This window comes from Vibrio sp. SNU_ST1, from assembly GCF_030563405.1.
GTDB lineage: Bacteria > Pseudomonadota > Gammaproteobacteria > Enterobacterales > Vibrionaceae > Vibrio.
In genome coordinates this window covers 1,959,585-2,017,255 of record NZ_CP130748.1, presented here as the reverse complement: position 1 = coordinate 2,017,255, position 57,671 = coordinate 1,959,585, and the positions used below count along the sequence as shown (strand labels likewise).

Below are 57,671 nucleotides of genomic sequence, written 5' to 3'. Positions count from 1 at the left end.
CAATGATTGACCATATTGGACACATCATGGCGGAAAAAAAGAAGACGTTATCTGTATCTGAAGTGTCGACCAAAGGCGCCCTGTCAGCGTGGCTGCAATTGAATGAGCAGGTTGAAGACTGCTTTGGGCATTCATGGGTCATGGCTGAGCCAAAAGAGAGCGAACTTGAAAAGAGTGATCCATTAGCCGCAACCTTTGCACTGGCTGGCGCTACAAGAGAGAAGTGCGGTACAGAACTGGCTTTGGTTACTGGTAAGATAGAAGGCAACACATTTAGCGTCGCATTGTCGACTGAAGCAGGAGAGTGGGGACAGGTGCTTGAGTTTTATCGTCAGTACTCACGCGAAGACCAACGCAACGTGATTAAGACCGTTGCCGCCGATATGCTGAGAAGGCATCTAGACAACAAACCGATGTTTGGTACTTACTCTTCAGTTAAGCGATTGAAAGATATGTTTATTCCTAAAGCGGTATTATAGAACCAAGTCAACGCTATAAAGTCCAAGTTAAAGCTATAAAGCCCAAGTTAAAGCTATAAAGCTATAAAGCTATATATGTAATAAATCATATACATCAATAAAGCCGAGTTGGTGCAATAAGCGAGTTATCTTATTGAGCCAACATGAAATACAAAAAGGGCCTGATAATGAAGATTATCGGGCCCTTAAATTTTTAAGCTTTTCTGTTAACGATTCAACATTGTACTAATCGCGCTAAGTATAAGATCTAAGTACAAGTATTAAGCACTTTTTTGCTTATTTCTATGAATAACGTTACTCAGCGATAGTTCAGTTTTTGCTTTACAGATACAAGGTAATATTTCATTGCCTTGCGTGTAAGCCATAGCAAAACCAACGTACTCGACTTCACCAGAATCCAATATACAGCGGCAAGCGCCACAGTGGCCATCTCGGCAGTTGTATTCTGGCTCTAACCCGGCTTGTTCCATTGTTTCCAATAGAGTATTTGAAGGGTTAGATTCAATAGAAGTCAGCTTGTTGATTTTGATTGTTGGCATTACAGCTCAAACCCTTCAAAGTCGTCAGCATTTACTTCGTTGTCGATTTGGCCAACTAGGTAAGAACTGATTTCAGCTTCTTGTGGAGCAACTTGAACATTATCTGAAGACAACCAAGCGTTGATCCATGGAATTGGGTTCGACGTTGCTTCTGGGTAAGCCGTACCTAGACCAACAGCCTGCATACGGATGTTAGTAATGTACTCAACGTATTGGCATAGAATATCTTTGTTTAGACCAATCATAGAGCCATCTTTGAATAGGTATTCTGCCCACTCTTTTTCTTGCTCAGCCGCTTCTTTGAATAGGTCGAAACACTCTTGCTTACACTCTTCAGCGATCTGCATGAATTCGAAGTCATCTTGGCCATTACGTAGCAAGTTGATCATGTGCTGTGTACCAGTAAGGTGAAGTGCTTCATCACGAGCGATTAGCTTGATGATCTTCGCATTACCTTCCATTAGCTCACGCTCAGCGAATGCGAATGAACATGCAAAACTCACGTAGAAACGAATCGCTTCCAGTGCGTTTACAGACATTAGACATACGTAAAGCTTTTTCTTCAGGTCATGAAGTGAAATCTTAACGTCTTCGCCGTTGATGTTGTGGTTGCCTTCACCGTAGCGGTGGTAGTCAGCCGTTAGCTTGATTAGATCATCGTAGTAAAATGCGATGTCTTTAGCGCGCTTCAGGATCTCTTCGTTTTCAACAATATCGTCGAATACTACGCCTGGATCATTTACGATGTTACGGATGATGTGCGTGTAAGAACGAGAGTGAATCGTTTCAGAGAATGACCATGTCTCAATCCAAGTTTCAACTTCTGGTAGTGATACCAATGGAAGTAGGGCAACGTTAGGGCTGCGGCCTTGGATAGAATCTAGAAGCGTTTGGTACTTCAAGTTAGAGATGAAGATGTGCTTTTCATGCTCAGGAAGCTTGTTGTAGTCGATACGGTCGCTAGACACGTCGACTTCTTCTGGACGCCAGAAGAAAGAAAGCTGCTTCTCGATAAGCTTTTCAAAGATTTCAAATTTTTGTTGGTCGTAACGTGCAACGTTTACCGACTGACCCAAGAACATCGGTTCTTTTAGTTGGTCATTTTTTTGTTGAGAAAAAGTACTGTAAGCCATAAATGCCTCAAATCTTTTAAAGACCCCGCAATAAAACGGACCCTGTTAATGCTTTAAACCCAGAGAAGATAGCTCTTCTCTGGGGTCTTAATATTTATTGCGGTTTAGATCTTACAACCGCCGCCTTCACAATCTTCTTCCGGCACCTGAACTGCATCGCCTTGGTCATCTTTAGCACCATCACGAGTGTTATGGTAGTAAAGGGTCTTAACACCATACTTGTACGCTGTCAGTAGGTCTTGAAGCAGCTTCTTCATTGGTACTTTACCGCTGTCGTAAACACTTGGATCATAGTTAGTGTTTGCAGAGATAGCTTGGTCAACGAATTTTTGCATGATACCCACTAAGTGCAAGTAACCATCGTTATTACCAATGTTCCAAAGTAGCTCGTAGTTCTCTTTAAGATTTAGGAAATCTGGAACAACTTGCTTCAGGATACCGTCTTTCGATGCTTTTACAGATACGTAACCACGTGGTGGCTCGATACCGTTAGTGGCGTTCGAGATTTGAGACGATGTCTCAGAAGGCATAAGCGCTGTTAGCGTCGAGTTACGCAGACCGTGCTCCATAATCTCTTCACGTAGAGAATCCCAATCGTAGTGCAGTGGCTCTTCACATACTAAGTCGATATCTTTTTTGTAAGTATCGATTGGCAGTAGACCTTTCGCGTAGTTGGTCTCGTGGAAAGATGGGCAACGACCTTGCTCTTTAGCTAGTTCAACAGACGCTTTTAGCAAGTGGTATTGAATCGCTTCAAAAGTACGGTGAGTCAGGCCATTTGCGCTGCCATCAGAGTACTTAACACCATTCTTCGCCAGGTAGTATGCGTAGTTGATAACACCCACACCTAGAGTACGACGGTTCATTGTCGACTTGTATGCCGCTGGAAGCGGGTAATCTTGGTAATCAAGAAGTGCGTCTAGAGCACGAACAACCAGCTCAGAAAGCTCTGCTAGGTCGTCAAGTTCATTGATTGCGCCAAGGTTGAATGCGGAAAGCGTACACAGTGCAATTTCGCCTTCGTCGTCTTCTACATTAGAAAGCGGCTTAGTTGGTAGCGCGATTTCTAGACATAGGTTCGATTGACGAACAGGGGCAACTTCAGAATCAAACGGGCTGTGTGTATTACAGTGGTCAACGTTCTGAATGTAGATACGACCAGTAGAAGCACGCTCTTGCATTAGCAGAGAGAATAGCTCAACAGCTTTTACTGTTTCACGCTTCACTGATGGGTCGTTTTCGTACTTAACGTACAGCTCTTCAAAACGGTCTTGGTTTTCGAAGAACGCATCGTAAAGGCCAGGTACGTCAGAAGGTGAGAACAGGCTGATGTTGCCACCTTGAACAAGACGAGAGTACATAAGCTTGTTCAGCTGCACACCGTAGTCCATATGACGAACACGGTTCTCTTCAACACCACGGTTGTTTTTCAGTACTAATAGAGACTGAACTTCACCGTGCCATAGTGGGTAGAACACGGTTGCTGCACCGCCACGAACACCACCTTGAGAACAACATTTCACTGCTGTTTGGAAGTATTTGTAGAAAGGGATACAGCCAGTGTGGAACGCTTCACCACCACGAATTTCAGAACCAAGCGCACGGATACGACCTGCGTTGATACCAATACCAGCACGCTGAGATACGTAACGAACAATAGAGCTTGCTGTTGCGTTGATAGAGTCAAGGCTGTCACCACACTCAATCAGTACACATGAACTGAATTGACGAGTAGGCGTACGTACACCAGACATAATTGGTGTAGGTAGAGAAATCTTAAACGTAGACGAGGCGTCGTAAAAACGTTTGATGTAATCCAGACGAGTTGATTTCGGGTATTTACCGAATAAACAAGCAGCAACTAGAATGTAAAGGAACTGAGCACTCTCGTAGATTTCTTTTGTTACACGGTTTTGCACGAAGTATTTACCTTCAAGCTGCTTGACCGCTGCATAAGAGAAGTCTAAGTCACGCTTGTGGTCGATATACGCGTCAAGCTCGTCAAACTCAGCTTTCGTGTAGTCTTCCATTAGGTGGCTATCGTATTTACCCATATCAACCAGTTTTGCAACGTGGTCATATAGAGCCGGTGGCTCGTACTCGCCGTACGCTTTTTTACGTAGATGGAATACTGACAGACGTGCTGCTAGATATTGGTAATCAGGAGTCTCTTCAGAGATTAAATCCGCTGCTGATTTGATGATTGTCTCATGGATGTCAGTCGTGGTGATGCCATCGTAAAACTGAATGTGAGCTTTCAATTCTACTTGTGATACAGAAACATTGTGCAAGCCTTCAGCTGCCCATGTGATCACTCGATGGATTTTCTCTAAATCGATTGTTTCTTTGCGCCCGTTACGTTTGGTAACAGTAAGTTGTTGGTTCATTCTGCTTAATTTCCCTAACAAAACTGAACAAAGCCGTGTTTTTGTGTATTTCTGTGTAATTTTTGTAAATTACGTTTCGGCTTTGTGATCTTGGTCTACCCATACATTGTAGTTCAAACACAACATATAGGGGTCATTTGTTTGTTGGGTTACAAGATAGTGCTACAGCTTATATTTTTCAAGGTAAAGAAATGGGAGTGCTTGTGGATAAGTGGTGGATTGAAAAAAAACTGTAAGTGACCACTAACTGACGAGGTTCGATGTGACTTGATTGTATAAAAATAGCCTTTTAAGGTTGCTTTATTTTTGCGCACACATAAAAAAAAATCCCTTGATCTTTGAGCAAAATGGGCAATGGATTTTGGATGATTAAAATTAAATCTAGGTGGTCAAAATGGAAGCGAGCGCACGATATTTAGACTGAAAAGAGTCGCAAAGTTATGTTAATTACAACTCTTTTCAATCGTCTTTTTCTAAAAGGTTTGAAGGTGGGGATACTAATAGTTATTGGGCGAGATTTTGCGTGTGGACTATGTAGTTAACATTTACATTTGTGCCCAAACGGTAAGTATCCGTTAACGGGTTGTAGTGCAGTCCTGTAATCCCCAATTCTTGCAGCGGAGTGTTGTCTATCATCTTGATAAGTTCAGCTGGGCGAATGAACTTTTCGTGGTCGTGAGTACCTTCTGGAACAATCTTAAGTAGCTTTTCTGCACCTACTATAGCGAATAGGTAAGACTTAAAGTTGCGGTTCAATGTCGAAAAGAACACGTGGCCGCCCGGTTTAACTAGTTTTGAACAAGCCGAGATAACCGATTGTGGGTCAGGGACGTGTTCCAACATTTCCATGCACGTCACCACATCGTAAGTTTGTGGGTTTTGCTCAGCATGGTCTTCAATGGTGCTTTGAATGTAATCGAGCTTGGTGCCGGTTTCTAATGCATGCAGACGAGCGACTTCTAGCGGTTCTTTACCCATATCTAAACCAGTGACTAGCGCACCTTCAACGGCCATGCTCTCAGCCAAAATACCGCCGCCGCAGCCAACATCGAGGACTTTCTTGGCAAATAGGCCTTCGGTTTTCTCTAGCACGTAATTTAGGCGCAGTGGGTTGATTTGATGTAGTGGCTTAAACTCGCCTTCTAGATCCCACCAGCGCGACGCCATGTCTTCGAATTTTTTGATTTCTGCTGGGTCTACGTTCTGTGATTTAGTCATAATCGGCATTTCCAAGTTAAATAATGCATCCATGAAATTGCAGGCATTATAACTTGCCTTTTCCTGCTGACCAGAAGATCTACAATTTTGCTAGTTTATTGAGTGTAAAGTGACCATGTTTCAGCAAGATATGACGCTGAGGTGCAATTTCTCATCAATAGATTGGCTACAAGGGTCACAAGATGGTAAAAGGAGAGGGAAAGTGATGCCTCCGTAGGTAAATTTGTGTTATATTTTTCGGTCTTATACGTATTCAAAAATACGATCTGACTATAGAGGGAAAATGGCTCTATGAGCGATCTAGCGAAAGAGATCACGCCCGTAAATATTGAAGATGAGCTTAGAGGTTCATACCTAGACTACGCGATGTCCGTCATCGTTGGTCGTGCCCTTCCAGATGTGCGTGATGGCCTAAAACCAGTACACCGCCGCGTTTTGTTCGCGATGAATGTATTAGGTAATGATTGGAACAAAGCATATAAAAAGTCTGCTCGTGTAGTAGGCGATGTAATCGGTAAATATCACCCACACGGTGATAGTGCGGTATACGAGTCAATTGTTCGTATGGCTCAGCCGTTTTCATTACGCTATATGTTAGTCGATGGCCAAGGTAACTTTGGTTCGGTTGACGGCGATTCAGCTGCGGCAATGCGTTATACCGAAGTTCGTATGTCAAAAATAGCTGGTGAGCTATTAACAGATCTTGATAAAGATACGGTTGACTTCGTTCCTAACTATGATGGAACCGAGCAAATACCAGCAGTTTTACCAACAAAAATACCAAACCTATTGGTTAACGGTGCTTCTGGTATCGCAGTAGGTATGGCTACCAACATCCCGCCGCATAACTTAGGCGAAGTTGTTGATGGCTGTTTAGCATTTATCAATAATGAAGATATCACTATTGATGAGCTAATGGACTACATCCCGGGTCCAGACTTCCCGACAGCAGCATTAATCAGTGGCCGTAAGGGCATTGTCGATGCATATAAGACTGGCCGAGGCAAAGTCTACATGCGCTCGAGAGCTGAAATTGAAACGGAGAAGAACGGTAAAGAAACTATTATCGTTACTGAAATTCCGTATCAAGTGAACAAAGCTCGTCTGATCGAGAAGATTGCTGAACTTGTAAAAGACAAGAAAGTTGAAGGCATCAGTGCACTGCGTGACGAATCTGATAAAGATGGTATGCGTATTGTTATTGAATGTAAGCGTGATGCTGTCGGTGAAGTTGTACTAAACAATCTTTACTCACAAACTCAGCTGCAAACAACTTTCGGCATCAACATGGTTGCTCTGAACAACGGCCAACCACAACTTTTCAACATTAAAGATATGTTGAAGTGTTTTGTTGATCACCGTCGTGAAGTTGTGACACGTCGTACTATCTTCGAATTGAAGAAAGCGCGCGACCGTGCACATATCTTGGAAGCTCTATCTTTAGCGCTTGCAAACATTGATGAAATCATTGAACTGATCAAGAACGCACCAACACCAGCAGAAGCTAAAGTTGGTCTAGTATCTCGTGGTTGGGATCTTGGTAACGTTGCATCAATGCTTGAACGTGCTGGTACTGATGCAGCTCGTCCAGATTGGCTTGAAGACCAATACGGTATCCGTGATGGTCAATACTTCCTAACGGAAACTCAAGCGCAAGCTATTCTAGAACTTCGTCTTCACCGCCTAACTGGCCTTGAGCACGAGAAGATTCTAGACGAATACAAAGCACTTCTAGAAGAGATCGCTGAGCTAATGCATATCCTTGCAAGCACTGAGCGTTTGATGGAAGTGATCCGTGAAGAACTTGAAGCAGTACGTGATATCTATGGCGACGAACGTCGTACAGAAATCACAGCAGCGGTTCATGACATCGACATGGAAGAGCTAATCGCTCAAGAAGACGTGGTAGTAACGCTTTCTAACGCAGGTTACGTTAAGTACCAAATCCTAAGCGACTACGAAGCTCAGCGTCGTGGTGGTAAAGGTAAGAGTGCAACTAAGATGAAAGATGAGGATTACATTGAGCGTCTGCTTGTTGCTAATACTCACGATAACATCTTATGTTTCTCTACTCGTGGTAAGACGTACCGCCTGAAAGTTTACCAACTGCCTCAAGCAAGCCGCACCGCTCGTGGTAAGCCTATCGTTAACATTCTTCCTCTAGAAGAAGGTGAGCGTATTACGGCTATCCTGCCTGTTTCTGAATTCTCAAACGAGAAATTCATCTTCATGGCAACAGGCGACGGTACAGTTAAGAAGACATCACTGGATCAATTCGCAAATGTACGTGCTAACGGCCTAATCGCAGTTAACCTACGTGACGATGATTCACTGATTGGCGTTGATATTACTGATGGTAATAGCGACATCATGCTGTTCTCTAAATCGGGCAAAGTTGTTCGCTTTAACGAGGACAAAGTACGTCCAATGGGTCGTACTGCCTCTGGTGTTCGTGGTATGAAGCTCCCAGAAGACGATCAAGTGGTTTCACTGATTGTTCCTTCAAACGAAGGCGATATCCTAACTGTGACTCAAAACGGTTACGGTAAGCGTACTGAGCTGGCTGAATACCCAACGAAAGGCCGTGCAACGCAAGGTGTAGTATCTATCAAAGTCTCTGATCGTAATGGCCCAGTAGTTGGTGCTGTTCAGGTTGAAGAAGGCGATGAAATGATGATGATCACCGACGCAGGTACACTAGTACGTACTCGCGTAGCGGAAGTTAGCCAAGTTGGTCGTAACACTCAAGGTGTGACACTGATTCGTACTGCTGAAGACGAGAATGTTGTAGGTCTACAACGTATCGATGAAGTAGAAGAAGCTGAGATTGTTGAAGGCGAAGAAACTGAAGAAGTAAATGCTGAAACTATTGACGCAGAAGGAACAGTTGTTTCTGAATCAAGTGAAGAGCAAGCATCTGATGCTTCTGACTCTGAAAGTGATAGCGAGCAAGACACTGAGTAATCTCGATTACGCTAAGTAATTAAGCTTACCAATGAAAAAACCGAGCCCAAGTGCTCGGTTTTTTATTGCCTGTCATTTCACTCTTTTTCTCTTCTCTTCTCTTCTCTTCTCATTTGGCTTATGGCTTGGGTCTGAGCTCCAACTTTATTCCGTTGCTTTTATGCAAAAGTTTGATCACTAAATCTCGAACGCTAAACTTTGATCAATAACGAGGCAGGGCGAAAACGATAGAGTAGAGATAGATCTAAATCTAAATAAAAGGGATATGGAATGGATATCTGGTTGTTGGTTGCGTTGGTACTCATGAGTTTGTTTTTGATTGTGGTTATTATTGCAGCGAACAAAAACAGCGGTCATCTAAAAGGGAATGTGTTGATTTCGCTTATTGCTGTGGCTTTGAGCGTACTTGTCTGGTCTCAACTGAAACAAGAGATACCTCAACTTCCTATAGATGATAACAATAGTTACACGGCAACGGATTTCCAAGATGAGCTTCAGCAAAGCCTTGAGCAAGACCCGAATCAATCCGATTTGTGGTTTAAGCTTGGTGGTGTGTATATGCAGAAAGGGGAGTTTGATGCAGCGTTCACCTGTTACGACTACGCGATTCGCTTAGATCCTCAAGCACATTCTGGCCTCTATGCTGCCAAAGCAACCGCTCTTTATTACCTCAGCTCTCAAGCGATGAGCGATGACGTGAATACGCTATTGGATCACTCAATGCAGCTTGATCCCAATGATCGTACGGCATTGATGCTGATTGCGACCGATCACTTCATTAGTATGCGCTATCAACAAGCGATTGATGCGTGGACTCAAATTCTCGATTCCAATCAAAAGGGGATTGATCGCGTTTCGATTATTCACTCGATCAATCAAGCCAAGCAGATGATCCGCTAGGCTTGGTCAATAGGCTATTCTCCCTGATTGGCTTTTGAAGCGATTTGTCTTTGAAACGATTAGCCTCTAAAGCCATTAATCTCTCAAGTTATTGGCTATCTAGCATCTCTGTTAACCCACCTGCGTTATGGATTTGAGTAAACCCTTGAGCACGCAAGAACTGATAAGCTTGCCCTGAACGATTACCACTGCGGCAATACAGAACGACCAGTTGGTCTTTCTCTATATCGGCGAAGTGAGTAGCCACTTCAGAAAGAGGGTAGTTGATGGCGTTATCTAGATGCCCTTGTTCGAACTCTTCAGGTGTTCTGACATCAACGACTAATGCGCCTTTCTCTATTAATTCCCACCCTGTTTCTGCACGCTCAGAGGCGTGAACGCCTGAACTGAGTAGTGCAATACATAATGCCGAAAGCGAAAGTAGGGTTCTCATTCTTGATTCCTTAAATTGGCGAGTGGATTGGGGGTGTCGATATTGATGTTTATTCCCCCAAACCCAAAAAAAACCAGCCACACAATAATAGTGTGACTGGTTTTTACGTAATGGTCTAATTGAAGAAACTAGTATTCGTAGTTGGCTTCACGCTTTTCAGCTTGCTCTTCCCATTTAGGAACAACTGTGTCTAAGAAGTGTTGCTTCTCAGCGTTCATCTTATCCATGTCCATTCCAAGCGCTTTTTGAGCCGCTTCTTTGGTAGAGATGTCTGGAATCTCAATTGGATCAGTGATGCCTTTCTTCGCCAGTAGACGAACAATCTTAGTACGAGCGTCGGCTGCGCGGTCAACGGCAGTACCTAGCACTTCTAGAGCGATTTCAGGGGCGTGCATATGAACACCATGAGACGCAATAGCGTAGTCCCAACGCCATTGAGCGTGACGGATATCCAGTAGGATAGGCTCCATCTCTTGCTCTGTCGCACCTGCTTCCCATGCCGCGCCTGCTTCAAAGTGAGCGGCAACGATTTGTTTCTCAGCGGTCAGCTTCATGTTTAGCACTTGCGCTTTACGGCTTGAAACGATGTTACGCATGGTTTCTTTAGATTGAGTATGACAGTTAGCACAAGTATCTTCGAAGCGGTCGAATGGGTTACCCACTTTATGGTCGGTATAAACGGTACCATCTTCTTTGGTTACTTTCGGCATATGACAGTCAACACAAGCAACTTTGTTTTTGCCGTGAATACCTTCACGCCAAGTTTCATAGCCTGGGTGCTGAGCTTTTAGCATTGGTGCTTTTGATACTTTGTGTGTCCAATCCTTAAAGCCGATCTCATCGTAGTATTCCTCCATTTGCTCTACGCGAGTCCCTTTATCCCAAGGAAATTTCACGCCTTTCGTCGGACCTGTGAAGTAGTATTCCACGTGGCACTGAGCACAAACGGAAGCTTGTTGGTCTAGGCGACCTTGGTCTTCAAACTTCTTACCAATCGCGTCAAATGCACGCTCAACGTAAGGGCGAGTAACTTTCAGTGCCGGTTCACCGTTTTTAAAGCCTTCGCTTTGCGTATCGTGACAGTCTGAACAGCCAATAGGGTTAACTATCTCATTGCCAAGACGTGCCCATTTGCCTTCGAAGTAACCATCTTCGCCACGTTCTTCAATAACACGTGCGACGTCTGGGCTTTTACAGCTCCAACACGCCATTGGCATTGGGCCTGAGCTTTCGTCAGTTGGGCCGCCAGTACGAAGCGTTTGTCGTACATCGTCAATCGCATAAAAGTGACCACGTGCTTTGTTGTAATCTTTTGCGAAGCCGTAGCCAGCCCACATGATGACCATGTTGGGATCTTCTTTTAGTGCATCTTCAATGGTTTCGCTTTCTGAAGTCTGTCTCCATGAATGATATTGATCTGGGTGGTTTTGCTCGAACTGGTCGTTACGAGGATCGCCAATTTCTTTTTGTTCAGACGCAGCAAAACTGGTCGCGCTTGCTAGTGATGCGCTAACCATTAATAGTGCTGTGACCGAATTACGTATCCAATGCTTTTTCACAGTGATATCTCCAATATACTGATTCTTATACCAAGCGTTGTGAGTTTGCTATTCAAATTAAGAACTGGAGAATTCCTGTTTATATTAATTCATAAACAAACACATTTTGTTACGTGTTGGATATAGCTTGTCTTAGATCAATTAATGGTAGTGACTTCAATCACGTTGAAGTTTATATACCCCTAAAGGGGTATTGTTGGGTAGTGTTATTAAAATTTAATTGAGAATTATTATCATATATAACAATCAATTACCTGAATTGACCATGATATAAATAGGGTGATTGCGTTCACAGAATAACCCATCCAAATTTCGTATTACCCAATTAGAGGTATATTCTAACTATAGAAAGCGTTGTGGCTTATCCAAAATAAGAATTGATATCATTTAAGCGGTAATAATATCGTTTAAGGGTACTTTTGTTTAACCGGAATATTATTTAGTTGAGAGTTAAATAATGCCGGTATAAGGAAAGGATAAAATGGGCAATATTAAATTGGCCATAGTCATAATGCTTAAATCCCTTCTAGCATTCTGCCTCTATGGTTATTCCATTCATGCTGTTGCTGAGCCTGCTGTTACGCCAGTAGGAGAATCAACAAGACATGAAGTCGAATTAATCCGCGACAAAGATTACAAGTGTGTTCAATGCCATAAAGATTCCAAAGAAACCGTATTGGGCTCTCATGGTGAAAGCGCACACGCTTTACTTGGCCGTGAAGTGAATTGTACTGATTGTCATACCTCTATTGGCCCCGATCACCGTGAAGGTGCACCTGAAGTGGTGAAGTATCGTTCGGCTCAATCACAACCGGGAACTGAGAAGGTTTTCCTAGACCCAAGCTTAATTTTAGATGCGAATAGCCAATGTATAGATTGTCATAAACCGGATGATCTTCGTGAAGCTAGCTGGACTCACGATGTTCACGCGCAAAACTTAACCTGTTCAAACTGTCATGACGTTCATGCCACTGAAGCGAAAGTGTTGGGTTTAGATAAAAAGCAAACCATCAAGCTGTGTGTGGATTGCCATTCAGACTTCAACCAGAAGAAAGAAGGGGAGTAATCTATGAGCTGCTCAAGAAGAAACTTTTTAGCAGGTGCTGGTGCCGTTATTTTTACCACGGGTGTCGCGGGAACCGCGGCGGTAACAAGTCGTAAAACGTTGGCCAACGTTCAAGAAGATGGCACTAAGCGTTATGGAATGATCCATGACGAAACCGCTTGTATTGGTTGTACTGCTTGTACCGAAGCATGCCGTGAAGTGAACAAAGTGCCTGAAGGCGTATCGCGATTAGAAATTATTAAGAGTGAGCCTCAAGGCGAATATCCGAATGTTGATTACCGTTTTACTCGTAACTCTTGCCAACATTGTGATAATGCACCCTGTGTCATGGTTTGTCCTACAGGTGCGGCCTACAAAGATGAAAAAACTGGCATCGTTGATGTGCATAAAGAGAAATGTGTCGGCTGTGGTTATTGTCTACTGGCATGTCCTTATCAAGTGCGCTTTTTCCATCCTGAGAATAAATCCGCAGATAAATGTAACTTCTGTCGTGATACCAACCTAGCACAAGGTAAGTTACCTGCTTGTGTCGAATCTTGCCCAACCAAAGCGTTGATTTTTGGTGACTTAAATGATCCTAAGAGTGAGATAAACCAAGTGCTTCAATCTGAGGTGGTTTACAGAGACAAAGCTTATCTCGGTACTCAGCCCAAACTCTATAAAGTGCCACACCAAAAAGGGGAGATTTGATTATGAGTGCATGGGACGCAGCTTTTCAGTCTGGTACCGTGGTATGGGACTGGATTATAGCAATCTATCTATTTCTCGCGGGGATGTCGGCGGGTGCCGTAATGATCTCCATTTACCTTAAGCGTAAAGTCATTGAAGGTGATCCTGCCCATAATGGTGTGTTAAAGGCCACGGCTTTTCTTGCGCCCTTTGGGATCATTTCAGGTCTGCTGATCTTGGTTTTCCACCTAACAAAACCGTTATCATTTTGGAAGATCATGATCTTCTACAATCCAACGTCTGTGATGTCGATGGGTGTGATCTTATTCCAAGTGTATATGGTGATCTTGTTCCTTTGGATCGGCATTATATTTAGAGATCAAATCGTCGGGTTCTTGAATGACCAAGTATGGTTAAAAGGACGACTCGATTTTGTTGGTAACTGGATTGGCAAATTAGAAGTGTTCGAGAATGCTTTGGAAATATTCTTAGCTGTTCTTGCTCTGATGCTTGCCGCTTATACAGGATTCCTGCTTTCCGCTCTAAATACATTCCCACTGTTGAATAACCCAGTGCTGCCGATTTTGTTCTTATTCTCGAGCTTATCTTCGGGAGCGGCGGCATGTATTTTATTTGGTGTGTTGGTCTTTAAAGAATCACCTCATAGCCCGAGTATTTCATGGATCCACGGCTTCGAGCGCCCTGTCGTGATGTTTGAGTTGTTTGTTCTTATTACTTTCTTTACTGGGCTTATCTTCGCTGGTGGTCAAAGTGAGCAAGCAGTATGGAACGCAATTGGCAGTGGTTTCTGGGCGAGTTGGTTCTGGTATGGCGTGATCGGTGTTGGTATGGTTTTACCATTGTTGCTGAATGCGGTCACACCAACGTCTATCCGTCATAGTTCGGTGTATATTTTCTCTGTAACTTCGTTAAGCCTGATGGGCGTGTTAATGCTGCGAACTTTTGTCCTTTATGCAGGGCAGTTAACGTTAGCTTAATTTCGCGCAAGTTTATTAGTGAGCAGATGTCGGATACTAAACATCTGCTTATTAATGAACATGCTTTAAATAAACATGAGATGCGTGTTCAGATCGGCTCTGCTCAAGCGGAGCCTTATTGAGGTGATATGGTCGGTTCTTTGGGGCTGTTTAGTTTAGTGTTGGTTGCTGTACTCAGTAGCATTATTGGTGTGCATTCGTTTTATCAAATGCTAAACAAACGGACGCAAAATATAAGTTTAATCCGCGGTTTCTCTCTTTCAAGTGCATTGTTTTCTCTCAATTCTGTCGTATTGCTTGGCTATGCTTTTGTCAGTGATGACTTCTCTATTCTCTATGTTGCTGAACATTCAAACACTCAATTACCCTCATTTTTTAAGCTTGCAGCCGTATGGGCAGGACATGAAGGTTCCTTGTTGTTTTGGGTACTGACGATCAGCGTCTGGTCTGGCGTGATTGCCTTACAAAAACACTATTCGAATGAATACCAAAGCCGTGTGTTGTGGGTAATGAATCTACTGCTCGCGATATTTGCTTGGTTCACCTTATTCGCATCAAACCCATTTGAAATGAATTCGATCTTGCCGCTAGAAGGGCGTGACCTTAACCCAATGTTACAAGATGTCGGCCTGATCTTTCACCCTCCATTACTTTACCTTGGCTATGTCGGTTTTTCTGTGGTGCTGGCATTTTCAGTTGCCGCTTTGCTGGTTGATCCTATTGAGTTTGATTGGGTTGCCCATTGTCGCAGTTGGTGTCTAGTCGCTTGGATCTTTTTAACTGCAGGGATCATTCTTGGATCTTGGTGGGCGTATTACGAATTAGGCTGGGGCGGCTGGTGGTTCTGGGATCCTGTTGAAAATGCCAGCTTGTTGCCGTGGCTAACTTCAACAGCATTACTGCACAGTCTAGGCGTTGCTAAGGGCAAACAACAGCTCTTGAAATGGTCTCTCAGCCTTGCTTTCATTACGTTTTGTTTGAGTATCTTAGGCACCTTTATTGTTCGTTCTGGCGTATTAACGTCGGTGCATGCTTTTGCTGTCGATCCAACCAAAGGTATCGCACTGCTACTTATATTAGTGTTGGTGCTCGTGAGCTCATTTTCTCTGCTTATCATCAGAGGAGAGTCTTTTGAATCTAACCCGATTACTAGCTTCGCGAGTAAGAGCTTTTTAAGCCTAGTCGCGGTGCTCATTTTTGTACTGGCGACCGCTGTTGTGGTGTTTGGTACGTTTTATCCAATGGTCTTTGAACTGCTTGGGTTGGGGAACATATCGGTAGGTGCGCCTTACTTTAATCTGTTGATTGCACCTTTGGCTTTGCTTGCGTTAGCCGTCGTGGGTTTAGCCCCTTTGCTGAGTATTAAACCTCAAGCGACTAAAGGTGTTATTTCATCGTTAGCTGTGGTGTCATTGGTACTTGGTTATGCTTGTTATTCATGGCAAGTGGAACAAGTCCAACGACAAGTGATGGCTCTGATGACATGGTCACTCGCATTTTGGGTTTTACTCACTCATGTTTATGGCTTAGTGGTGACGCGCAGCTCGAAGTTCCAACGAAAAGTCTGGGTGATGACCTTTGCGCATGTTGGTGTCGCGGTATTAGCAGTAGGTGCGGCAATGAATAGCTACCACTCGTTTGAGCGCAGCTATAAACTAAGCCCAGGAGCACAAGTAAAGTTCATTGATTGGACGCTATCTCATGAAGATACAAAGCTTTATGTCGCCTCAAACTTTACCGCAGAGAAGGCGATACTTAAGCTAGAAACTGGCGAGCAAAGTTTTTCCATTACACCTGAAAGAAGACATTACCAAGTTCGAGTGATGAACATGAGTGAGCCCGCAATGAAATGGTTCTGGCATGGTGATGTGTATATCACCATGGGTGAGAAAGTAGACTCCACCGCTTATGCGTTTCGAGTGCAGTACAAGGCGTATGCGCGCTGGATCTGGTTTGGTGGGTTGTTCTCCATTCTTGGCGCTTTACTCTCATTGACTCATCGTAAAAAGAAAACCGTTAAGGCGTCACAGTATGCATACCAGCGTTCGTAATAAACTCATTACTCTATTTTCAGTGGCTGTTGCTTTGGTCGTTGCATTTTCATATGCGCTCGAAAGTAAGCAACAAACGACCAGCGTTTCAGAGCAAAAAAGGGCTTTCCCTGAATTTACGGCAGCAAAGCTCGTTACAGATGAGCCATTCGATTCTGAAGCATTAATCTCTGAAACGGCTAAGCTTACGCTTGCTGATATTACTCAACATCCTTACCAATTGGTCAATGTATGGGCTTCTTGGTGTGGAATATGTAAAACCGAGCACGCTTTTTTACTCAAACTGCAGAAGAAAGGCATACCAATTGTTGGTCTCAATTATCGAGATAACTCTGGGGCAGCGATCAATGTGTTATCGAGCGACGGCAATCCGTACTCAACTGTGATCAGTGATCCTCAAGGGAAGTTGGCTTTAGAACTCGGTGTAATAGGGACTCCTGAAACGTATTTAGTCGATGCTGAAGGCCAAATAGTTAAGAAGTTGCTAGGTGTGATTAATGAATCGGTTTGGCGCAAAGAACTCGTTCACTATTTTAAAGGTGCAAATGGATGATGAAGTTCCTGCTCAACATAGTGCTCATACTTAGCGCTGCTATTGTCGTCAACTTCCCTGTAATAGCAGAGGATTTGTTTACGGCGAGTGATAAAGATACAAGTATTCAGGTAGAGTTATTTGAGTTTGAAAGCCCTAATCAACAACAGCGTGCTATTAGTTTGGCAAAATCGCTGCGCTGCCCACAGTGTCAGAATCAAAACTTAATAGAATCAAATTCCCCAATAGCAAAAGATTTGCGTCTCGTTGTCTTTAATATGGTTAAGTCAGGCAAGAGCAATAATGAAATAACCCAATATATGACATATAGATTCGGTGAGTTTGTTCTATATAAACCAAAAATGAACTATTCAAACCTATTACTTTGGTTACTTCCGGTTGTTATGTTGATCATATTTATATATTTATTAGTTGTAAGTGTTAAGAATAAAATATAAAAAAATCACATATTACTGTTTACCAATTGAGCAATATTTTGTATTATCGACAGATCGTAAAGGTTAAATAGTATTAAGGATGTGTCTGTGGATAATGTAACCTCAAGTTTGAAAAAAGAGTTCCATACTCATGTTCAATCCGATAAATGGGCTGAAAAATACAGTGCGAAATCGAGCATATCCATACTTACGCGCGAAGAGTTAGCAGAATTAGAAAATGCTTGGGTTCAGCTTATTATCTGGAAGCAAGCACAAGTAGGCTAACTGTTCAGCAACAAAGCATCACTAAAACCTTTACTGATTGATTTTTAACCCCATGTTGGTCATACCAATGTGGGGTTTTTTGTTACCTAGAAAATTAATTGTTATAATATAACAATTTGTACGTGGTCGACCTTGAAAAAAATTGTTAACAGCCTCATAGTGTCTATCATTAGATAGTTAGCTACAAAATATTGCCTAGACATATAGTGTAGTGTTGTTAAATACATCGAATTTTCAAGTGAGTATAGTTATGGCGGAAGTGCGTGCCAGAATAGATTTCAAAGTAGGGGTAACAAGCAGTATTGATGCTGAACTTCTGTCTTTTCATGGATTGAAAACAGATAAAGAGCATGTTGCTGTGATATTTAAATCAGCGGATAAGACACAAGACATACCTCTTGTTCGTATGCACTCTGAGTGCCTGACTGGTGATGTTTTTCATTCTTCTCGCTGTGACTGTGGTGAGCAGTTAGATGAAACCATCAGAATTATGGGTGAGACGGGGGGAGTGATTCTTTACTTACGCCAAGAAGGTCGTGGTATTGGTTTGTATAACAAAATCGATGCGTACCGTCTGCAAAGCGAAGGCATGAACACCTATGAAGCGAATAACCACCTAGGTTTTGGTGATGATTTACGTGACTTTACCGAAGCGGCAGAAATGCTTCGCGCTTTAGGAACCACAAAAATTCGTTTGGTGACTAATAACCCTAAGAAAATCAATGAACTGAAATCTTTCGGTATTGAGATTGAAGAAGTGGTGAACACCTCTGCTCATATCAAGTCGGGTAATGAAAGCTATCTAAAGGCGAAAGTCTCACACGGCAAGCATAATCTGGATATTTGATAAACCTTCTTTCGTTGCTATAGCACAAAAGTATTTAAAGACCTCACAAATGTGAGGTTTTTTTGTATTTATCTTGCAATAAAATTGTAAGTTTGTATGATTCAAACCTGTAGTGTAAATGATAATGGTTTGCACTATTACTACGAATAATAATTCAAAGCTCAACAAGGATGCTTCATGACCATTAAATCTTTAGTGACAAAAGCCGTAACTTCGTCACTCATTTTTGCCTCTGCTTCTTCTTTTGCAGCAGTAACTCAAGATCAAGTTGTAGAACATTACGCCGATATTGCTCATGCAGTGTTTGCAGATTCAGTAATTACAGCAAAAGCGTTGAACTCTTCTATTGATACCTTCTTAGCTTCTCCTTCTGCTGGTAATTTCGAACAAGTAAAGCAAGCTTGGCTTGAGTCTCGTGTACCTTACCAACAGTCTGAGGTATTTCGCTTTGGTAACGTTGTTGTAGATGATTGGGAAGGCCAATTAAACGCATGGCCGCTAGATGAAGGCCTTATCGATTACGTTTCGACTGATTACCAATATGAGCTTGGTAACGAAGGCGCTAGCGCAAACATCGTTGCAAATAAGACGTTCCAAATTGGTCAAACAACAGTAGACGCAACTAACATTACTCCAGAGTTAATTGCAGACCTAAACGAGATCGGTGGTTCTGAAGCGAACGTAGCGTCTGGTTACCACGCGATTGAATTCCTACTTTGGGGTCAAGACTTAAATGGCACAAACAGCGGTGCAGGTGAGCGTGCTTACACTGATTTCGTTGTTGGCGCTGAGTGTACTAATGGTAACTGTGACCGTCGTGGCGCATACTTAAAAGCCTCTGCGGAACTCCTTATCCAAGACCTAGAGTGGATGGAAAAGCAGTGGGCTGAAGGCGAGAAGGGCAACTATCGTCAAGAGCTTCTTTCTGAATCTAGCGAGAACGGCCTACGTAAAATGCTATTTGGTATGGGGTCACTGTCTTTAGGTGAACTAGCGGGTGAGCGTATGAAAGTGGCTTTAGAAGCAAACTCTACTGAAGACGAGCACGATTGTTTCTCGGATAACACGCACAATTCTCACTATTACAACGAGCAAGGTATCTACAACGTATACACTGGCCTGTACAAGCGTGAAGACGGTTCTCTACTTTCTGGTCCTAGCCTGTTTGACCTCGTTGAGCAAAAAGACGAGCAAGCTGCAAAAGAGATTCAAAAGCAGTTTGATCTAGCACGTGCACAAGTTGGTCAGCTTGTTGTTTCTGCAGAGAAAAACAACCAGCACTTCGATCAGCTAATTGCTGCTGACAATGCTGCGGGTAACGCACTCGTAAACAAAACTATTGTTGCGCTAGTGTCTCAAACCGCTGCAATCGAGCGTGCTGCTGGTGTTATTGGCATTGATAGCCTAAACCCAGACACAGCGGATCACGAGTTTTAAGAACCCGAGTTCAAAACTATTGTAAGGGCTCTTATTGAGCCCTTAATTGTTTGTTATTCAAAAAAGTTACTCCCTAATAAAAACTAAAATCAAAAACACAGCAAGGCAATGTATGAAGTCGTATCTCTCAGCCTCACTATTAACCGCACTGTTTTTCTTATCCCCATTACACGCCCATGAAACCTACTCTGGTGGCAAAACCACAGTAAAGAAAGAGGGCGCGAACGCTTTTTCTCTTCCTGCCGCCAACTTGCCAATGAGCAAACGCTTGGATTTCAGCGTAGGTAACAGCTTCTTTAGAAATCCTTGGGTTCCTGCGCCGTCATCAACCGATGCGCGTGATGGGTTAGGCCCACTATTCAATACCAACGGTTGTCAAAACTGCCATATCAAAGATGGTCGTGGTCATGCGCCTGAAAAAGATGACCAGAACGCGGTTTCATTGTTGGTCCGCTTAAGTATCCCGGCTGAAACGCCAGAGCAGAGACAAGCCTTCATTCGTGATGGTGGTATTCCAGAGCCGACTTACGGTGGACAACTACAAGATTTCGCAATTCAAGGTGTAAAGCCTGAGGGTAAAGTGAACATTAGCTACACGGATGTTCCTGTTGAATTCAAAGACGGCACAGTCGTAACTCTGCGTAAACCAAGCCTAAAGATTACTGAGCTTGCTTTCGGCGAGATGCATCCTAAAACAGAATTTTCTGCTCGTGTCGCGCCGCCAATGATTGGTCTTGGTCTGCTTGAGAGCATTTCAAAAGAAACGATTCTCGGATTTGCTAAACAGCAGTTGGCCGACAAGCAAGGTGTTTCAGGCAAAGCGAACTACGTTCTTGATGTTCAAACTAACGAAATGGCGTTGGGTCGATTCGGTTGGAAAGCTGGTCAGCCAAACCTAATGCAGCAAAATGCGGCTGCGTTTAACGGTGATTTAGGTTTAACGAGTCGATTATTCCCTAATGAAAACTGCACATCTGCACAATCGACCTGTGATGACTTTCCGAATGGTGGTGAGCCAGAAGTCAGTGATAACATCTTAGACTTCGTTGAGTTCTATTCGCAGCATCTAGCGGTACCTATTCGTCGCAACGTGGACAACCCTGCCGTTGTTCAAGGTAAAAGGTTATTTAAAGACGTTGGTTGCCAAAGTTGTCACCAAGCTGAAATTCGCACTGCAGAACGTGAAGGTTTACCTGCGTTGTCTAAGCAGTTAATCAGTCCATACACAGACATGTTGTTGCACGATATGGGTGAAGGTTTGGCGGATAATCGCCCTGAGTATCTTGCTAATGGCCAAGAGTGGCGCACGACACCGTTATGGGGATTAGGCTATACCAAAGAAGTGAATGGTCATACGTTCCTGCTTCATGACGGTCGCGCAAGAAACGTTATGGAAGCGGTACTTTGGCACGGTGGTGAAGCAGAAATGGCGAAACAAAACGTTCTGTCTTTGAATACCACTGAGCGTGAAGCACTACTGGCGTTTTTGAATTCGCTATAGTCGGTCTGAGATTCAGTCGTTCAAAGATCTAGTTAACCCAAAGAACACAACCGCTGAACTTGTAGGAATACGAGGTCAGCGGTCGTTTCGCATTTAATGAACTCATATAATTAAAAGAAAAATTAGCAAGTAAGGTAACAGCATGACACATAAATTTTTGTTAATGCCTTTGTCGGTATTAATCATGGCAGGCTGCCAATCATCGGGTGAGCAAGCCGCTTCACCTGAGGTTAACGGTGTGTCTTATCAAGCTGATACGACCGACCACATCAGTCGCAGTGTCTATCAACAAGAGTTTGATTCTGCAGTCCTATTCGCCAAGCAAGCCAACGAGCTAGAAGTCTTGATGCAGGGTTACTGCCAAACTAATGATGTTGAGTTAGATGCTTTGAAAAGTCAGTGGCAGCTCACCATGAACAGCTGGATGGCACTTCAAGGCCAAGAAAGAGGTCCAACTGCGGCACTTGAAGAGAGCTGGAATATTCAATTCTGGCCAGACAAAAAGAACACCACCGGCCTAAAAATGCGTCAACTGACTCAGCAAGATAAGTCTTGGTCTCAAGATGAAATTGCTCAGCAAAGTGTGACAGTTCAAGGGCTAGGCGCTTTGGAATGGTCTCTTTATGACGCCCAATCGCCATTACTTCAAGATAAAGATCTTGGTTGCCAATCATCGCAAGCGATTGCTGAAAACTTGGCACTTAAATCGTCTTCTATTGCACAGGCATGGCAAGTTAACCCTTGGGTAGCTCTAGACGAGATGCGTTGGGAGTCGGAATACATTGCTTTGCTGACGAATCAACTTGATTACAGTATGAAAAAGCTGAGCCGTCCGATGGCTAAAATTGGTCATCCGCGTCCGTATTTCTCAGAATCATGGCGCGCACAAACCTCGATGACTCAACTAAAAGCCAATGTAGCAGCGCTTGAGAAGCTTTACCTCGCTGATGGCAATGGCTTGGATGGATTGCTGAAAGAGAAGGGGTTAAGTGACCTTGCAGAGCGTGTTGCTGCCCAGTTCACGCTAACACTAGAGACTTGGCCGACAGATTCTAGCTTGTTCACTCTGCTGCAGAGCAAAGAAGGTTACCGAGATGTGCTGACTCAATACAATAAATTAGAACGCTTGAAGTACCTGATTCATGAAGAAGTGGCGATAGAGCTTGGCGTGGTAATAGGATTCAATGCTACCGATGGTGACTGATACTATACGAAGAACGCTACTCAAGGCTGCACTGGGTTGTGCAGCTGTTCCTGTACTGCCATTTGGGTGTGCTAGTCGCTCTGGCGCTGTGAGCACATCTAATGATCCTCAACTGATCGGCTGTGCGCTTAATGGTCGTGGCCAATATTCAGCGGTTGTGGCTGACGAATATGGTATGCCGCTGAGTCAATTGCCGATTCCCGATCGTGGCCATGGCGTTGCGATTTGCCCAACATTATCGCATGCGGTTGTTTTTGCTCGTCGTCCTGGTGATTATTTTATGGTTTTTGACTATAAAAACGGTGAGCAAATCAAGTTAGTTGTGAAAGGGAAGAACCGTCACTTCTATGGCCATGGTGTTTACTCATTAGATGGCAAGTTACTGTATGCCACCGAAGGTAAAACGGACAGCAGTCAAGGCGTTATTGGCGTTTACAATGTCGAGCAAGGCTATCGTAAAGTTGATGAGTTTACTGATTTCGGCATTGGCCCACATGAAGTGATCATCATGCCTGACGGTAATCTCGCGATCGGCGTTGGTGGCGTTCATACTGATGGTAGAACACCTAAAAATTTGGATTCGATGCAGCCGAGTTTGAGCTATGTTTCACCTGAAGGCGTGCTACTTGATCAGGTTGAATTGCTGGATAAGAAATTGAGTATTCGTCACCTAGCCCATGATGGTGCTGAAACTGTGCTTTGTGGCCAGCAATATCGTGGTGAGCCGGATGAGTATCCTTCACTTTTGGCGATGCATACCAAAGGTGGGCAGTTTGAATCACTGAACGCAGAGCCAGAGCAATGGGCAAGGTTCAATCACTATATCGCAAGTATTGCGGCTTCTGATGATTGGATTATTGCGACCTCGCCAAGAGGCAATTGCTACGGTATTTGGTCTAAGGAGACTAAAGAACTAGTAGAACTCTCTGCGCTATCTGATGCTTCTGGTGCAGTGCTGCTTGATGGTGAGTTTCGACTCAGCTCTGGGGCGGGGAGTGTGGTTAGCCAACGCAAGCCTTTTGAAAAATCAATTCAGCAATCATCGGTCCAGTGGGATAATCACTGGAGTTCAATCTGATATATATAGCCTCTCAAAAATAACATGCTTACTCCTATTTCTTTGCCATACTTATGGGATGATTGGTGATGGGATTAAGCATGTTAGCGAAATACTTCTGTGGATTATTGGTGTTAGTTTCTGTGCATGCATGGAGCTATACGAGTTCTGACGAGAGCCGATTTATTCCGGCTGATTCAGAACTCTCTTTTATGCTGATTTATCCAGAGCTTACCCAGAGTATTTATCAAGACTCTTCTCTGCCTATTCTGTGGGACTCCCCTGAACTTGTTAAAGCGTTTGAATTCCAATTGTCGCTTTTAGAACAAGCGCAAATGGCACCGCTTTTTGACCGACAACTTAAGCAAATCCGTGAGTACCAATCTCGTGGGCAATGGCAAGAGTTGGACATCTTATTAACCGATACCTTTATCTATTACCTAAGCTATGTTGAAAATGCGCCACTTGCCGGTAAAGAGTGGTATTTCTCAGGCAAGTTACATTCCAAGTTACCAGCGCCTTCTCCACATATTCTGATGAGATTAAAAAGCAGTGTCGCCAATGATTACTTATTGGAGATGGTGTTGTCTTACGCGCCGCCTGTTGGGGACTTTGACCAATTCAAAGCAACCTATTCGGTGTTAGAAACCGCCTCTGAGCTCAATATTGAACGTTATAGACAGAAAGGTTTGAAGCGCTTGGGTGACCAGCTTTCAGACAAAGCCATTCTTGTTGAGCGTATTGCTTTGGTCGGTGTTGATACCTCGATGATCGCGGTCGATTTCCCAGAGTTCGATCGAGATCTGCAAACGGCGATTAAATCATTCCAGCGCATGCACGGCCTTACAGACGATGGGGTCGTCGGGCCAGATACGATGAAATGGATCAACATGAGCTTTGATGACCGATTGACTTCTTTGGCTCTGAATGCGGAACGCGTGCGTTTGTGGCCACGAGACAGAGACTCTCTCATTGTCGTCAACGTCCCTAGTTTTGATATGAAGTATTGGGAAGATGGTGAAGAGGTCTTTGAGTCCAAAGTTGTCGTGGGCAGAAAGTCGCGAAAAACACCGCTTTTAGAGATAAACCTAGATTCGGTCATCCTAAACCCGACTTGGAACGTGCCATGGAAAATCATGGTGAAAGACATCTTGCCTAAAGTAAAAGCGGACGAAAGCTACCTAGAAACACACGACTTCCAAGTCATTGATGGTTGGCGCACTATGGAAACCGTCGACACCACAGATATCGATTGGCAGACCATCAATTTCAATTCGTTCCCATATCGAATGCGTCAACAGGCGGGCTCACATAATGCACTAGGTTTGTACAAGTTCAACACACCCAACAAGCGAGCCATCTACCTGCACGATACACCAAGTAAAGGCCTGTTTAATGATGACTTCCGAGCTTATAGTTCAGGTTGTATACGTGTCGAACATGCAGAGGAGTTGGCTGAATTGTTGTTTGCCACCAAGGTAAGGAAAGTCCCTAACCAAAGTAACGACCTTGCTCCTAATACTAAGGTGCGACTCAAGAAGCGAATCCCCGTGCATATCATCTATCAAACCGTGCTGTTTGAAGAAGGGGGCATACAGTATCGTGGTGACATCTATCAATATGATAAAGAGGGTGGTTAATTATAATTGAAGCCAATAAGGGTGATCTTGACCAAAAAATGACAACCAAGCTTCTATTGATAAAATTATAATGTGGATCAATAACTAACCGTGCAAAGGTTACAAATACTAACCTTTTGGGCGGTTTTTGTACGTTGACGCAGCAATTTCCATTATGTATCGTGCATTTTTCGTTCGATCTAATTGGTTTTTTTGCTGTATGTCTCAAAGTTTATTTTCACGCCGTCAGTTTCTGACTTACGCTGGTGGTACCGCTGTTGTCGCCTCAATCACTCCTTCTATCGCTTTTGCTTCATACCCTGATCAACCAAGAACGATTAGCATGAACAATCTTCACACCGGTGAACGCTTAGAGACCTGTTATTTCGATGGCACTAACTATGTTGGTGATGAAATGGCTCGCTTAAGCAAATTGTGCCGTGATTTCCGCCGCAATGAGATTCATCCAATGGACAAGAACCTGTTTGATCAGATCACTCAGATTCAAAATGTACTGGGTATTCAAAAAGAAGTTCAAATCATCTCTGGCTACCGTTCTCCAGCGACCAATGAAGCATTGCGATCAAAGTCGAGTGGCGTAGCCAAGAAGAGCTACCATATGTTAGGTAAAGCGATCGATTTCCGTATTGATGGCGTTAACCTAAAAGAATTAAGAGACGTTGCTAAAAGCTTGAATGCGGGTGGTGTCGGTTACTATGCACGTAGCAACTTTATCCATATTGATACAGGTCCAGCACGGAGTTGGTAGCGTTAAGCTGAATTTGCGAGCGAATGCTTGGTACTTGTCAAAGTAGACATCCAATGTCATAGTTTGCCCAAATTTCAGTTTGCCCTCTAAGGTTTGTATATGTCTCTTAAGTATCAAGTTGTCCCTGTTACCTCGTTCTCTCAAAACTGCTCAATTGTGTGGTGTGATGAGACAATGGAAGGCATCGTTGTCGATCCGGGCGGTGATGTTCAGCAACTGGCTGCTATCATCGAAGAGTTAGGTGTTAAAGTAGTGAACTTAGTATTGACTCACGGTCACCTAGACCATGTGGGCGGGACAGTACCACTTGCTGAAATCTTGAACGTGAACATTGTTGGCCCACATAAGGCAGACAACTTTTGGCTTCAAGGTTTAGAGAACCAAAGCCAGATGTTTGGTTTCCCACTGTGCAAAGCTTTTGAACCAAACACATGGTTAGAAGAGGGCGACAAAGTCACTTTTGGTAACCAAGTGATTGATGTTATCCATACACCGGGTCATACGCCGGGTCACGTTGTGTTATTCAGCGAGCAAGCGCGCATGGCGTTTGTTGGTGACGTTTTATTTAACGGTGCTATTGGTCGCACGGATTTTCCACAAGGTGACTTCAACACGCTGATTGCTTCAATCAAAACTAAGCTTTGGCCGCTAGGCAGTGACGTGACATTTGTACCGGGCCATGGCCCTGAGTCTACATTTGGCCGCGAGCGCGCATCAAACCCGTTTGTAGCTGATGAAATGCCACTCTACTAAGCCTCTGACCTAATAAAAGAGCGATTGAAAATGAAGCTTAGCTTTTCTTATCAAAGTTAAGCTTTTTTATTGCGTGCTAGTTTGTTTTTAAACCGGTTTATTTTTAATCAGAAAGGCGCTCGGCAGCCGCCAAGTAGCGTCGAGCCAGTCCAACAAACTCTTCTCCACTAATATTTAGGTCATGGGTTGATATGAAAATATCGTAGCCGTGAAATCCTCTTTGATATTTCATCCTGTTTGCAAGCATCGCCTGTAATCCTGAATAATCTTTAATCAACGCGTTTTGAGTGTTCGATTCATTGGTTGAATCAAGGGCAGTCTGTGGCTGGTAATCACTGAAGTTATCGTCGTCAATATTCTCTGACTCTTTATATTGGCTCAATTCAACACAGCCGCTTTCTGTGCAACGTGCATGGTAATGCGATGAGTCGAGCACCATATCTTCAAAGTTTGATTCTTTACCTGCTTGCTTAGCTCCTAGATACAAAAGTGCTCGCTGGCTCAGCAATAATTCGCAGGTTATTTTAGGGCAGATAGAGTCAAGGTAGGGCGAGTAATCTTTGATTTTAATACCCACCCAAGGGAGCGGTTGATGCCACCCTTCTTGCTCGTAGGTACACATGCCGATCTTTTCAATATTGCTCCACTTTAAAACCCACCCACCTTTATAAAAATGCTGTTGAAAGTGAGTGGAGGTGAGCGTGAACATCACTCTGCTACGAAGCATCAAATAATAGCCCGTGCCCAAAAGCGCGCTAATGCAAAATGCACCCACGATCAGTAATTTTGAGTTATCAATGTATAACGCCATGATTAGACAAGCGAATCCTAAAATGACGGCGATAATTCGATATGATTGCGTAAAAGCAGGCAAAGAGAAATTTGTAAGGTGACGAGTGTCCATAGGCAACACCAAGTTTTCATATTTTTGTCTGGATGGATAACCAGTGTATATGACCCTGAATTGATAAAGCGATGATTAAATAATAGACGCTAGTAGATAATATCGGTATTTTTCGTCGACTTTCGACGCTTCACTCTACAAATAGCTCCTGTTTTTTGGTATAAATCGCGCTTCAAATTTTCACCACTGCGAAAAGAGCAGTGAACTGGAGAAATATTCAATGAGACTTGCTCATAAGCGTAAGGTGCAGGCTAAACTGCAGAAGCGCACTAAAGCGGCTGTAGTTAAAGCAGTGGCAACGCCGAAAAAAGCGAAGCCTGTCGCAGAGAAAGTTGTAGCAGAAAAAACTGTAGCAGCAAAACCAGCGGTAGAGAAAGCAGTAGCAGCAACTAAAGAAGTTGCAGTAGCACTGACTCCTAAGCAACAACAAGTTCTAGACATCGTTGTTAGCAATGCTGAAGGCATTAACCCTAAAGGTATCGGCTTAGCTGCTGGTCAAGAAGACGCGAAAGCAGCTTCATGGGCAACAGGCGCATTGAAAAAACTTCTTGAAGAAAACCTAGTAGCGAAAGAGCAACTTGCAGGTAACAAGGTTATCTACAAAGCTATGTAATCCCGCGGGATTACATTCGCTTCGTTAAAGTTTTTAAGCCTCGAATTTCGAGGCTTTTTTGTATCTGACGGATCATCTCAATCTAAACCCTGACCCCGACCCCATACTCATATTCGAACCTAGCCCCAGAAGCCTTACTTCCAATCGGCTGACCTCTTCCGTTATTCATCTGTCGTTCGCGTGTCCCATGTTTCGAATCAGTCAGCACCAAAGTAGGGCATCTAATTCTCTGAAACTTTGATTTATATGGATAGGTGCCCTTGGGTGCATATTCGATGTGTGGCGAGAATAGAGCTTCCTCACGAAATGGGAATCAATTGTTAATGCAGTTTCATTATAACTACTTAGGTATTTATCAATACTAATTACCCTGATAAATCTCCGAGAGCTTTTAAAATCGATATTGCTAAGTTATCTCCTACGTAGTTCTACGTAATCCTTTGGTCTAATACGCAGTTTATGTGGGTCTGCCGTGCGTGCTCTCCCTGATATCTTGTTACCACATCACGGTGCACTCTTATGTTGAATCATAAAAAATGCTCATAGAAAGAGTGTTAACCCAACAAAGGACGTGAATATGAGTCTCATTTCTAACTCCCTCACACGAGTTTTTAAAAACGTTGCAGTTACTGCAGCGGCTTGTTTAGCTTTGGTCGCTACTGGTGCAACTGCTGCTGATAAGGTTTATCGCTTGAAGCTTGCTGAAACATGGGGACCAAACTTCCCAGTATTCGGTGACGCGACGAAGAACATGGCTGCGATGGCTGAGAAAATGTCGAACGGTCGACTGCAAATCAGAATCGATTCTGCGAACAAACACAAAGCACCGCTTGGCGTTTTTGACATGGTTAAGTCTGGTCAATACGACATGGGGCACTCAGGCTCTTACTACTGGAAAGGTAAAGTTCCAAACACGCTTTACTTCACTTCTATGCCTTTCGGTATGACGCCAGCTGAACAATACGCGTGGTTCTATCACGGTGGTGGTATGGAGTTGATGGAGCAGGTTTACTCTCCACATAATTTGATGTCGTTCCCGGGTGGTAACACGGATATCCAGATGGGCGGTTGGTTTCAAAAAGAGATCAACAGCGTTGAAGACCTACAAGGTCTGAAAATGCGTATCCCAGGCTTTGCTGGCGAGATTCTGGCGGAGCTAGGCGCTAAACCTACCAATATTGCCCCGGGTGAGCTTTACACGTCTTTAGAGCGTCGCACAATCGATGCACTAGAGTGGGTAGGTCCATCACTTGATTTACGAATGGGCTTCCACAAGATCGCACCTTACTACTACACAGGTTGGCATGAGCCGGGTTCAGAGCTTCAATTCCTAGTTAACAAACGTACATGGAACAAGCTGCCTGAAGACCTACAAGAAATCTTGCGTGTTGCAATGCGTACAGCGGCTTACGATATGTATACACAAGCAACGCACGAAAGTGGCAAGAACTGGGTTTCAATGAAAACAGAATACCCAGACGTACAAGTTAAAGATTTCCCGCCAAAGGTTATGTCTGCACTGAAAGAAGCGAACGATCGCCTACTTGCTAAGCACGCTGAGAAAGATGCATTGGCAAAAGAGATTCAAGCTTCGCAAGCAAGCTACCTAGAGCAAGTACGTTCATGGACAGATATTTCACATAGAGCTTATTTAAATAGCCAAGCGAAATAATCGACAGTTTTTGAACTGAAGCTAAATGAACCCAAAGCTTTTCTTGTTAGGTAACTAAGCGGCGGGTTCATTTAAGCCATAATAATTAAGCAGGATAGATCCTGTAACAAGATACCAAGAACCCTTTCTACGTCGTGCCTATTGCTAGCTATAAACTGAATCGTTTTTAGTAAGGTTAGTTGTGCTGCGCGATGTCTTTTCAAATTCCATGGAGTCGGGAATGCGAAGTCTAATTTATATTGAACGCCTATTTAATCGTATCGGTGATGCACTGGGATGGCTTTCCAGTATGTTGTTTATTCTACTTATCGCTAACGTTGTGTATGACGTTGTCATGAGATATGCCTTCAATGATGTCTCTATCGCCTTCCAAGAGATGGAATGGCACCTTTTCTCAGCCGTTTTTCTATTAGGTGTTCCTTATGCCATCAAGGCAGGTGGCCACGTTCGAGTAGACGTGTTCTACGAACAATTGAGCTTTAAAGCGCAAGCCATTATTGACCTGCTCGGCACACTGATTTTTCTGATGCCTTTCTGTTTGCTGGTTGCTTGGTTTGGTATTGATGTTGCCAAAGAGAGTTATAACCTCGGCGAAACCTCAGGTGACCCGGGTGGCCTGCCATATCGCTGGATCATCAAAGCCATGATCCCGTTGTCATTTTTCTTAATGGCACTTAGTGGCGTGGGTTTAATCCTGCATTCATTGAACAAGATTTTTAATCCGCATCTTATCCATGCAAATAACACGCATGCAAATAATACTCATACAAAGAATAAGTAGAGGCTGAACATGATTGGAATAGTAATGTTTTTCGTAGCCTTGTTTGCACTTTTACTTGGCTTCCCTGTGGCGTTCACCTTTGGTGGGATCGCGCTAATCTTTGGCGTTTGGGCGGAAGGTATAGAAATGTTTGCCTTCATGCCATACCGAATTCAATCAATCATGGAAAACACGGTGCTGATGGCCGTTCCATTGTTTGTTTTCATGGGACTTGTTCTACAAAAGACTAAGCTTGCTGAGCAGTTACTTGAGTCTATGGGACGACTGTTTGGTGGTGTCCGAGGTGGTATCGCAATCTCGACAGTTCTCGTAGGTTCACTGCTTGCCGCTTCAACCGGTGTGGTAGGCGCTTCTGTGGTTGCAATGGGGCTTATCTCGTTGCCTGTTATGCTCAAGTACAACTACGACAAAGGTTTAGCCTGCGGCACCATCTGTGCGTCTGGTACGTTAGGGCAAATCATTCCGCCATCCATCGTCTTGATTCTATTAGGGGACGTATTGGGTGTTCCGGTAGGCGACTTGTTCCAAGCAGCGATTTGGCCGGGCGTAATGTTAGTGGGGGCTTATATCGTTTATATCTTAATATACGCGAAGCTTAACCCTGAAGCAGCTCAACCAATTGAGCGTGATGATTCCATCAGCCGCAAACAAGAAGTCATCAACGCATTGAAAGCAATCATACCGCCACTCGCGCTGATTATTGTCGTATTGGGCTCTATCTTTGCGGGTGTTGCTACGCCGACAGAGTCTGCTGCCCTGGGGGGGGCGGGTGCGATGGTACTCGCTTTACTCTACGGTCAGTTTAGTTGGTCGATGGTGTATGACGCCTCTAAAGAGACGGTGAAAGTAACGGCAATGGTATTTGCTATCTTGTTGGGTGCAACGGCATTCTCAATGGCATTTACTTACACTGGCGGTGATTATCTGGTTGAAGAGTGGATGCTGCAGTTGCCAGGTGAGAAATGGGGTTTCTTGATCATTACCATGTTGGTGATTTTGATTCTGGGTTTCTTCATCGACTTCGTAGAAATCTGTTTCATCATTGTGCCGATTATTGCGCCTGTTGCTGAACTGATGGGAATCAACATGACTTGGTTCGCAATCCTTATCGCGATGAATCTTCAAACCTCATTCTTGACGCCACCGTTTGGCTTCAGTTTGTTCTATCTAAAAGGGGTGGCACCAAAAGGTGTGACTACTAAGGATATCTACCGAGGTGTGATGCCGTTCATTCTTATTCAAATCCTCGTACTTGGATCACTTCTCGCTTTCCCATCTTTCTATGGAATGTGAGTGAAGCCTAGAATGTGAATGATATGTTTCAACGGCTATCCATAAATTGATAAAGTAAAACGGCTTATTGATGTTCAATAAGCCGTTTTTTGTGAGGAAAAGGAATGCCTCTAAAAGTTAAGCTGATTTTGCTGACGCTACTCCCGTTGCTGCTTGTAACTGCGAGCATTAGTTGGATCTCGTTGCACCAAACTAAGACGTTGGGTGAGAAAGAGGTCGAGATCTTCCGAGACAGCTTAATTAAGTCGCGTGAAAACGCCCTCAAAGACACCGTCGATCTTGCATTTGATGCCATCGAGCACATCTATAACGATCCAGAGATCAAAGAAGCACAAGCCAAAAGAGAAGTTCGAAGCATACTGTCTAAACTTAGGTATGGTTCTGATGGCTACTTTTTTGCGTATGATCGCTACGGAACCAATCTCGTTCATCCGATACAGCCAGAATTGATTGGCAAAAACCTGCTTCAATTGCAAGATGAAGATGGCGATTTTCTGATAGAAGCCTTGTTAAGAGAAGCACAAACCGGCGGAGGATTTCACCAATATTTGTGGCAAAAGCCTTCGACGGGTGAGGTGGTCTCGAAGCTGAGTTACGCCGCTTGGTTAGAGCGTTGGGACTGGATGATTGGCACCGGCTTGTATATTGAGGATGTGCATCAAGAAGTGGCCTCGATGCAGGCCGCAATTAACAAGAATATTGAAACAACGTTCTTTTCGATTGTGGTGATTCTGAGTGTGACGGTCGCGGTCATCATTGTACTGACCTTGGCCATTAACATGCATGAACATCGGATAGCGGATAATAACTTGAAGGAACTGGCGCATAAGACGGTGATGTTTCAAGAGGACGAAAAGAAGCATCTCGCGCGTGAGTTGCATGATGGTATTAACCAATTATTAGTGTCGAGTCGCTGTCACTTAGAACTGCTCGGTAATAAGCTACAAAGCGAAGACCTTAAAGCACATTTGAATAAGTCGCAGCATTCACTCATGCGAGCAATCGAAGAAGTGAGGCATATCTCGCATCAACTTCGTCCAAGTTCATTGGATGATATCGGCTTAGAAGCGGCGTTGTCTTCGCTGTTATTAGATTTTCAGGCGCACTCGAGCATTGAAGTGGAAACCTTGTTTAATACGCAGCCGGGAAAATTGAAATCAGAAGCTGCGACGACTTTATATCGAGTGGTGCAAGAGTCACTGAATAATATAGAGAAGCACGCACAAGCGACCAAAGTAACGGTTATCGCACAGCAAATTGGCAATGTGTTGCAATTGCTCATCCAAGATAATGGGGTTGGTTTTAATACCTATAAAGCAATGGAAAAGCGAGGTATTGGGTTACGTAACATGAGAGAACGGGTGGAGTTCATCGGTGGTGACTTTGAATTGATGAGTGAGGTTGGCTTTGGAACGGAAATTACAGTGTTACTGACACTAGAGGGATTGGTGAATGAGTGAAGTTATTCGAGTTGTGATTGCAGATGATCACCAAGTGGTACTGGATGGCTTTATGGCGAGATTAGAACTCGAGCCTGATATTAGCGTGATAGGTACAGCCAGCAATGGATTAGAAGCCGTTGAAATGGTTAAAGACCTGCGCCCTGATGTGGTGTTGATGGATATCAGCATGCCTATCATGAATGGTATTGATGCGACCCATCTGATTAAAGAGGAAGATCCTCAAGCCAAGGTGCTGATGCTGACCATGCATAACAACCGTGAATACATCATGAAGGTGATGCAATCGGGTGCTGTCGGCTATATGTTGAAAGAAATTTCGGCTGAAAAAATGGTGCAGGCAATCAAGACGGTCAATCAAGGCTCGACCTATTTCTGTGAAAAAGTGACTCAGAACTTGTTTACTCAACCTATTACTCCCACACAACCTGTGAAGAACCCATTGAGTAGGCGTGAAGAAGCCGTGTTGAAATTAGTGGCTAAAGGGGAAAGCAGCAAAGAGATCGCGAAGGGATTAAATATCAGTTACCGAACGGTTGAAACCCATAGGCAAAATATCAAGCACAAGCTCGACATTCACTCTACGGCAGAGCTTGCTAAGTATGCTGTTAGCTCGGGGCTTGTGGAGTGATGTTACGCTAAATTACAGCGAATGTGTAATTTAATTACCAAATGTGCTGTTTGTACCCGTTTTTTGATGGTTTTTTTAGTATTTTTGCGACGAGTTGTTATTCTTCCTTTCGAAATTTAAGTGCCAAATGCAATGTTGCAAATTGTGCGCTACTAATTAGAGAGGATACATGGAGCCTGTAAAGGATAGGTATAGTATTGATAATACTGATTATACCGTAGGACAAGATAATGTTCAGAAATGGGGTTTTGATGTTCATAACCCTGTATTTGGAATCAGCGCAGGAGCAATAATTGCTTTCCTGGTTGCGCTTTTGGTTGCAGAACCTGAAACGGCTAAAGCGGCACTTGATGGTGTTAAGTGGAAAGTCATCGGTAACTTCGATGGTTTCTTTATGTGGGCTGCGAACCTTTTCGTATTTTTCTGTTTTGTCCTCATTATCTCCCCGTACGGAAAGATACGTATAGGTGGCGATGATGCTAAAGCCGAGCACTCTAATCTATCATGGATGTCTATGCTATTTGCCGCAGGTATGGGTATTGGCCTCATGTTCTGGGGTGTGGCAGAGCCCGTTGCTTACTTTACCGGTTGGTATGAAACACCGCTCGGTGTTGAAGCGTATTCTCCTGAAGCGGCTAAGTTGGCACTAGGTGCAACCATCTACAACTGGGGCTTGCACGGTTGGGCAATCTACGCCGTTGTTGCTTTGTCTCTTGCCTTCTTTACTTTCAATAAAGGCTTACCGCTTTCTATTCGCTCAATCTTTTACCCGCTACTCGGTGACAGAACTTGGGGGTGGTTTGGTCATATCGTTGACATTGTCGCAGTACTTGCAACATTGTTTGGCCTTGCAACATCACTTGGCCTAGGCGCACAACAAGCCGCAAGCGGTATTAACCATGTATTTGGTACCGATGGCGGTATTGGTATGCAGCTTATTGTTATTGCAGTCGTGACTCTGTTAGCAACAATGTCGGTTATCCGCGGTATCAACGGTGGTGTTAAGGTTCTAAGCAACGTCAATATGGTTGTTGCGTTAGGCTTGCTGATCTTCGTAACTATCGCGGGTGGCATGGCGGGTATTAAGGCGATACCAACCGCGCTAATGGGCTACATTGAGAACTTTATTCCTCTTAGCAACCCTCATGGTCGTGATGATGAAACATGGATGCAAGGTTGGACGGTATTTTACTGGGCTTGGTGGATTTCATGGTCTCCATTTGTGGGCATGTTTATCGCTCGTATCTCTAAAGGTCGTACAATTCGTGAATTTATCGTCGCTGTATTGTTTATCCCAACGACAGTAATCATCATCTGGATGGCTATTTTCGGCGGTATCGCGATTGATCAAGTGGCGAACAAGGTGGGTGAGATTGGTTTGAATGGTCTGCAAGATATTACACTTTCTCTATTCCATACTTACGATGCGCTGCCAATGAGCTCTGTGCTTTCAGTGGTATCCATTGGTTTGATTATGGTGTTCTTCATCACTTCATCAGACTCAGGTTCATTGGTTATTGATAGCATTACTTCTGGCGGTAAAGTCGATGCACCTGTTCCGCAACGTGTATTTTGGGCATTGATGGGCGGCGCGATTGCAGCAGTGTTATTGTGGGTAGGTGGTACTGAATCTATTCAGGCATTACAAGCTGGAACAGTCTCAATGGCATTACCATTTGCCTTCATATTATTGCTTATGTGCCTAAGTTTATTTCTAGGTTTGCGTACAGAGAATCAATTGGTTAAGCAGCAAAGTGCTTTGAGCTAAAAGTATTTTTCAAATAGAGGTCGACTTAGTCGGCCTTTTTTTCGTCACAAACCTAAGTGATTATCTTTATTTTGTTTGAAAATTCATCGAACTGATTCTGGTTTACTGAAAACAATAAGTTAACCTGCTAAACTTCAGACATCCAAGTATTTGAATTATTGTGACAACAGCTTGTACTACTTGGATCGTATGTTCGAGTTTGTGATTCAGTCACAGGAAAGTAAGGGATATGAGGTCAACAGACCTTATAAGTATTCCGTAGAGAGGAATAATGACTAAAGGTATAGATAAATACAGTATCGACAGTACGGATTACACTGTTGGTCAAGATAACGTCCAAAAATGGGGTTTTGACGTTCATAACCCAGTGTTTGGTATCAGTGCGGGACTCATCACTTTGTTCTTGATCGGTGTGCTGCTTACAGATACCGCTTCAGCAAAGTCAGCATTGGATGGTGTTAAATGGCAAATTATCAATTCATTCGATTGGCTGTTTATTTGGTCCGGTAATATTTTCGTTATTTTTTGCTTAGGCTTGATTGTTTCTCCGTTTGGTAAAATCCGCCTTGGTGGTGTTGATGCAACGGCAGACTACTCATTCATGTCTTGGTTATCGATGCTGTTTGCTGCAGGTATGGGTATTGGCTTGATGTTCTGGAGTGTCGCAGAACCTGCGGCTTACTACACAGGTTGGTATGAAACGCCACTTGGCGTCGAGGCAAATACACCAGAAGCTGCAAAACTAGCACTCGGTGCAACTATGTATCACTGGGGGCTTCACCCTTGGGCTATTTATGGTGTTGTGGCGCTTTCACTGGCTTTTTTCTCTTACAATAAGGGATTACCGCTTTCAATTCGCTCTATCTTCTACCCAATTTTAGGTGATAGGGCGTGGGGCTGGGCTGGTCACATTGTTGATATTCTTGCTGTACTTGCAACCCTGTTTGGTTTGGCTACATCGCTAGGTTTAGGTGCACAGCAAGCCGCAAGTGGTATTCAGCATGTATTCGGCATTGAGGCAGGTTTAGGGTTACAAGTCATTGTTATTACTGTAGTAACTTTATTAGCAGTCGTATCCGTACTTCGTGGTATTGATGGTGGCGTTAAAGTTATCAGTAATATCAACATGTTGGTTGCTTTCCTACTACTTATCCTAGTAGCTCTTATCGGCTACGCAGTGACTTTAGGTTCAATCCCTACAACATTGATGGCATACATAGAGAACATCATTCCGTTGAGTAACCCTCACGGTCGTGAAGATGAAGCTTGGTTACATGGCTGGACTGTATTCTACTGGGCTTGGTGGATCTCATGGTCTCCATTTGTCGGTATGTTTATCGCGCGTGTTTCTAAAGGTCGTACCGTTCGTGAATTCATTACGGCTGTGCTGATTGTTCCAACGACAGTGACTATCATTTGGATGTCAGTGTTTGGTGGTATGGCAATTGATCAAATCGTGAATAAGGTTGGTACTCTCGGTCAAAATGGCTTAACTGATGTATCACTGGCAATGTTCCAAATGTTTGATGTATTGCCGTTTGGTACTCTGCTTTCAATCATCGCAGTTGTACTGGTTCTCGTATTCTTTATTACATCGTCTGACTCGGGCTCTTTAGTCATCGACAGTATTACCGCTGGTGGTAAAGTTGATACGCCAGTGCCTCAACGCGTATTCTGGGCGTTCCTTGAAGGTGCGATTGCAGTAGCTCTATTGTGGGTTGGCGGTACTGAAGCCGTTCAAGCTCTGCAAGCGGGTGCAATCTCAACAGCATTGCCATTCACCATCATTCTATTGTTGATGTGTGTGAGCCTGCTAATGGGTATGCGAACAGAGAAAAGATAGACTACGTACTATTCGATGTTTCATTTTTTGATGTCGAATATAAAGTAAAACAAAGGCAGAAGAGGAAACTCTCCTGCCTTTTTTTTATCCATTTTACAGCCTGTAAGACTGTATATATCGTAGGGATCATCGTTGAAATGGCGCCTTGAATTTGGCGAAAAGCCAAGTAATTGGCGAAAGCTAAGCTTTTGGTTTTATTGTAAATATAATGTGGTGTGAAACTGTGAAATAGCTCGAATCGTTTGCTTAAATTGGGTAGTATTCGCTAGATTTTCCACCACTCGTGAAACTTACTAATGAAATTAACACTTAAGCAGAAATTGATAGGTGCTAGCCTATCTGCTGTTATCGTCATGGCAACAGCCTTGACTTGGTTATCAGCAAACCAATTATTTGAAGAGACTCGTAATGGCGTATACCAACGAGCTGAAAGCGTATCTGAAGCTGCATCTGAAGGTATTAAAAACTGGATTGATATTCGCACGGATATCGCATCAGCGTTTAATGACTTTTCACGAGAGGATGATGTTGTTCCTTTCCTTAAGCAAGCTCGTGTAGCGGGTGGCTTTGACGATATCTTTTTAGGTACTCCAGAAGGCGGAATGTACCGTTCACATCCTGAACGTAATCGTGCTGGTTACGATCCTCGTCAACGTCCTTGGTACCAAGAAGCAAACGCTGCAGGCAAGCAAATCATTACCACGGCTTACCAAGATGCGATCACCCAAGCGCTTCTAGTTACGATTGCTGAACCTGTTCGTCATAACGGTAAGCTTGTTGGCGTTGTTGGTGCGGATGTACTTATTGATCAGCTCGTCAACGATGTAATCAGTTTAGATGTTGGTGACAACGCTTACGCAATGCTCATTGATGCCTCTGACGGCACATTCCTAGCACACCCAGACTCAGCATTGAGCCTTAAGCCTGTAAGCCAGCTTTCAAACGATATCTCTATGCCTATCATCGAAAACGCCGTAAGTACGGGTAGCATCGAGATTATCAAAGAACGCGGCGCTGAGAAGTTGCTTTACTTCACGAAGGTGCCTAACACTAACTGGATTTTTGCGGTTCAAATGGATCGTGCGACTGAAGAAGCGAATCACTCAATACTTCTTACGCAACTCATTACTACAGCGGTTGTAATTACTCTGATCGTTATCGTGTTGGTTTCTATGCTGGTTAGTTTCCTATTCCGCGACTTAAACCGCGTTTCAGCGGCTCTTGAAGAAATTGCTTCGGGCGAGGGAGACTTAACTCAACGTCTTGAGCTTAAAAGTGATGACGAAATTGGTAAACTTGCGGCAAATTTCAACCATTTTGTGGGCAATATGCACACCATGGTACTCAAGCTAAGTGAAGTGTCTGCTGCATTGGGTAACCAAGCACGTCAAACTGCTTCTCAAGCTGAAGAGCGTAGCGCTCGCATTCAGATGCAACAAGACGAAATCAATATGGTAGCAACAGCCGTGAACGAAATGGCTGCAGCAACACAAGAGATTGCAGGTAATGCTGATCAAACTGCACAGAATTCATCTGAGGCCGTTGGCGCTTGTGAACACGGTACGGGTCAAGTGAACCAGACTCAAAGCTCAATCCAAAATCTTGCGCAAGAAGTTCAAGTTGCAACAAACGTGATTCTAGAGCTTGAAGAGCACGGCAATAGCATCAACGCTATCTTGTCTAACATTCAAGGCATTGCTGAACAAACTAACTTACTTGCACTTAATGCGGCGATTGAAGCTGCACGTGCTGGCGAACAAGGTCGCGGTTTCGCGGTTGTTGCTGATGAAGTGAGAGTTTTGAGCCAACGTACACACGGCTCAACACAAGAAATTCAACAAACGATTGAATTACTGCAAGGTACAACGGGCAAAGCGGTAAGTATCATGAACGATAGCCGAACGCTTGCTGAAACCAGTGTTGATGACTCAAACTCAGCGGCCGCTAGCTTAACGCAAATTCATGCTGCTGTTGAACGTATCAGTGATATGGCGACTCAAATCGCTTCTGCTGCAGAAGAGCAAGCGTCAGTAACGTCTGAGATTACTCGTAACACCGAAGGGATTCGTGACGTGTCCAACGAGCTTGCAGGCGAAGCGCACCAAGCAGCAGAACAAGCTGCTCAGCTTTCTGAACTATCTAACGAACTAGAAAATGAAATCAGCCGTTTTAAGCTGTAATGATAGATAGATAGATAGATAGATAGATAGATAAAACGAAGCCCCAACTTAGGTTGGGGCTTTTTTATGTTCGTTACTTTAAACGTAAAAGAAATAAAGAGCGTATATTTTATTTGAATTCAAATTTTCCTCTCATGATTGCCCAGTGACCAGGGAAAGAACAAATAAAGGAGTAATCGCCACCCGCTTTCATCTTCTCGGTGCTGAAGGTAACAGAAGTAGATTCGCCACCGCCAATGATTCTTGTAAACGCGTAAACGCGGTTATCATTAGGCTTAACATAGTTGTTGTCGATACCTGCTGACATGCCATCGATCCCCACGGCTTGGAATAACGCTGTATCTGTTATCACAATATTGTGCCCCATTGATTGTGCTGGCAGGGAGCCTGTGTGGTTTAGCGTTACTTTTACTTCCTTGCAACTTGAAGGGACACTTAAAATATCGGTTGAAAACTTCATTTGATCACTGGCATCAATCGATACTTCACATTCCGAGTTCGCTTGAGCGGTAAAACTGGCACCAATAAGAGCTATCGTTGTTGCGATTATTCGTAAAGACATACGTTGTTCTCCATTGTTATAGAGGGGGGATTTGTTTAGAGTTATCGATACGTATTATTGAGAACGGTGATCATAGTCATGTACCAAAACTTAATAACACGAAACTCTTTACTTGCTTCTTGTAAATGACCTGTTTCTTGTAAAACACGTCAGAAATGCACGATGCAATAGATGCTAGGAAACACCTTTAACCAGAGCATAGACACTATCGCTAGGGCGGTAACCCTTGTGTGGTCTAATGATCCCGGACTGTCGTGTATTGAGCGGTTAAACAGTCCGAGCGTGACACCGAATATGTTTTATTATGGCCTCTAAGCCTTGACTCCGACTGGCGCTAAGCTGAGATTTTAGATCTAGCTGGCGAAACCAGTCTTTAATATCGAACTCTAGAACGCTAGCGGGTTCTTGGTTGTTATAGGCGATCAACACCAATGCCAACAAACCTTTAACTAGTGAAGAATCGCTGGTCGCTTGTATCGACATTTTGTTCTGTTGACTGATGGAAAGATCTAGCCATACATTACTTTGGCAGCCTGCGATAAGATGTGTTTTATTCATCTTTGTCACAGGGAAGGGCTCTAATCGGTCGCCCAATTCTATCAAATACATATAACGTTCTTCCCAGTCAGCGCATCGCTCGAAGTTTTTCTGGAGCTTTTCAGGGGACATAAGTTACCTTAACAGTTGGTGGATTCGTTTTAGTGATTGGCACAAGGCGTCTATGTCTTTGGGCCTTGTGTACATGCCAATCGATGCGCGACACAGCGAGTTTTGACCGAGTCGTTTTATAAGGGGCATTGCACAGAGATGCCCGGTACGAATCGCAATACCATATCTATCTAAGAATGAACCCACATCAAAAGAGTGTTGATTTTTCATATTAAAAGCCAAAACGCCCGTGCGGTTATCATCATCGCCATAGACCTCTATTGCTGGTATCTGTCTAATGCTCTCCACCAAATAATTCATTACATTTTTTTCATAGTCAGAGATCTCTTTGAAGCCGATAGCTTCTATGTAGTCTAGAGCGGCGCCTAAACCTAAAATGCCTGCAATATTCGGAGTGCCCGCTTCGAACTTCCACGGAGCTTGGCCAAACGAGGTTCCCAAAGGCAGTGTAACTTGATCGATCATGGCTCCGCCGCCTTCCCATGGCACCATGTTGTCGAGGTGTGTTTTTTTTGCGTAAAGCACGCCGATGCCTGTCGGGCCATACAATTTGTGTCCAGAGAAGGCGTAGAAATCACAATCGAGATCCGTCACATTGACTTGATCGTGCATGACAGCTTGAGCCCCGTCGACTAACACGGGGACTTTTGCTTTATGCGCAGCTTTGACTATCGTTTTAATTGGGTTTACACGGCCTAGAACATTCGATACGTGGCTAATCGCCAGCAGTTTTGTCTTTGTATTCATTAACGATACAAGGTCGTTGAGATTCAAATAGCCATTTTTTGCCATTGGCCAAACACGAATGTTGACATTATAAATTTCAGAAAGCATCTGCCAGGGAACAAGGTTGGCGTGATGCTCCATTTCCGTCACGATGATTTCGTCCCCCGCTTTTAACCTAGGGCGTAAATAGCTATTAGCAACGAGATTGATGGCCTCAGTCGTCCCTTTGGTGAAAACAATACTTTCTCGGGATTTAGCTGAAATGAACTGAGCAAGTTTTTCTCTGACTTGTTCCATTTCTTCGGTTGCTTTAGAGCTTAGGTAATGCACACCGCGATGAACACTCGCATAATCATGTTGATAAAACTGAGTCATGCGGTCGATTACGACTTGAGGGGTTTGGGCAGTCGCAGCACTGTCTAAATAGACCAAAGGCTTGTCGTAAACTTGAGTTCTTAGAGCCGGGAAGTCGTTAAACCAAGGGCTTATCTTTTCGCTCGAATCAGTCATTAGGACATCCTTTATTGAGTGACGCATTGATTTTATCTATCGCAGATTGTCTTAGGGCGAGGTGTTTAATTCTATCGGTAACGTCAATGACAAACGCAGATGTAATCATGTGTTCGGCTCGTTCTTTTGGTATACCTCTAGAGCGTAAGTAGTTGATTTGGTTTGGGTCGATTTGCCCTGTTGTTGCACCATGGCTGCATTTAACATCATCGGCATAAATCTCTAATTGAGGTTTAGAGTTAACTTGGGCGTCATCGCCTAGAATCAGACTGTGGGTGTCCATTTGTCCGTCTGTTTTTTGCGCGGCAGGGTCAACATAGATCATGCCGTCGAAAACAGACTTAGATTGGTTACGAGCGATGGTTTTATGATTTTGTTCACTTTGGCAGTGGGGAGAGTTGTGCTTTAAATACGTACGAGAATCAAAAACTGCCTCACCTTGAGGTAAGGAAATACTGTCCATAGCGACAAAACCTTGTTCACCAGTTAGTTCGGAACTTACTTGATGTCGTATCAATTGGCCTGAGTAGAGCAAGCAACAAGAGTAGGCGCTAGCATGCGCATTAACCACCAAATCGTTATGACCGAAGTGATGTTGGTTTAAGGCCTCTTCGACAATTTTAGTGTGATGATAGTGAGCACCACAACCAACGTGTTGTGTTAAGCGAGATAATGTTACGCCTCTACCACTACCTTGTGAAACATGGTGTTCGATGACGGTGACTTCCGCATGATCTGCGACTTCAATATGGCTTCTGTAGCTTGATACATCACCTTGTTTTTCGGAATTGATATGCAGAAGATAAATAGGTTTTGATATCTGCGTGTTAGCTTCGACTTCGATTAATATGCCACTTGAAGCGGTAGCATCAGTAATATAGGTAAAAGCGTCAGGCTTTATTGAACGAGATAGCTCATCGATTTCAATTGGAGAGAGCGCGCAGATGGGAGTCACTCGAACTTTTGGGATCCAGTCGGAGTATCGAGCTAAAAAGAAGCCGTCGACGAAGACTAATCGATAAGCATCAATGTCTAAACTGAATTTGTTGTATGGCGTGTTAGCTGTCGACTGCTGTGGTGCACTGCTTAGCTCTAGTTCGTTTAATCGGTCAAGAGACGTGTATTTCCAGTCCTCATGTTGAGGGGACGGTAGCTCAACCCCAAGCAATTTAGACCATTGTTTTTTTTGCCACTCATGCGGTCGAACAAGAGTTTCAAATGAATCAAGCAATGAATGTTTATTGTTCATCAATGATCCACCCATAGCCTTTCTCTTCTAATTCTTGAGCTAACGTGTGGTCACCAGATTTCACAATCTTTCCTTGGTACAACACGTGCACGAAATCTGGTTTGATGTAATTGAGGATACGTTGATAGTGCGTGACTAAAATGAAAGCTCGTTGTTCATTCTGTAGCGCGTTTACACCTTCAGAGACGGCTTTAAGGGCATCAATATCTAGACCTGAGTCAGTCTCGTCTAGTATACAAAGGTCGGGTGAAAGCACCGCCATTTGTAGAATGTCATTACGTTTTTTCTCTCCCCCAGAGAACCCCTCATTGACAGAGCGTTGGAGTAAATTTGCTGGCATCTTCAACAATTGCGCTTTTTCTTCCAATAGATCTTCAAAGTCAAAGCGATCGATCGGTTCTAAGCCTCGGTATTCGCGAACCTCATTGAGAGCCGTATTTAGAAAGAGTTTGTTACTTACACCTGGAATTTCGACAGGGTACTGAAAAGCCAAAAACACGCCTTCACCGGCTCTCTCTTCTGGATCAAGCTCTATAAGATCTCGACCTTTGAAAACAATCTCACCACTGACGACTTCGTAGTCATCTTTGCCGGCCAGTGTGGCGGATAGGGTGCTTTTCCCTGAACCATTAGGTCCCATAATTGCGTGAACTTCACCAGGCTTAACGATTAAGTTAATTCCCTTTAGGATAGTATTTTCTTCAACGCTGACATGTAAATCTTTAATTTCTAACATTTTATCCCACACTATGCTCGAGGCTGATTGATAGAAGTTTCTGCGCTTCAACAGCGAATTCGAGAGGTAATTCTGAAAATACGTCTTTACAAAAACCATTGACGATCATGGATATGGCGTTGTCTTCACTGATCCCTCGTTGGGTGCAGTAAAACAGTTGATCTTGGCCTATTCGAGAGGTTGTCGCTTCGTGTTCAACGTGAGCGGATGGATTTTTGACTTCGATATAAGGAAAAGTGTGAGCCCCACATTCAGCGCCGATTAACATTGAATCGCACTGAGTGAAGTTTCTCGCACCTTCTGCGTTAGGAGTGACTTTAACCAGCCCTCGGTAACTGTTCTGGCTTTTGCCTGCTGAAATCCCTTTTGAAATGATGGTAGAGCGAGAGTGTTTTCCTATATGAACCATCTTAGTCCCGGTATCGGCTTGTTGAACGCCATTCGTTAAAGCAACGGAGAAAAACTCACCGACAGAGTAGTCTCCTTTGAGAATCACGCTTGGGTACTTCCACGTTATCGCAGAACCTGTTTCTGATTGAGTCCAAGACATTTTGCTGTACTCGCCTTCGCAAACCGCACGTTTGGTTACGAAGTTAAGTATGCCGCCTTGTGAATCCTCTTCTCCCGAGAACCAGTTTTGTACCGTGGAATATTTAACTTCAGCTCGTTTATGGATGATCACTTCTACGACCGCGGCGTGAAGCTGATAGGTATCTCTCATCGGGGCAGAGCAACCTTCAATGTAGCTGACGTATGAGTCCTCATCAGCCACTAAAATTGTTCTTTCAAACTGGCCTGTTTTTGCTTGGTTTATTCGAAAGTAGGTAGAGAGTTCTCTTGGGCATCTCACACCTTTCGGGATGTAAACAAAAGTGCCGTCAGAGGCAACAGAGGCATTCAAAGCCGCAAAGAAGTTATCTTCAGGTGGAACAACGGTGCCTAAGTATTGCTGCACAAGTTCAGGGTATTCTTGGATAGCTTCGCTGAATGAACAGAAGATGATCCCGAGTTCTTTCAGTTCGTTTTGATAGGTAGTGGTGACGGAAACTGAATCGAAGATTGCATCGACAGCAATTTCTGAACCTTCTCTAACTGGAATCCCCAGTGTTTCAAAGGCTGTCTCGACTTCTTCAGTCAAAAATTCATTTGAGCCATCACCGCTATCTTTGTCACAGCTAGAGCAACTTGGCGCGGAGTAGTAACTGTAATCTTGGTAATTGAGGTCTGGATAATCGGCTTTTAACCAATGTGGTTCCTCCATTGTTTGCCATTTACGGAATGCTTTGAGACGAAACTCCAACATCCATTCGGGTTCGTTACGTTTTGCGGAGATTGCTCGAACGACTTGTTCGTTGATTCCCTTCGACAAAGTATCAGAAGATAACTCAGTGTAAAAACCTTCACGATAGTGGCTGCTCTGCAGCATTTCTTCAACTTCAGGCTGCGTTTCTAGTGCGCACATGGTTAAACTCCAAAACTCTCGCCACATCCACAAAGGTTCTTCACTTTGGGATTATTGTATACAAAATTACTGTTTAAACCCTGTCGCACAAAGTCGATCTCAGTGCCGTCGATCATAGGTAGGGCTTTGAGCGCAATATAGAAAATGACGTTATGCGATTCGTATTTGATGTCATCATCGGATGGCGAATCGATCAGTGTCACTTCATATGCAAAACCCGTACAGCCAGAGGACTTAACCGTGAGGTGGAAATGCTTTTGTCCATGTGATAATTGGGAAATTCTGTTTGCGGCACTTTCGCTTAAAGTGACGCCCTGCCACTCCATATCATGTATGGATATGTCATTAGAACCGGAACTCGGAATACTCACCTTACTGCTCCATATTTGACTAGTGGTAACTGATGATATTGATTATCATTTGCATATCAACCATGTATTGTCTATGGTCTTTAGGGTTGGAATCAATATGTTGACAAAATATAAAACCTAAATACTATATGTGCCAATATATTTAGTAATGATTATCATTAAGATTTAAATGAGGTTGTATAATATGGATGTCATCGTTTATTCCAAGCCACAGTGTGTGCAATGCACAGCAACGGTTAAGGCGTTACAGAGCAAAGGTATTGAGCATACAGTTGTTGATTTAACGTGTGATGAAATCGCAATGGAAAGGGTTCAATCAATGGGTTATCGACAAGCACCCGTGGTTGTTGCCAATGACCGCCATTGGTCTGGTTTTAGACCTGACATGATCAGCGCGTTGGGTTAATGATTGTTTACTACTCTAGCGCTTCAGGGAATACGAAGCGGTTTGTCGAACAGCTTGGAATGCCTGCGATCAGGCTTCCTACTGAGGCCAATGAAAGGACGCTAGAGATCGAGCAACCATTCGTACTCATATGCCCGACTTATGCCGATGGTGAGGGGCGAGGAGCTGTGCCTAACTCCGTTATAAGTCTATTGAATAACCCGAACAATCGAGCTTTGATCAAAGGTGTGATTGCTTCGGGAAATCGAAACTTTGGAGCTCTTTTTGCTCGCGGAGGTGCCATTGTCGCTGAAAAGTGCAACGTTCCGCTTTTGTATCGTTTCGAACTATCTGGAACCCAGAGCGATATTGATATCGTGACAAATGGGTTAGAACAATTTTGGAAACATCATGGATAACCACTTTGAGAACGAGTCCCTTGACTACCATGCTTTAAACGCAATGTTGAATCTACTTGATGAACAAGGGACGATTCAGTTTGAGGCAGATAAGCAAGCGGCTCGACAATTTTTCTTACAACACGTTAATCAAAATACCGTTTTCTTTCATAATTTAGACGAGAAGATCGACTATTTGCTCAGAGAGGGATATTACGAGGCTCAAGTTATTGAGCAATATGATCGCAGTTTTCTTCATCAAATCTGGGCAAACGCCTATCAAGCCAAATTTCGATTCCGCACGTTCTTAGGTGCTTATAAGTTCTTTACTTCCTATGCGCTGAAAACTCGTGATGGTAAGCGATATTTAGAAAGGTTCGAAGACCGAGTGGTTATGACAGCACTGTTACTGGCTCGTGGTGACTGTGAATTTGCACTGGCACTAATGGAAGAAATCATTCATCAGCGCTTTCAACCGGCTACGCCCACTTTTATTAATTCCGGTAAAAAGAGCCGTGGTGAATTGATCTCCTGCTTTTTGTTGAGAATCGAAGACAATATGGAGAGTATCGGTCGAGCGATTAACTCATCGTTGCAACTCTCACGTCGTGGCGGTGGTGTTGCATTGCTTCTAACGAACTTAAGAGAGCAAGGTGCGCCTATTAAAGGGATCTTAAATCAAAGTTCAGGTGTCGTCCCAGTGATGAAATTGCTTGAAGACAGTTTCTCGTATGCAAATCAATTGGGATCTAGGCAAGGTGCGGGTGCAGTCTATCTCAATGTTCATCATCCCGACATTATGCAATTTCTTGATACAAAAAGAGAAAATGCCGATGAGAAAATTAGAATTAAGACCTTGAGCCTTGGTGTCGTCATTCCCGATATTACGCTGGAACTGGCTAAGCAAAACAAAGATATGTATTTGTTTTCTCCCCATGATGTTGAGCGAGTGTATGGCGTACCTTTTTCTGAAATTAGTGTAACGGAGAAGTACCATGAAATGGTGGACGACCCAAGGATTCGCAAAGGAAAAATGAGTGCAAGGGGCCTTTTCCAAACGCTTGCCGAGATCCAATTTGAGTCGGGCTATCCATACATTATGTTTGAAGATACGGTTAATCAGGCTAACCCCATTCAGGGGCGTGTAAATATGTCTAACTTGTGTTCAGAAATATTACAGGTCAATGAGGCGTCAAATTATGATGACGACCTGAACTACAGTCATATAGGGCGGGATATTTCGTGCAATCTAGGCTCGATCAACATTGCTAAAGCCTTGGACGGAGGCCGACTACCTCAAACTGTTGAAACTGCAATTCGAGCATTGAACGCCGTCTCAGAGATGAGCGCTATCAACAGTGTGCCTTCTATACGAAAGGGAAACGATGAAAGTCATTCTATTGGTCTAGGGCAGATGAATTTACATGGCTTTTTGGCTCGGGAACGCATTCACTATGATTCACCAGAGGCCATTGATTTTACCGGTAGTTATTTTGCCTGTGTCTTATATCACTGCCTCGTAGCTTCTAATAAGTTGGCGCAAGAGAAAAAGAGCACTTTTAAAGGATTCGAAGACTCTAGTTACAGTGATGGGTCTTTCTTCGACAAATATTTGCAGCAAGACTTCTCACCAAAATTGGATGTGGTAAAAGATTTGTTTAGCCGTTTGGATATACGAATACCCACCGTGTCTGAGTGGAGCGAATTGAAACAGCTCATCATGAGCTCAGGGTTATACAATCGAAACTTACAGGCTATTCCTCCAACAGGTTCGATTAGCTATATCAACGACTCTACCGCTTCTATTCATCCTGTTACGGCTAAAGTTGAGATAAGAAAAGAGGGCAAAATTGGGCGCGTTTATTTCCCTGCTCCTTATTTGAACAACTCCAATTTAGAGTACTTCCGTGATGCTTTCTCCATCGGTCCTAAGGCAATAATCGATGTCTATGCAGCGGCGACTGAACATGTTGATCAAGGCCTTTCATTGACCTTGTTTTTTGACGATGAGGTAACGACTAGAGATATCAATAAGGCTCAGATCTACGCATGGAAAAAGAAGATTAAAACGCTTTACTACATCCGAATGCGACAGAAAGCATTAGAAGGTACTCAAGTTGAAGGGTGCGTGTCGTGCTCACTGTAATAAAGGGATAAACGCAATGAAAAAAATGGAATCCGGACCCGTTCAAGCGATTAACTGGAATCGTATGATTGATGGCAAAGATCTAGAGATTTGGAATCGCCTGACGGTTAATTTTTGGCTGCCTGAAAAGGTACCTTTATCCAATGATATTCAAACATGGAAGCAACTAACTGAAGAAGAACAAACGCTAACGATTAGAGTTTTTACCGGTTTAACGTTACTCGACACGATTCAGAATACTGTGGGTGCGCCAGCCTTGATGGAAGATGCTAGAACGCCTCATGAAGAAGCGGTATTAACCAACATCGCTTTTATGGAGGCAGTTCATGCTCGTAGCTACTCTTCTGTCTTCTCAACTTTGTGTACTACGCCGCAAATTGATGAAGCGTTTCGCTGGGCTGAAGAGAACCCTCTGTTACAGAAAAAAGCACAGATTATCCTCGACGATTATTTGGTTGAAGGCGACCCGCTAAAGAAAAAAGTGGCCAGTGTTTTTCTAGAGAGTTTCTTATTCTATTCTGGGTTTTACCTACCCATGCATTGGTCGAGTCGGGCTAAACTGACCAATACAGCGGATTTGATTCGTCTGATTATTCGTGATGAGGCGATTCATGGTTACTACATTGGATACAAATTTCAACTCGCTTACCAATCTCTTAGTGAGGAAGAACAGGCGAGAGTTAAGGATGAAGCTTATTCATTAATGTTCTCTCTTTATGAAATCGAAACACAATATACCGAATCGCTTTATGATCCTGTTGGCTTAACTGAAGATGTGAAGCATTTTCTACATTACAATGCCAACAAGGCATTGATGAATCTAGGGTTTGAAGCATTGTTCCCGGATGAGTTATGTCAGGTTAACCCTGCTATCATGGCAGCATTGTCACCCAATGCTGATGAAAATCATGACTTCTTTTCTGGTTCCGGTTCTTCTTATGTCATCGGTAAAGCCGTTGCTACCGAAGATGATGATTGGGATTTTTAAACGAATAGCCCGAGCATGAACTCGGGCTGTAAATGGTTTCTGGCTGTTGTGATCTTGCTAGTTGTTTAGAACCGAAATCGATTCAACGTTTGAAGATGCATCAAAACGAACATTGACCAACACACTTTCTCGTTCGAAAGTCACATCATCAAAATCAGTGGCAGCGATCTTAAATCCATTCCTTGCGAATAAACTGGTCACTGTTGTTCGTTGTTTCTGTTCCATGGCGCTTGTCAGTAGTTCGTTCATTGTGATCTCCATTAAGTAACCGTGTGCATAGTGTAAGCGTACAGGGTCTACGTTATGAGTTCAATTGCTTAATCAATAAGCTGCGTTGATATGTTCAATTGAATGATTTTGGTATTCAAAAAATCAATGGATAATAGGGGAGGTTGGTGACGCTATTTATGATAAGTAGAGTGTTATGTGACCACAGTTTAGTATTCTTTTAGATAGCGATTAATTGTAAAAATTTCAATGAAATAAGTGGTTACAAAACACAGGGAATCACATCGACTTGTGGTGAGTAGGTTACCTAATGAAACTTGTTTATATTGAAATGTTGAGTGTTAAAGTGGTGTTGCACTGCGCACTTGAATCCAAGAGCAATTATTTATTAGATAAGTTTGATTTTAATGAATCGTTAGTCGTGGTGCTTATGCTATTTTTGTCGCAAGGGATACTTAGTGAGTAGCCTAAATAATTAATATGGGAAACGAAAGCAATGAAGGGAATGAAAAAGTTTATTACTCTATTTTTGGTATTGCTCTGCTTTGGTGTCAGCCATGTTCAGGCCAATGATGCGCGACTTAAGCAAGCTTACCAAAATCACCAAAGTGATGTTCAAGTACGTGGTTCGGGTTTAGTTTCACGATTGCTTCCAGACGATAATAAAGGCTCTCGACATCAGAAGTTTATCTTAAGGCTCGACAGCGGACAAACTTTGCTGGTGGCACATAATATTGATTTAGCTCCTCGTATTCAGGGATTGAGAAAGGGCGATAGAGTTGAATTTTATGGGGAGTATGAATGGAACAAGAAAGGTGGCGTGATGCACTGGACTCACAAAGATCCTCGGAATCACCATGCTCATGGCTGGCTGAAGCATAATGGGAAAATATACGAATAAGACGATATTAGGCATGGTGTATCTACGTTTGTTTTAGTTTCTAACTATATTGAGTATTTCCTTTGGGCCTATTCTGATTCCCCTAATAGTTGAAAAGAGCCGAAATATCGGCTCTCTGTCATTCGCTCTCGATACGTCTATTTGTAAGCTAGCTTCGCTTGGTTATTTTTACATTAAATCCAACGGGAGACATCGTGAACGCAAATTGTTCAACCACAGTTTCAGGGGCCTGTTGTGGCTCGATACTGAATTCTTTAAACAATGTATGAAAGGCGAGTTTAATTTCCATCATCGCCAATGAGCGTCCAGGGCATAGTCTTGCACCTCCACCAAACGGCTGAAGGTTAGAGAATGAAGCGCCATCTTTTTCTATCCAACGATTAGGGTTAAACGTGGTTGGGTCTTCAAATAAATCTGGATCAAAACCATTTGCATGTAGCATCACAAAAACAGGAGTGCCTTTTTTTACTTCGATGTCGCCAATCTGAGTGTCTCGTGTGGGTTCCAAGTAAAGTTGTGGAGCTACTGGCTTTAATCGCATAGCTTCATACATCACCGCAGTCATATAAGGTGCACGAGGAAGAGGCCACTCTAAAACCTTCCTATCACCAAGGGCGTCAAGTTCATCTTGTAGGGCCTGTTCACTACTACTATTACCGCTGACTAAGAACGCCATCCAAGCAAGTGTATTCGCGGTGGTATCTTCACCAGCCAATAGAAGGGTAATAGCATTAGCTATAATATCTTGGTCTGTTAATGATGAATCTTGCTCTTGCTCCAACAGCATGATTTGCAACATGTTTTCTGGTGAGCCTTTAAGGTTTGGTTCGTTGATTAAACGATCTCGTTGTTTTTCAATACATCCAGAAACAAAACGCCCGATTTCTTCCAAACTGGCATCAAACTGCTTGTCTTTTCTTGTTTTGAAAAAGCGCCATAATGGAATGGGAGACTTACAACGTTGGTTTATTACCGGAAAAACTTCTTGTAAGCTTTTACCTAACGGCGTAGTCGTTTGTTCTATCGAGTTAAAGTCTTCCCCGAACGCTAGCAGAGATGTTACATCAACCGTGTATTTTTTAAATTCTGCGACTAATTCGACCACTTCTCCTGATTCTGCCAGCATTTCAAAGTGTTTTCCTAGGCGCTCTGTAATCACGCTTAACTGAGGATGAAAATGTTTCAGGTGACTAGGTTGGAACATAGGTTCTGTTAATTTTCGTTGATGCTTCCAACGTTCCTCTTCAGCAGAGAATATGCCATTAAGCCCAGCTTCATCAAATACACTTTCGATACTCTTTAGGCGGCGAAATTCATCCGGCCTAGATTTTAACACTGACTTGATTTGAGCTACGTCGGACAATACAAGTACATCCTTCAAGCCTAGCTTTAAACGGAAATGAGCACCGTACTCTTTAATCCAACACAACATTTGCTGATGAACATTGGACTTTTTTAAATAACTAACATGTCCTAAAACACCAGAGGTGGGTGGCATTGGTAGTTGCTCAATTCGCTTCATTTGCATTTCCTTGACTGTATATCATTGATGGTTCGTAACATACCGAAGTTACGGCTAGAGCAAAAGTAAGCATCTAATTTAGCAAGTTTCATGGTTTGGTAAGTAAAGGTATGTAAGTGAGTTGTGAGCCGCTAAGTTTACGAAACCTCGGAACCAGAGATTCCCCGACAATTACTTAACGAATATTTTTGATAGTGGACTAATTACGCCGTTGGCTCCTCTATCTATGATGTGAGTATATATTTGCGTTGTTTTTAGATCGGTATGTCCAAGCTGTTCTTGAACTGTTCTAATATCAGCACCGCTTTGAAGAAGGTGCGTAGCAAATGAATGCCTTAAAGTGTGGCAGGAAATGTTTTTCTCAATGTCGGCTTTTTTGCTAGCTACCTTAATGTGTTTTTGTAGTGCTGTTGGATGAATATGATGCCTTCGTAATTCACCTGTTCGTAAATCGGGTGCCAGACGAGCAGAAGGAAAAAGAAATTGCCAATTTCTTCTGGAGTCATAACCGTTGGCAACTTTCGGGATTTGTCTGAACGGCGAAACTGCATATTAAGTTCAATGGGTTCCTGAACGATTTCTTTGTATAAAAAGACTATCGCATTGAGGGCTAGGCTCTGCGTTTTCTGTGCTGACTTCCTATCAACAACTAAGTGCGTCAGGAAGTCTTCTACATGCCTTGAAGTCAAACTTCTGGGATGCTTTTTATCATGATAAAGAATGTACTGGTGAATCCAATAAATGTACGCCTGTGTAGTACGAAGAGCATAGTGTCTCCCCAACATATACTCTTCTATGTAGGCTAGAAATGGTGATTTTTTCATTTTAGCTTTAACTGGTTATATACATGAGTTGCAGTTTGGCACATCAATTCATGCTATATAGAAAAAATCTGTATTTTGGGATTCAGGCAGATGCTCGTAGTGCTTAAGTTGCTGTTAGTTTTCATAAAAACGGGGTATGGTTAACTTCATCAAGATACTAGATAGAAAAATTCTATATTTAAATGAAGAATTTTTCTGTCTTAGAGCTGTTATGTGTTTTTAGGATAAAAATGGAAATTTTCGAAATTCAGCTAGGAAATTCAATCGGTCCAGTCAAGTTCGGTATGACAGAAACTGAAGTGAGCAATGTTATCGGAGCTCCTGATTGCATCTATGGTCATCGCCATCATTTTTTAGACGGTCTCATGGTAGATTTTGATAATGAAGGAAGAGTTGAGTTCATTGAAGCCGCTGCGTCAGAGTTGTTTTCAACGACATTGCTTGGCTTAGACGTACATAGGACATTAGCAACTAATGTGCTCGAACGAATTCAGCTAGAAGGTAACTATGATTATTCTGATCCAGAGTTAGGCTATAGCTACGTATTTAAAGAGCTTCAGTTATCTTTCTGGCGTCCAACTCTTCCTGACCTAGAAGAAGGTGAAGGGTTGTACTTTCAATCGGTTGCCATTGCTTCCGAGGGTTACTTTGAGTAAACACATAACAAGCAATTCAAGCAGACTGCCAACGCGTGGCATTTTCAACTCGGTTTAGCTTCAGTGATTACGGTGGTGGATTTGAGTGTATTGGTAGCGTTGTCAGCTACTTAATTAGGCGTTATGTGCAAGAGGGATAAATGAATAAGTCTAGGATGTATCTGTTATTTTTGTTGCCACTTATCATCGTAGGGCGAGAATACTACCCTCGCTATAAGGAAGATCAGCAGCTAGAAGAGTTAAAGTCGCAGTTTCAAGGGTTGTTGTTCGGTGAAGATGGAAAAGTAAAGGTTACTTCTTTAAGGGTTGAAGAAAACGTTATTTCTATGCAAGTACATATATCAAATGTAGATCTAAGCGATATGAATAAAGAAGTACTTACTCGAAATTCTCGAAAAATGTTGCCAGCTAAGATATGTAATAGCGTGGGAATCAGTGAGTGGTTGTCGAATGGAAAGTGGATTTCTGTAGATGTCACAGCCAATGGTAGTAAGCCCGTAACCAATGTGAGAATAACAAACGACAATTGCACATAACAAATAAGGATTAAGGTGTTGCGTAGCCAACACTAAATCCCGAGTGTTGAACAAGCCCGAAGCCACTTTATTAAGTAAATTGTGTAATTTAGTTTGAAGGGCGCATCGCTTTGAGGCTTTCTCAAGGCGAGCGAGGCTAAGATAAGGTTGCGATAGCAATCTTATCAGCCAGTTAGCCATTTTTCGTTTCTTTCGTCGTCACACCTCCTCTATTTTGGTTGATGCTATTCTCCTTATTATCAAATGCCTTTCGACGAACCGCACGAGAATCGGCATCAATAGTTGGAGGTCGTTTACCTTGCAGTTTAAGGTTAGTAAGGTGTTATTCATAAGGAGAGTTATAGCGTTACAAGAGTATGGCTCAGACGGGCAAGGATATTTTCGATCACATTGAATCAATATATTTTCTTCATATCTCGATAAAAGTTTTCGTGCGAGCCGAGAGCTATTAGTTCGAGAGTTACAGTACCATCTTCATAGCTATAACCGAGCAATGTTAATTGTTTAACCATCTTGAATTTATGCACTCTCAAGAAAAACAGGTCACCTTTCTTCTGCTCACCAAGATGCGGATCTTCCATAAGGGCTCGAATAGCATTATCTAGATCCGTTTTTTGGTTCTTGTGTAATTTCTTGACCGCCTTCTTAAAAGTAGGTGTCTGAAGAATGTTGGTAATCTTAGTCAAAAGAGTAAGCCTCTAATTTACCTGCTTCCTTCTCAGCTTTTGCTATGACTGCTTGCTTTACGAACTCATAAGGTAGATCAGGGTTGTCTTCCATCATTTTCCCGATTTTAGCCCAGTGCTCAATTTGTTTTGGTGTAGTGCGGTTTAGTGCTTTAGCCATTATCGCTGCCTTATCAAAAAGATCTTGGTCAATACGTACACTTGCAGTAGCCATAATATGTCTCCTAATTTAGTTTGTATTTATATTGTAGTAAATCGCCACAGGTGTTGCAAATTGCGCCATGACAAGCATTTAAGCAGACTGTTACGTTTGTAATTTTCTACTTGGATTAGTTTCAGTGATTTCGGTCGTAGGTTTGAGTGTATAGGTAGTGTTGTCAGCGACTCAATTAGGCATTATGTGCTTCAGGCAAATTATCTTATGGAGGCGATAGTGAAAGATCCTGATATCGAGTTTTCAAAATGGAAGCTAGAGAGGAAAAAAGGAAGTCTTAGATTTATTATCCGTACATCATTTCCCGCACTTTTAGGAGTGATGGTCGGTCGAAGTATTGAACCGTTGTTTATGTCAGAAAGTGTTTGGGGCTGGGCGCAAACTACCGATGTATTGATGAGTGGTTTTTGGGGTTCGATAGGTGCTATCCCGTCAAGTTATGCAATATGGTGTTGGCGTGAGAAGAAGTATAAGCATCATGTCGCTAATCTTCAGCAACGTAGATAACAAGCATTTAAGGTGGACTCTTATATGTACCTCTGGCCAAATTTTATGCCTGTATTTCTTAGCATCAAGCGAAATTAGTGGAATTAATATCAAACTAGACTTTGGAAATATCCCTACAGGCGTTTAAAGCAGCCTAATGCTGGCCCTTCCTTTCTGCTCAAGATTGGATTTCGTGTTAATAGCGCTCTGGTTTACTATTGGGTAATCGTGTCGTTCACGTCTTTTAAACGCCGTAATGTTCTACCCTAAGAAGTAACACTTTGTGGAGGTCTGTATGGATATCAAAGAGTCTGATTGGAAAATCTTTTGCGAGATAAAGAGTGAAGCTGCGCAACGGTTTTGTACTCGTCAGCTAGATGAAGCCATCAAAGCGATTACTGATGAATCAGAATCTGTAGGGGAAAGGTTTCACTTTATGTGCGAGTACTCCAAAGAATCTCAAAAGCAAATGAAGCTTATTTTTGATGGACATTCTCGAAGCCGAGCATTTATCCAACTCATGCAAATGTGCGAGGAAGGTTTGGTTGTACCAAAACAATTCGAACGCCTTTCAGGTGAACTCAAAAAAGACATTACGAACGCTCTAGAAAGAAGAGCCTAAGGAAAGTCGAGTATTCAGGCCGCTTGACCCTGTAAATGTACGATAACCTTCCAAGGTAAACTGCTACAACTATCCTAATATTACTCCTCTTTATTCGCCAATTCGGAATCCGAATCCATGATTTTTGGCCAGGGAGGCTGAGTGTTATGTTTTGAAAAGTGAGTGTGCGGAGCCTAGCGAAAAAGCGGTCTAGTCTTTGTGTTAGAAAAACTACTGTATAAGTCCACCTTTCGTCCACCCAAGCAAGACTGGGATAAAGTGGGGGAGAAGAAAATTGATTGTTTTCAGTGTATTGCGCGATATTTACGACGTTTTTGAGGGCCCAGGAACGGTGAAACCCCGATGTTGGTAGCATCGGGGTTTCGAATTTCTAGATTTCTCGACTGGTAAGATCGATTATCTTTTCTATGCAGAAGGCTGGATTAATCCAATCTTATTCCTTGGTAGGGAATTAGATACGGATGAAATCCATGTGCTCAACTTTAGGCTTGAACGCGTGACGTTGAACGTCTTGCGGCTTAACCTTAACTTCTGCGCCGTCAATCACTAGAGTGATTGTTTCGTAGAATTCAGGCTTATCCATTTGGTTGATCACGTCAGCGTGAACAAGTTCGATAGCTACAGCTGCTGCTTCGCCACCGTAGATTACAGCTGGGAATTTACCAGCGTGACGTAGGCGGCGGCTCGCACCTTTACCTAGTTCAGTACGTACTACTGCTTCAAATTTCATAGTTTTACTCTCAAATTAGTAAAAATTAACTTCACACCTCAATGCGACCTTGAGTATGTGGTAAAGCTTATGCATAAACGAG

Annotated in this window: 55 protein-coding genes and 2 pseudogenes (1 of these 57 only partly in view); 36 read left to right on the top strand and 21 right to left on the bottom strand. The window is 43.2% G+C overall.

The window, feature by feature from the left end; all coding sequences use genetic code 11:
• Positions 1 to 479: the final stretch of a CinA family nicotinamide mononucleotide deamidase-related protein gene (locus Q5H80_RS08710; protein ID WP_304564478.1), read on the top strand. The gene continues 757 nt to the left of window position 1, outside the view; the window shows 479 of its 1,236 coding nt (coding positions 758-1,236); its start codon lies beyond the left edge, outside the window; the stop codon is at positions 477 to 479.
• Positions 480 to 739: 260 nt separating this feature from the next.
• Here the strand turns inward: Q5H80_RS08710 and yfaE are convergent, their stop codons facing one another.
• The 4 genes from yfaE to ubiG form a co-directional block, all read right to left on the bottom strand.
• Entirely contained in the window at positions 740 to 1,018 is a 279-nt protein-coding gene (gene yfaE, locus Q5H80_RS08705; protein WP_304564477.1) for a class I ribonucleotide reductase maintenance protein YfaE, read from the bottom strand.
• Positions 1,018 to 2,151 carry a class Ia ribonucleoside-diphosphate reductase subunit beta gene (nrdB, locus tag Q5H80_RS08700; protein ID WP_304564476.1) on the bottom strand — a complete coding sequence of 378 codons (1,134 nt, stop codon included), beginning with the start codon at positions 2,149 to 2,151 and terminating at the stop codon, positions 1,018 to 1,020. The genes yfaE and nrdB overlap by 1 nt, the downstream gene beginning before the upstream one ends.
• A gap of 104 nt (positions 2,152 to 2,255) precedes the next feature.
• Complete coding sequence (gene nrdA, locus Q5H80_RS08695) at positions 2,256 to 4,538, bottom strand: class 1a ribonucleoside-diphosphate reductase subunit alpha (protein WP_304564475.1); 2,283 nt, start codon at positions 4,536 to 4,538, stop codon at positions 2,256 to 2,258.
• Between the two features lie 504 nt (positions 4,539 to 5,042).
• On the bottom strand, positions 5,043 to 5,789 hold the full coding sequence (ubiG, locus tag Q5H80_RS08690) for a bifunctional 2-polyprenyl-6-hydroxyphenol methylase/3-demethylubiquinol 3-O-methyltransferase UbiG (protein WP_304564474.1): 747 nt from the start codon (positions 5,787 to 5,789) through the stop codon (positions 5,043 to 5,045).
• Positions 5,790 to 6,047: 258 nt separating this feature from the next.
• Between ubiG and gyrA the strand changes: the two genes are divergently transcribed.
• Together gyrA and Q5H80_RS08680 are read left to right on the top strand one after the other, a co-directional pair.
• The gene (gene gyrA, locus Q5H80_RS08685; RefSeq protein ID WP_304564473.1) at positions 6,048 to 8,720 is read left to right on the top strand and encodes a DNA topoisomerase (ATP-hydrolyzing) subunit A; all 2,673 of its coding nucleotides are present in this window, start codon (positions 6,048 to 6,050) and stop codon (positions 8,718 to 8,720) included.
• Positions 8,721 to 8,990: 270 nt separating this feature from the next.
• Positions 8,991 to 9,620 (top strand): tetratricopeptide repeat protein, encoded by a 630-nt coding sequence (locus Q5H80_RS08680; protein WP_304564472.1) that lies wholly within the window; start codon positions 8,991 to 8,993, stop codon positions 9,618 to 9,620.
• Between the two features lie 88 nt (positions 9,621 to 9,708).
• On the opposite strand, the gene Q5H80_RS08675 is transcribed toward Q5H80_RS08680, so the two are convergent.
• The gene (locus Q5H80_RS08675; protein WP_304564471.1) at positions 9,709 to 10,053 is read right to left on the bottom strand and encodes a rhodanese-like domain-containing protein; all 345 of its coding nucleotides are present in this window, start codon (positions 10,051 to 10,053) and stop codon (positions 9,709 to 9,711) included.
• Between the two features lie 128 nt (positions 10,054 to 10,181).
• Positions 10,182 to 11,612: an ammonia-forming nitrite reductase cytochrome c552 subunit gene (nrfA, locus tag Q5H80_RS08670; RefSeq protein WP_304564470.1), complete on the bottom strand. Its 1,431-nt coding sequence runs from the start codon at positions 11,610 to 11,612 to the stop codon at positions 10,182 to 10,184.
• Positions 11,613 to 12,093: 481 nt separating this feature from the next.
• Here nrfA and nrfB point away from each other — a divergent pair, with 481 nt between their 5' ends.
• The 15 genes from nrfB (at position 12,094) to Q5H80_RS08595 (ending at position 26,837) form a co-directional block, all read left to right on the top strand.
• A complete protein-coding gene (gene nrfB, locus Q5H80_RS08665) occupies positions 12,094 to 12,678 on the top strand; it encodes a cytochrome c nitrite reductase pentaheme subunit (protein WP_086713605.1) in 585 nt (194 codons plus the stop codon).
• Between the two features lie 3 nt (positions 12,679 to 12,681).
• Positions 12,682 to 13,368, top strand: a complete 687-nt coding sequence (nrfC, locus tag Q5H80_RS08660) for a cytochrome c nitrite reductase Fe-S protein (protein WP_192888938.1) — start codon at positions 12,682 to 12,684, stop codon at positions 13,366 to 13,368.
• Positions 13,369 to 13,370: 2 nt separating this feature from the next.
• Complete coding sequence (gene nrfD / locus Q5H80_RS08655) at positions 13,371 to 14,345, top strand: cytochrome c nitrite reductase subunit NrfD (protein WP_192888937.1); 975 nt, start codon at positions 13,371 to 13,373, stop codon at positions 14,343 to 14,345.
• 128 nt (positions 14,346 to 14,473) lie between these two features.
• Positions 14,474 to 16,396 carry a heme lyase CcmF/NrfE family subunit gene (locus Q5H80_RS08650; protein ID WP_304564469.1) on the top strand — a complete coding sequence of 641 codons (1,923 nt, stop codon included), beginning with the start codon at positions 14,474 to 14,476 and terminating at the stop codon, positions 16,394 to 16,396.
• Positions 16,377 to 16,949, top strand: a complete 573-nt coding sequence (locus Q5H80_RS08645) for a DsbE family thiol:disulfide interchange protein (protein ID WP_304564468.1) — start codon at positions 16,377 to 16,379, stop codon at positions 16,947 to 16,949. The genes Q5H80_RS08650 and Q5H80_RS08645 overlap by 20 nt, the downstream gene beginning before the upstream one ends.
• Positions 16,946 to 17,386 (top strand): heme lyase NrfEFG subunit NrfF, encoded by a 441-nt coding sequence (nrfF, locus tag Q5H80_RS08640; protein WP_304564467.1) that lies wholly within the window; start codon positions 16,946 to 16,948, stop codon positions 17,384 to 17,386. Before Q5H80_RS08645 ends, nrfF begins: the two co-directional genes overlap by 4 nt.
• Before the next feature lie 87 nt (positions 17,387 to 17,473).
• Positions 17,474 to 17,650: a hypothetical protein gene (locus Q5H80_RS08635; protein ID WP_304564466.1), complete on the top strand. Its 177-nt coding sequence runs from the start codon at positions 17,474 to 17,476 to the stop codon at positions 17,648 to 17,650.
• A gap of 250 nt (positions 17,651 to 17,900) precedes the next feature.
• On the top strand, positions 17,901 to 18,497 hold the full coding sequence (gene ribA, locus Q5H80_RS08630) for a GTP cyclohydrolase II (protein ID WP_009848836.1): 597 nt from the start codon (positions 17,901 to 17,903) through the stop codon (positions 18,495 to 18,497).
• A gap of 177 nt (positions 18,498 to 18,674) precedes the next feature.
• Positions 18,675 to 19,934, top strand: coding sequence for an imelysin family protein (locus Q5H80_RS08625; RefSeq protein ID WP_304564459.1), 1,260 nt, complete (start codon positions 18,675 to 18,677; stop codon positions 19,932 to 19,934).
• A 112-nt stretch (positions 19,935 to 20,046) separates the two neighbouring features.
• The gene (locus Q5H80_RS08620) at positions 20,047 to 21,435 is read left to right on the top strand and encodes a di-heme oxidoredictase family protein (protein ID WP_304564457.1); all 1,389 of its coding nucleotides are present in this window, start codon (positions 20,047 to 20,049) and stop codon (positions 21,433 to 21,435) included.
• Between the two features lie 142 nt (positions 21,436 to 21,577).
• Positions 21,578 to 22,639: an imelysin family protein gene (locus Q5H80_RS08615; protein WP_304564455.1), complete on the top strand. Its 1,062-nt coding sequence runs from the start codon at positions 21,578 to 21,580 to the stop codon at positions 22,637 to 22,639.
• Positions 22,629 to 23,717 (top strand): DUF1513 domain-containing protein, encoded by a 1,089-nt coding sequence (locus Q5H80_RS08610; protein WP_304564454.1) that lies wholly within the window; start codon positions 22,629 to 22,631, stop codon positions 23,715 to 23,717. Before Q5H80_RS08615 ends, Q5H80_RS08610 begins: the two co-directional genes overlap by 11 nt.
• 80 nt (positions 23,718 to 23,797) lie before the next feature.
• The gene (locus Q5H80_RS08605; RefSeq protein ID WP_304564452.1) at positions 23,798 to 25,336 is read left to right on the top strand and encodes a murein L,D-transpeptidase; all 1,539 of its coding nucleotides are present in this window, start codon (positions 23,798 to 23,800) and stop codon (positions 25,334 to 25,336) included.
• Between the two features lie 199 nt (positions 25,337 to 25,535).
• The gene (locus Q5H80_RS08600) at positions 25,536 to 26,084 is read left to right on the top strand and encodes a YcbK family protein (protein ID WP_009848830.1); all 549 of its coding nucleotides are present in this window, start codon (positions 25,536 to 25,538) and stop codon (positions 26,082 to 26,084) included.
• Between the two features lie 99 nt (positions 26,085 to 26,183).
• Positions 26,184 to 26,837, top strand: coding sequence for an MBL fold metallo-hydrolase (locus Q5H80_RS08595; RefSeq protein WP_004733386.1), 654 nt, complete (start codon positions 26,184 to 26,186; stop codon positions 26,835 to 26,837).
• Positions 26,838 to 26,940: 103 nt separating this feature from the next.
• On the opposite strand, the gene Q5H80_RS08590 is transcribed toward Q5H80_RS08595, so the two are convergent.
• Positions 26,941 to 27,741, bottom strand: coding sequence for a DUF2982 domain-containing protein (locus Q5H80_RS08590; RefSeq protein ID WP_304564443.1), 801 nt, complete (start codon positions 27,739 to 27,741; stop codon positions 26,941 to 26,943).
• A 220-nt stretch (positions 27,742 to 27,961) separates the two neighbouring features.
• Here Q5H80_RS08590 and Q5H80_RS08585 point away from each other — a divergent pair, with 220 nt between their 5' ends.
• The 9 genes from Q5H80_RS08585 (at position 27,962) to Q5H80_RS08545 (ending at position 39,982) form a co-directional block, all read left to right on the top strand.
• Positions 27,962 to 28,354 (top strand): hypothetical protein, encoded by a 393-nt coding sequence (locus tag Q5H80_RS08585; protein ID WP_012604302.1) that lies wholly within the window; start codon positions 27,962 to 27,964, stop codon positions 28,352 to 28,354.
• A gap of 577 nt (positions 28,355 to 28,931) precedes the next feature.
• Entirely contained in the window at positions 28,932 to 30,026 is a 1,095-nt protein-coding gene (locus Q5H80_RS08580) for a TRAP transporter substrate-binding protein (protein WP_304564442.1), read from the top strand.
• A gap of 208 nt (positions 30,027 to 30,234) precedes the next feature.
• On the top strand, positions 30,235 to 30,807 hold the full coding sequence (locus Q5H80_RS08575) for a TRAP transporter small permease subunit (RefSeq protein WP_050395127.1): 573 nt from the start codon (positions 30,235 to 30,237) through the stop codon (positions 30,805 to 30,807).
• Between the two features lie 9 nt (positions 30,808 to 30,816).
• Complete coding sequence (locus Q5H80_RS08570; RefSeq protein ID WP_009847136.1) at positions 30,817 to 32,100, top strand: TRAP transporter large permease subunit; 1,284 nt, start codon at positions 30,817 to 30,819, stop codon at positions 32,098 to 32,100.
• 104 nt (positions 32,101 to 32,204) lie between these two features.
• Positions 32,205 to 33,560, top strand: a complete 1,356-nt coding sequence (locus Q5H80_RS08565; protein WP_304564441.1) for a cache domain-containing protein — start codon at positions 32,205 to 32,207, stop codon at positions 33,558 to 33,560.
• Complete coding sequence (locus Q5H80_RS08560; protein ID WP_304564440.1) at positions 33,553 to 34,191, top strand: response regulator transcription factor; 639 nt, start codon at positions 33,553 to 33,555, stop codon at positions 34,189 to 34,191. Before Q5H80_RS08565 ends, Q5H80_RS08560 begins: the two co-directional genes overlap by 8 nt.
• Positions 34,192 to 34,360: 169 nt before the next feature.
• A complete protein-coding gene (locus tag Q5H80_RS08555; RefSeq protein ID WP_304564439.1) occupies positions 34,361 to 35,959 on the top strand; it encodes a BCCT family transporter in 1,599 nt (532 codons plus the stop codon).
• 271 nt (positions 35,960 to 36,230) lie between these two features.
• Positions 36,231 to 37,802 carry a BCCT family transporter gene (locus tag Q5H80_RS08550; RefSeq protein ID WP_009847132.1) on the top strand — a complete coding sequence of 524 codons (1,572 nt, stop codon included), beginning with the start codon at positions 36,231 to 36,233 and terminating at the stop codon, positions 37,800 to 37,802.
• Between the two features lie 296 nt (positions 37,803 to 38,098).
• Positions 38,099 to 39,982, top strand: a complete 1,884-nt coding sequence (locus Q5H80_RS08545; RefSeq protein WP_304564438.1) for a methyl-accepting chemotaxis protein — start codon at positions 38,099 to 38,101, stop codon at positions 39,980 to 39,982.
• Positions 39,983 to 40,091: 109 nt separating this feature from the next.
• On the opposite strand, the gene azu is transcribed toward Q5H80_RS08545, so the two are convergent.
• The 7 genes from azu to Q5H80_RS08510 form a co-directional block, all read right to left on the bottom strand.
• On the bottom strand, positions 40,092 to 40,544 hold the full coding sequence (gene azu, locus Q5H80_RS08540) for an azurin (protein WP_304564437.1): 453 nt from the start codon (positions 40,542 to 40,544) through the stop codon (positions 40,092 to 40,094).
• A gap of 267 nt (positions 40,545 to 40,811) precedes the next feature.
• Positions 40,812 to 41,213, bottom strand: coding sequence for a SufE family protein (locus tag Q5H80_RS08535; RefSeq protein ID WP_304564436.1), 402 nt, complete (start codon positions 41,211 to 41,213; stop codon positions 40,812 to 40,814).
• A 3-nt stretch (positions 41,214 to 41,216) separates the two neighbouring features.
• Positions 41,217 to 42,449, bottom strand: coding sequence for a SufS family cysteine desulfurase (locus Q5H80_RS08530; protein ID WP_304564435.1), 1,233 nt, complete (start codon positions 42,447 to 42,449; stop codon positions 41,217 to 41,219).
• Positions 42,442 to 43,698, bottom strand: a complete 1,257-nt coding sequence (sufD, locus tag Q5H80_RS08525) for a Fe-S cluster assembly protein SufD (RefSeq protein WP_304564433.1) — start codon at positions 43,696 to 43,698, stop codon at positions 42,442 to 42,444. Before sufD ends, Q5H80_RS08530 begins: the two co-directional genes overlap by 8 nt.
• Positions 43,688 to 44,434 carry a Fe-S cluster assembly ATPase SufC gene (gene sufC / locus Q5H80_RS08520; protein WP_304564432.1) on the bottom strand — a complete coding sequence of 249 codons (747 nt, stop codon included), beginning with the start codon at positions 44,432 to 44,434 and terminating at the stop codon, positions 43,688 to 43,690. Before sufC ends, sufD begins: the two co-directional genes overlap by 11 nt.
• Position 44,435: 1 nt before the next feature.
• A complete protein-coding gene (gene sufB / locus Q5H80_RS08515) occupies positions 44,436 to 45,896 on the bottom strand; it encodes a Fe-S cluster assembly protein SufB (protein ID WP_304564431.1) in 1,461 nt (486 codons plus the stop codon).
• A 2-nt stretch (positions 45,897 to 45,898) separates the two neighbouring features.
• On the bottom strand, positions 45,899 to 46,267 hold the full coding sequence (locus tag Q5H80_RS08510; RefSeq protein ID WP_304564430.1) for an iron-sulfur cluster assembly accessory protein: 369 nt from the start codon (positions 46,265 to 46,267) through the stop codon (positions 45,899 to 45,901).
• A 184-nt stretch (positions 46,268 to 46,451) separates the two neighbouring features.
• On the opposite strand from Q5H80_RS08510, the gene nrdH reads away from it, so the two are divergent.
• The 4 genes from nrdH to nrdF are packed head-to-tail and all read left to right on the top strand — an operon-like array spanning position 46,452 to position 50,184.
• Entirely contained in the window at positions 46,452 to 46,673 is a 222-nt protein-coding gene (gene nrdH / locus Q5H80_RS08505) for a glutaredoxin-like protein NrdH (protein WP_009847124.1), read from the top strand.
• Complete coding sequence (nrdI, locus tag Q5H80_RS08500) at positions 46,673 to 47,071, top strand: class Ib ribonucleoside-diphosphate reductase assembly flavoprotein NrdI (protein ID WP_304564425.1); 399 nt, start codon at positions 46,673 to 46,675, stop codon at positions 47,069 to 47,071. Before nrdH ends, nrdI begins: the two co-directional genes overlap by 1 nt.
• Entirely contained in the window at positions 47,064 to 49,196 is a 2,133-nt protein-coding gene (gene nrdE / locus Q5H80_RS08495) for a class 1b ribonucleoside-diphosphate reductase subunit alpha (protein ID WP_304564424.1), read from the top strand. Before nrdI ends, nrdE begins: the two co-directional genes overlap by 8 nt.
• Before the next feature lie 16 nt (positions 49,197 to 49,212).
• Positions 49,213 to 50,184, top strand: a complete 972-nt coding sequence (gene nrdF, locus Q5H80_RS08490) for a class 1b ribonucleoside-diphosphate reductase subunit beta (RefSeq protein WP_304564423.1) — start codon at positions 49,213 to 49,215, stop codon at positions 50,182 to 50,184.
• A gap of 57 nt (positions 50,185 to 50,241) precedes the next feature.
• On the opposite strand, the gene Q5H80_RS08485 is transcribed toward nrdF, so the two are convergent.
• Complete coding sequence (locus Q5H80_RS08485) at positions 50,242 to 50,433, bottom strand: hypothetical protein (RefSeq protein WP_304564422.1); 192 nt, start codon at positions 50,431 to 50,433, stop codon at positions 50,242 to 50,244.
• Between the two features lie 484 nt (positions 50,434 to 50,917).
• On the opposite strand from Q5H80_RS08485, the gene Q5H80_RS08480 reads away from it, so the two are divergent.
• The gene (locus tag Q5H80_RS08480; protein ID WP_029222999.1) at positions 50,918 to 51,313 is read left to right on the top strand and encodes a DUF3465 domain-containing protein; all 396 of its coding nucleotides are present in this window, start codon (positions 50,918 to 50,920) and stop codon (positions 51,311 to 51,313) included.
• Positions 51,314 to 51,461: 148 nt separating this feature from the next.
• Here Q5H80_RS08480 and Q5H80_RS08475 read toward each other — a convergent pair whose 3' ends face one another.
• Together Q5H80_RS08475 and Q5H80_RS08470 are read right to left on the bottom strand one after the other, a co-directional pair.
• Positions 51,462 to 52,835 carry a cytochrome P450 gene (locus tag Q5H80_RS08475; RefSeq protein WP_304564421.1) on the bottom strand — a complete coding sequence of 458 codons (1,374 nt, stop codon included), beginning with the start codon at positions 52,833 to 52,835 and terminating at the stop codon, positions 51,462 to 51,464.
• Positions 52,836 to 53,006: 171 nt separating this feature from the next.
• Positions 53,007 to 53,659, bottom strand: a pseudogene (locus Q5H80_RS08470) (phage integrase N-terminal SAM-like domain-containing protein).
• A gap of 230 nt (positions 53,660 to 53,889) precedes the next feature.
• Between Q5H80_RS08470 and Q5H80_RS08465 the strand changes: the two are divergent.
• Entirely contained in the window at positions 53,890 to 54,315 is a 426-nt protein-coding gene (locus Q5H80_RS08465; protein WP_108021219.1) for a hypothetical protein, read from the top strand.
• A 140-nt stretch (positions 54,316 to 54,455) separates the two neighbouring features.
• On the top strand, positions 54,456 to 54,851 hold the full coding sequence (locus Q5H80_RS08460) for a hypothetical protein (RefSeq protein ID WP_304564419.1): 396 nt from the start codon (positions 54,456 to 54,458) through the stop codon (positions 54,849 to 54,851).
• Positions 54,852 to 55,101: 250 nt separating this feature from the next.
• Here the strand turns inward: Q5H80_RS08460 and Q5H80_RS08455 are convergent.
• The 3 genes and pseudogenes from Q5H80_RS08455 to Q5H80_RS08445 form a co-directional block, all read right to left on the bottom strand.
• Positions 55,102 to 55,197, bottom strand: a pseudogene (locus Q5H80_RS08455) (integrase); the annotation flags it as partial.
• Between the two features lie 49 nt (positions 55,198 to 55,246).
• Entirely contained in the window at positions 55,247 to 55,537 is a 291-nt protein-coding gene (locus Q5H80_RS08450; RefSeq protein WP_009847097.1) for a type II toxin-antitoxin system RelE/ParE family toxin, read from the bottom strand.
• A complete protein-coding gene (locus tag Q5H80_RS08445) occupies positions 55,530 to 55,751 on the bottom strand; it encodes a hypothetical protein (protein WP_009847096.1) in 222 nt (73 codons plus the stop codon). Before Q5H80_RS08445 ends, Q5H80_RS08450 begins: the two co-directional genes overlap by 8 nt.
• 186 nt (positions 55,752 to 55,937) lie before the next feature.
• Here Q5H80_RS08445 and Q5H80_RS08440 point away from each other — a divergent pair, with 186 nt between their 5' ends.
• Positions 55,938 to 56,258 (top strand): hypothetical protein, encoded by a 321-nt coding sequence (locus Q5H80_RS08440; RefSeq protein ID WP_304564418.1) that lies wholly within the window; start codon positions 55,938 to 55,940, stop codon positions 56,256 to 56,258.
• Positions 56,259 to 56,532: 274 nt separating this feature from the next.
• On the top strand, positions 56,533 to 56,859 hold the full coding sequence (locus Q5H80_RS08435) for a hypothetical protein (RefSeq protein WP_304564417.1): 327 nt from the start codon (positions 56,533 to 56,535) through the stop codon (positions 56,857 to 56,859).
• A gap of 451 nt (positions 56,860 to 57,310) precedes the next feature.
• Here Q5H80_RS08435 and rplY read toward each other — a convergent pair whose 3' ends face one another.
• Positions 57,311 to 57,589, bottom strand: a complete 279-nt coding sequence (rplY, locus tag Q5H80_RS08430) for a 50S ribosomal protein L25 (RefSeq protein ID WP_009847093.1) — start codon at positions 57,587 to 57,589, stop codon at positions 57,311 to 57,313.
• Positions 57,590 to 57,671 lie beyond the last annotated feature (82 nt).

Bases quoted from the DNA above. Each gene is read 5' to 3' on its own strand.
- yfaE (WP_304564477.1), bottom strand. From the start codon at position 1,018: ATGCCAACAATCAAAATCAACAAGCTGACTTCTATTGAATCTAACCCT.
- nrdB (WP_304564476.1), bottom strand. From the start codon at position 2,151: ATGGCTTACAGTACTTTTTCTCAACAAAAAAATGACCAACTAAAAGAA.
- nrdA (WP_304564475.1), bottom strand. From the start codon at position 4,538: ATGAACCAACAACTTACTGTTACCAAACGTAACGGGCGCAAAGAAACA.
- ubiG (WP_304564474.1), bottom strand. From the start codon at position 5,789: ATGGATGCATTATTTAACTTGGAAATGCCGATTATGACTAAATCACAG.
- gyrA (WP_304564473.1), top strand. From the start codon at position 6,048: ATGAGCGATCTAGCGAAAGAGATCACGCCCGTAAATATTGAAGATGAG.
- Q5H80_RS08680 (WP_304564472.1), top strand. From the start codon at position 8,991: ATGGATATCTGGTTGTTGGTTGCGTTGGTACTCATGAGTTTGTTTTTG.
- Q5H80_RS08675 (WP_304564471.1), bottom strand. From the start codon at position 10,053: ATGAGAACCCTACTTTCGCTTTCGGCATTATGTATTGCACTACTCAGT.
- nrfB (WP_086713605.1), top strand. From the start codon at position 12,094: ATGGGCAATATTAAATTGGCCATAGTCATAATGCTTAAATCCCTTCTA.
- nrfC (WP_192888938.1), top strand. From the start codon at position 12,682: ATGAGCTGCTCAAGAAGAAACTTTTTAGCAGGTGCTGGTGCCGTTATT.
- nrfD (WP_192888937.1), top strand. From the start codon at position 13,371: ATGAGTGCATGGGACGCAGCTTTTCAGTCTGGTACCGTGGTATGGGAC.
- Q5H80_RS08650 (WP_304564469.1), top strand. From the start codon at position 14,474: ATGGTCGGTTCTTTGGGGCTGTTTAGTTTAGTGTTGGTTGCTGTACTC.
- Q5H80_RS08645 (WP_304564468.1), top strand. From the start codon at position 16,377: ATGCATACCAGCGTTCGTAATAAACTCATTACTCTATTTTCAGTGGCT.
- nrfF (WP_304564467.1), top strand. From the start codon at position 16,946: ATGATGAAGTTCCTGCTCAACATAGTGCTCATACTTAGCGCTGCTATT.
- ribA (WP_009848836.1), top strand. From the start codon at position 17,901: ATGGCGGAAGTGCGTGCCAGAATAGATTTCAAAGTAGGGGTAACAAGC.
- Q5H80_RS08625 (WP_304564459.1), top strand. From the start codon at position 18,675: ATGACCATTAAATCTTTAGTGACAAAAGCCGTAACTTCGTCACTCATT.
- Q5H80_RS08620 (WP_304564457.1), top strand. From the start codon at position 20,047: ATGAAGTCGTATCTCTCAGCCTCACTATTAACCGCACTGTTTTTCTTA.
- Q5H80_RS08615 (WP_304564455.1), top strand. From the start codon at position 21,578: ATGACACATAAATTTTTGTTAATGCCTTTGTCGGTATTAATCATGGCA.
- Q5H80_RS08610 (WP_304564454.1), top strand. From the start codon at position 22,629: ATGGTGACTGATACTATACGAAGAACGCTACTCAAGGCTGCACTGGGT.
- Q5H80_RS08605 (WP_304564452.1), top strand. From the start codon at position 23,798: ATGTTAGCGAAATACTTCTGTGGATTATTGGTGTTAGTTTCTGTGCAT.
- Q5H80_RS08600 (WP_009848830.1), top strand. From the start codon at position 25,536: ATGTCTCAAAGTTTATTTTCACGCCGTCAGTTTCTGACTTACGCTGGT.
- Q5H80_RS08595 (WP_004733386.1), top strand. From the start codon at position 26,184: ATGTCTCTTAAGTATCAAGTTGTCCCTGTTACCTCGTTCTCTCAAAAC.
- Q5H80_RS08590 (WP_304564443.1), bottom strand. From the start codon at position 27,741: ATGGACACTCGTCACCTTACAAATTTCTCTTTGCCTGCTTTTACGCAA.
- Q5H80_RS08585 (WP_012604302.1), top strand. From the start codon at position 27,962: ATGAGACTTGCTCATAAGCGTAAGGTGCAGGCTAAACTGCAGAAGCGC.
- Q5H80_RS08580 (WP_304564442.1), top strand. From the start codon at position 28,932: ATGAGTCTCATTTCTAACTCCCTCACACGAGTTTTTAAAAACGTTGCA.
- Q5H80_RS08575 (WP_050395127.1), top strand. From the start codon at position 30,235: ATGGAGTCGGGAATGCGAAGTCTAATTTATATTGAACGCCTATTTAAT.
- Q5H80_RS08570 (WP_009847136.1), top strand. From the start codon at position 30,817: ATGATTGGAATAGTAATGTTTTTCGTAGCCTTGTTTGCACTTTTACTT.
- Q5H80_RS08565 (WP_304564441.1), top strand. From the start codon at position 32,205: ATGCCTCTAAAAGTTAAGCTGATTTTGCTGACGCTACTCCCGTTGCTG.
- Q5H80_RS08560 (WP_304564440.1), top strand. From the start codon at position 33,553: ATGAGTGAAGTTATTCGAGTTGTGATTGCAGATGATCACCAAGTGGTA.
- Q5H80_RS08555 (WP_304564439.1), top strand. From the start codon at position 34,361: ATGGAGCCTGTAAAGGATAGGTATAGTATTGATAATACTGATTATACC.
- Q5H80_RS08550 (WP_009847132.1), top strand. From the start codon at position 36,231: ATGACTAAAGGTATAGATAAATACAGTATCGACAGTACGGATTACACT.
- Q5H80_RS08545 (WP_304564438.1), top strand. From the start codon at position 38,099: ATGAAATTAACACTTAAGCAGAAATTGATAGGTGCTAGCCTATCTGCT.
- azu (WP_304564437.1), bottom strand. From the start codon at position 40,544: ATGTCTTTACGAATAATCGCAACAACGATAGCTCTTATTGGTGCCAGT.
- Q5H80_RS08535 (WP_304564436.1), bottom strand. From the start codon at position 41,213: ATGTCCCCTGAAAAGCTCCAGAAAAACTTCGAGCGATGCGCTGACTGG.
- Q5H80_RS08530 (WP_304564435.1), bottom strand. From the start codon at position 42,449: ATGACTGATTCGAGCGAAAAGATAAGCCCTTGGTTTAACGACTTCCCG.
- sufD (WP_304564433.1), bottom strand. From the start codon at position 43,698: ATGAACAATAAACATTCATTGCTTGATTCATTTGAAACTCTTGTTCGA.
- sufC (WP_304564432.1), bottom strand. From the start codon at position 44,434: ATGTTAGAAATTAAAGATTTACATGTCAGCGTTGAAGAAAATACTATC.
- sufB (WP_304564431.1), bottom strand. From the start codon at position 45,896: ATGTGCGCACTAGAAACGCAGCCTGAAGTTGAAGAAATGCTGCAGAGC.
- nrdH (WP_009847124.1), top strand. From the start codon at position 46,452: ATGGATGTCATCGTTTATTCCAAGCCACAGTGTGTGCAATGCACAGCA.
- nrdI (WP_304564425.1), top strand. From the start codon at position 46,673: ATGATTGTTTACTACTCTAGCGCTTCAGGGAATACGAAGCGGTTTGTC.
- nrdE (WP_304564424.1), top strand. From the start codon at position 47,064: ATGGATAACCACTTTGAGAACGAGTCCCTTGACTACCATGCTTTAAAC.
- nrdF (WP_304564423.1), top strand. From the start codon at position 49,213: ATGAAAAAAATGGAATCCGGACCCGTTCAAGCGATTAACTGGAATCGT.
- Q5H80_RS08485 (WP_304564422.1), bottom strand. From the start codon at position 50,433: ATGAACGAACTACTGACAAGCGCCATGGAACAGAAACAACGAACAACA.
- Q5H80_RS08480 (WP_029222999.1), top strand. From the start codon at position 50,918: ATGAAAAAGTTTATTACTCTATTTTTGGTATTGCTCTGCTTTGGTGTC.
- Q5H80_RS08475 (WP_304564421.1), bottom strand. From the start codon at position 52,835: ATGAAGCGAATTGAGCAACTACCAATGCCACCCACCTCTGGTGTTTTA.
- Q5H80_RS08465 (WP_108021219.1), top strand. From the start codon at position 53,890: ATGGAAATTTTCGAAATTCAGCTAGGAAATTCAATCGGTCCAGTCAAG.
- Q5H80_RS08460 (WP_304564419.1), top strand. From the start codon at position 54,456: ATGAATAAGTCTAGGATGTATCTGTTATTTTTGTTGCCACTTATCATC.
- Q5H80_RS08445 (WP_009847096.1), bottom strand. From the start codon at position 55,751: ATGGCTACTGCAAGTGTACGTATTGACCAAGATCTTTTTGATAAGGCA.
- Q5H80_RS08435 (WP_304564417.1), top strand. From the start codon at position 56,533: ATGGATATCAAAGAGTCTGATTGGAAAATCTTTTGCGAGATAAAGAGT.
- rplY (WP_009847093.1), bottom strand. From the start codon at position 57,589: ATGAAATTTGAAGCAGTAGTACGTACTGAACTAGGTAAAGGTGCGAGC.